Annotated in this window: 49 protein-coding genes, 1 tRNA gene and 3 pseudogenes (1 of these 53 running past the window's edge); 27 read left to right on the forward strand and 26 right to left on the reverse strand. The window is 62.1% G+C overall.

Annotation, left to right across the window (positions count from 1 at the left end):
* Window positions 1–271 precede the first annotated feature (271 nt).
* Window positions 272–1099, reverse strand: a complete 828-nt coding sequence (locus EOB36_RS07110; protein ID WP_127206657.1) for a MurR/RpiR family transcriptional regulator — start codon at window positions 1097–1099, stop codon at window positions 272–274.
* A 133-nt stretch (window positions 1100–1232) separates the two neighbouring features.
* Here EOB36_RS07110 and EOB36_RS07115 point away from each other — a divergent pair, with 133 nt between their 5' ends.
* The 9 genes from EOB36_RS07115 (at window position 1233) to EOB36_RS07155 (ending at window position 12152) form a co-directional block, all read left to right on the forward strand.
* Window positions 1233–2051 carry an N-formylglutamate amidohydrolase gene (locus EOB36_RS07115; RefSeq protein ID WP_095484033.1) on the forward strand — a complete coding sequence of 273 codons (819 nt, stop codon included), beginning with the start codon at window positions 1233–1235 and terminating at the stop codon, window positions 2049–2051.
* Window positions 2052–2070: 19 nt separating this feature from the next.
* Complete coding sequence (locus EOB36_RS07120) at window positions 2071–3633, forward strand: amino acid permease (protein ID WP_126105098.1); 1563 nt, start codon at window positions 2071–2073, stop codon at window positions 3631–3633.
* A 96-nt stretch (window positions 3634–3729) separates the two neighbouring features.
* Window positions 3730–5100, forward strand: coding sequence for a glutamine synthetase family protein (locus tag EOB36_RS07125; RefSeq protein WP_128284559.1), 1371 nt, complete (start codon window positions 3730–3732; stop codon window positions 5098–5100).
* A gap of 85 nt (window positions 5101–5185) precedes the next feature.
* Window positions 5186–6574 (forward strand): aldehyde dehydrogenase family protein, encoded by a 1389-nt coding sequence (locus EOB36_RS07130; protein ID WP_128284560.1) that lies wholly within the window; start codon window positions 5186–5188, stop codon window positions 6572–6574.
* Window positions 6575–6591: 17 nt separating this feature from the next.
* Window positions 6592–7764 (forward strand): iron-containing alcohol dehydrogenase, encoded by a 1173-nt coding sequence (locus EOB36_RS07135; RefSeq protein WP_128284561.1) that lies wholly within the window; start codon window positions 6592–6594, stop codon window positions 7762–7764.
* A gap of 244 nt (window positions 7765–8008) precedes the next feature.
* Window positions 8009–9115, forward strand: coding sequence for an ABC transporter substrate-binding protein (locus tag EOB36_RS07140; protein ID WP_095484038.1), 1107 nt, complete (start codon window positions 8009–8011; stop codon window positions 9113–9115).
* A gap of 164 nt (window positions 9116–9279) precedes the next feature.
* A complete protein-coding gene (locus EOB36_RS07145) occupies window positions 9280–10269 on the forward strand; it encodes an ABC transporter permease subunit (RefSeq protein WP_095484039.1) in 990 nt (329 codons plus the stop codon).
* A complete protein-coding gene (locus EOB36_RS07150) occupies window positions 10266–11057 on the forward strand; it encodes an ABC transporter permease (RefSeq protein WP_095484040.1) in 792 nt (263 codons plus the stop codon). Before EOB36_RS07145 ends, EOB36_RS07150 begins: the two co-directional genes overlap by 4 nt.
* Window positions 11058–11087: 30 nt before the next feature.
* Window positions 11088–12152 carry an ABC transporter ATP-binding protein gene (locus tag EOB36_RS07155; RefSeq protein WP_095484041.1) on the forward strand — a complete coding sequence of 355 codons (1065 nt, stop codon included), beginning with the start codon at window positions 11088–11090 and terminating at the stop codon, window positions 12150–12152.
* Between the two features lie 222 nt (window positions 12153–12374).
* On the opposite strand, the gene EOB36_RS07160 is transcribed toward EOB36_RS07155, so the two are convergent.
* Window positions 12375–13001, reverse strand: coding sequence for a glutathione S-transferase family protein (locus EOB36_RS07160; RefSeq protein ID WP_128284562.1), 627 nt, complete (start codon window positions 12999–13001; stop codon window positions 12375–12377).
* Window positions 13002–13125: 124 nt separating this feature from the next.
* Between EOB36_RS07160 and EOB36_RS07165 the strand changes: the two genes are divergently transcribed.
* The 3 genes from EOB36_RS07165 (at window position 13126) to EOB36_RS07175 (ending at window position 16541) form a co-directional block, all read left to right on the forward strand.
* Window positions 13126–14676, forward strand: coding sequence for a cation:proton antiporter (locus EOB36_RS07165; protein ID WP_128284563.1), 1551 nt, complete (start codon window positions 13126–13128; stop codon window positions 14674–14676).
* A gap of 97 nt (window positions 14677–14773) precedes the next feature.
* Window positions 14774–15688 (forward strand): endonuclease/exonuclease/phosphatase family protein, encoded by a 915-nt coding sequence (locus EOB36_RS07170; protein ID WP_128284564.1) that lies wholly within the window; start codon window positions 14774–14776, stop codon window positions 15686–15688.
* A gap of 7 nt (window positions 15689–15695) precedes the next feature.
* Window positions 15696–16541 (forward strand): EamA family transporter, encoded by an 846-nt coding sequence (locus tag EOB36_RS07175; protein ID WP_127294488.1) that lies wholly within the window; start codon window positions 15696–15698, stop codon window positions 16539–16541.
* A 1-nt stretch (window position 16542) separates the two neighbouring features.
* Here EOB36_RS07175 and EOB36_RS07180 read toward each other — a convergent pair whose 3' ends face one another.
* From EOB36_RS07180 to EOB36_RS07240, 13 genes are all read right to left on the reverse strand, one after another.
* The gene (locus EOB36_RS07180) at window positions 16543–16857 is read right to left on the reverse strand and encodes a Dabb family protein (protein ID WP_128284565.1); all 315 of its coding nucleotides are present in this window, start codon (window positions 16855–16857) and stop codon (window positions 16543–16545) included.
* 10 nt (window positions 16858–16867) lie between these two features.
* The gene (locus EOB36_RS07185; protein ID WP_128284566.1) at window positions 16868–18496 is read right to left on the reverse strand and encodes a GMC family oxidoreductase N-terminal domain-containing protein; all 1629 of its coding nucleotides are present in this window, start codon (window positions 18494–18496) and stop codon (window positions 16868–16870) included.
* 12 nt (window positions 18497–18508) lie between these two features.
* On the reverse strand, window positions 18509–19270 hold the full coding sequence (locus tag EOB36_RS07190) for a 3-ketoacyl-ACP reductase (protein WP_128284567.1): 762 nt from the start codon (window positions 19268–19270) through the stop codon (window positions 18509–18511).
* Window positions 19267–20784 carry a GMC family oxidoreductase gene (locus tag EOB36_RS07195; RefSeq protein WP_128284568.1) on the reverse strand — a complete coding sequence of 506 codons (1518 nt, stop codon included), beginning with the start codon at window positions 20782–20784 and terminating at the stop codon, window positions 19267–19269. The genes EOB36_RS07190 and EOB36_RS07195 overlap by 4 nt, the downstream gene beginning before the upstream one ends.
* A 5-nt stretch (window positions 20785–20789) precedes the next feature.
* Window positions 20790–21905, reverse strand: a complete 1116-nt coding sequence (locus EOB36_RS07200; RefSeq protein ID WP_128284569.1) for an ABC transporter ATP-binding protein — start codon at window positions 21903–21905, stop codon at window positions 20790–20792.
* Window positions 21906–21909: 4 nt separating this feature from the next.
* Window positions 21910–22854: a carbohydrate ABC transporter permease gene (locus EOB36_RS07205; RefSeq protein WP_095484050.1), complete on the reverse strand. Its 945-nt coding sequence runs from the start codon at window positions 22852–22854 to the stop codon at window positions 21910–21912.
* Window positions 22851–23807, reverse strand: coding sequence for a sugar ABC transporter permease (locus tag EOB36_RS07210; protein WP_128284570.1), 957 nt, complete (start codon window positions 23805–23807; stop codon window positions 22851–22853). Before EOB36_RS07210 ends, EOB36_RS07205 begins: the two co-directional genes overlap by 4 nt.
* Before the next feature lie 136 nt (window positions 23808–23943).
* Entirely contained in the window at window positions 23944–25197 is a 1254-nt protein-coding gene (locus tag EOB36_RS07215; protein WP_126105112.1) for an ABC transporter substrate-binding protein, read from the reverse strand.
* A gap of 59 nt (window positions 25198–25256) precedes the next feature.
* Window positions 25257–26768 (reverse strand): aldehyde dehydrogenase family protein, encoded by a 1512-nt coding sequence (locus EOB36_RS07220; protein WP_128284571.1) that lies wholly within the window; start codon window positions 26766–26768, stop codon window positions 25257–25259.
* Between the two features lie 19 nt (window positions 26769–26787).
* Window positions 26788–27564: an enoyl-CoA hydratase/isomerase family protein gene (locus EOB36_RS07225; RefSeq protein WP_128284572.1), complete on the reverse strand. Its 777-nt coding sequence runs from the start codon at window positions 27562–27564 to the stop codon at window positions 26788–26790.
* Window positions 27557–29158: an acyl CoA:acetate/3-ketoacid CoA transferase gene (locus EOB36_RS07230; RefSeq protein WP_128284573.1), complete on the reverse strand. Its 1602-nt coding sequence runs from the start codon at window positions 29156–29158 to the stop codon at window positions 27557–27559. Before EOB36_RS07230 ends, EOB36_RS07225 begins: the two co-directional genes overlap by 8 nt.
* Entirely contained in the window at window positions 29155–30168 is a 1014-nt protein-coding gene (locus EOB36_RS07235; protein WP_164897472.1) for a Gfo/Idh/MocA family oxidoreductase, read from the reverse strand. Before EOB36_RS07235 ends, EOB36_RS07230 begins: the two co-directional genes overlap by 4 nt.
* On the reverse strand, window positions 30168–31211 hold the full coding sequence (locus EOB36_RS07240) for a LacI family DNA-binding transcriptional regulator (protein ID WP_128284575.1): 1044 nt from the start codon (window positions 31209–31211) through the stop codon (window positions 30168–30170). The genes EOB36_RS07235 and EOB36_RS07240 overlap by 1 nt, the downstream gene beginning before the upstream one ends.
* Before the next feature lie 239 nt (window positions 31212–31450).
* Here EOB36_RS07240 and EOB36_RS07245 point away from each other — a divergent pair, with 239 nt between their 5' ends.
* Window positions 31451–32605: a dihydrodipicolinate synthase family protein gene (locus EOB36_RS07245; protein WP_128284576.1), complete on the forward strand. Its 1155-nt coding sequence runs from the start codon at window positions 31451–31453 to the stop codon at window positions 32603–32605.
* A 145-nt stretch (window positions 32606–32750) separates the two neighbouring features.
* Window positions 32751–33713 carry a GDP-L-fucose synthase gene (locus EOB36_RS07250; RefSeq protein WP_128284577.1) on the forward strand — a complete coding sequence of 321 codons (963 nt, stop codon included), beginning with the start codon at window positions 32751–32753 and terminating at the stop codon, window positions 33711–33713.
* A 669-nt stretch (window positions 33714–34382) separates the two neighbouring features.
* On the opposite strand, the gene EOB36_RS07260 is transcribed toward EOB36_RS07250, so the two are convergent.
* Together EOB36_RS07260 and EOB36_RS07265 are read right to left on the reverse strand one after the other, a co-directional pair.
* A tRNA-Val gene (locus tag EOB36_RS07260) sits at window positions 34383–34457 on the reverse strand.
* A 104-nt stretch (window positions 34458–34561) separates the two neighbouring features.
* Window positions 34562–34924, reverse strand: a complete 363-nt coding sequence (locus EOB36_RS07265; protein ID WP_006199474.1) for a response regulator — start codon at window positions 34922–34924, stop codon at window positions 34562–34564.
* Window positions 34925–35086: 162 nt separating this feature from the next.
* Between EOB36_RS07265 and EOB36_RS07270 the strand changes: the two genes are divergently transcribed.
* The 3 genes from EOB36_RS07270 (at window position 35087) to EOB36_RS07280 (ending at window position 37837) form a co-directional block, all read left to right on the forward strand.
* Window positions 35087–36028: an N-formylglutamate amidohydrolase gene (locus EOB36_RS07270; protein ID WP_095484227.1), complete on the forward strand. Its 942-nt coding sequence runs from the start codon at window positions 35087–35089 to the stop codon at window positions 36026–36028.
* Window positions 36029–36437: 409 nt separating this feature from the next.
* Window positions 36438–37211 carry a histidinol-phosphatase gene (gene hisN, locus EOB36_RS07275; protein ID WP_128284578.1) on the forward strand — a complete coding sequence of 258 codons (774 nt, stop codon included), beginning with the start codon at window positions 36438–36440 and terminating at the stop codon, window positions 37209–37211.
* Window positions 37212–37324: 113 nt separating this feature from the next.
* Window positions 37325–37837, forward strand: coding sequence for a DUF1579 domain-containing protein (locus tag EOB36_RS07280; RefSeq protein WP_126105119.1), 513 nt, complete (start codon window positions 37325–37327; stop codon window positions 37835–37837).
* Between the two features lie 23 nt (window positions 37838–37860).
* Here EOB36_RS07280 and EOB36_RS07285 read toward each other — a convergent pair whose 3' ends face one another.
* Complete coding sequence (locus tag EOB36_RS07285; protein ID WP_128284579.1) at window positions 37861–38832, reverse strand: alpha/beta hydrolase; 972 nt, start codon at window positions 38830–38832, stop codon at window positions 37861–37863.
* 541 nt (window positions 38833–39373) lie between these two features.
* Here EOB36_RS07285 and EOB36_RS07290 point away from each other — a divergent pair.
* Window positions 39374–39841 carry an Hsp20 family protein gene (locus EOB36_RS07290; protein WP_095484062.1) on the forward strand — a complete coding sequence of 156 codons (468 nt, stop codon included), beginning with the start codon at window positions 39374–39376 and terminating at the stop codon, window positions 39839–39841.
* A 77-nt stretch (window positions 39842–39918) separates the two neighbouring features.
* On the opposite strand, the gene EOB36_RS07295 is transcribed toward EOB36_RS07290, so the two are convergent.
* Window positions 39919–40971, reverse strand: coding sequence for a low specificity L-threonine aldolase (locus EOB36_RS07295; protein WP_128284580.1), 1053 nt, complete (start codon window positions 40969–40971; stop codon window positions 39919–39921).
* Between the two features lie 469 nt (window positions 40972–41440).
* Here EOB36_RS07295 and gltB point away from each other — a divergent pair, with 469 nt between their 5' ends.
* The gene (gene gltB / locus EOB36_RS07300) at window positions 41441–46177 is read left to right on the forward strand and encodes a glutamate synthase large subunit (protein ID WP_128284585.1); all 4737 of its coding nucleotides are present in this window, start codon (window positions 41441–41443) and stop codon (window positions 46175–46177) included.
* Between the two features lie 143 nt (window positions 46178–46320).
* Window positions 46321–47775 carry a glutamate synthase subunit beta gene (locus EOB36_RS07305; protein WP_095488102.1) on the forward strand — a complete coding sequence of 485 codons (1455 nt, stop codon included), beginning with the start codon at window positions 46321–46323 and terminating at the stop codon, window positions 47773–47775.
* A 69-nt stretch (window positions 47776–47844) separates the two neighbouring features.
* On the opposite strand, the pseudogene EOB36_RS34920 reads toward EOB36_RS07305, so the two are convergent.
* Window positions 47845–48039: pseudogene (locus tag EOB36_RS34920) on the reverse strand (DUF459 domain-containing protein); the annotation flags it as partial.
* 432 nt (window positions 48040–48471) lie between these two features.
* On the opposite strand from EOB36_RS34920, the gene EOB36_RS07315 reads away from it, so the two are divergent.
* Entirely contained in the window at window positions 48472–48750 is a 279-nt protein-coding gene (locus tag EOB36_RS07315) for a hypothetical protein (RefSeq protein ID WP_095488100.1), read from the forward strand.
* Window positions 48740–48862 (forward strand): hypothetical protein, encoded by a 123-nt coding sequence (locus EOB36_RS35705; protein WP_280953386.1) that lies wholly within the window; start codon window positions 48740–48742, stop codon window positions 48860–48862. The genes EOB36_RS07315 and EOB36_RS35705 overlap by 11 nt, the downstream gene beginning before the upstream one ends.
* A gap of 342 nt (window positions 48863–49204) precedes the next feature.
* Here EOB36_RS35705 and EOB36_RS07320 read toward each other — a convergent pair.
* Together EOB36_RS07320 and EOB36_RS07325 are read right to left on the reverse strand one after the other, a co-directional pair.
* Window positions 49205–49425, reverse strand: a pseudogene (locus EOB36_RS07320) (helix-turn-helix domain-containing protein); the annotation flags it as partial.
* Between the two features lie 188 nt (window positions 49426–49613).
* On the reverse strand, window positions 49614–50558 hold the full coding sequence (locus tag EOB36_RS07325) for an extracellular solute-binding protein (RefSeq protein ID WP_245329996.1): 945 nt from the start codon (window positions 50556–50558) through the stop codon (window positions 49614–49616).
* 351 nt (window positions 50559–50909) lie between these two features.
* Between EOB36_RS07325 and EOB36_RS07330 the strand changes: the two genes are divergently transcribed.
* Together EOB36_RS07330 and dcd are read left to right on the forward strand one after the other, a co-directional pair.
* Window positions 50910–51149, forward strand: coding sequence for a hypothetical protein (locus tag EOB36_RS07330; RefSeq protein ID WP_127294309.1), 240 nt, complete (start codon window positions 50910–50912; stop codon window positions 51147–51149).
* Between the two features lie 23 nt (window positions 51150–51172).
* Window positions 51173–51742 (forward strand): dCTP deaminase, encoded by a 570-nt coding sequence (dcd, locus tag EOB36_RS07335; RefSeq protein ID WP_095488098.1) that lies wholly within the window; start codon window positions 51173–51175, stop codon window positions 51740–51742.
* 29 nt (window positions 51743–51771) lie between these two features.
* Here dcd and EOB36_RS34305 read toward each other — a convergent pair whose 3' ends face one another.
* On the reverse strand, window positions 51772–51933 hold the full coding sequence (locus tag EOB36_RS34305) for a hypothetical protein (protein ID WP_164897471.1): 162 nt from the start codon (window positions 51931–51933) through the stop codon (window positions 51772–51774).
* Here EOB36_RS34305 and EOB36_RS07340 point away from each other — a divergent pair.
* Window positions 51932–52594 carry a DUF3800 domain-containing protein gene (locus tag EOB36_RS07340; protein WP_095488096.1) on the forward strand — a complete coding sequence of 221 codons (663 nt, stop codon included), beginning with the start codon at window positions 51932–51934 and terminating at the stop codon, window positions 52592–52594. The two genes, EOB36_RS34305 and EOB36_RS07340, sit on opposite strands and share 2 nt — an antisense overlap.
* Window positions 52595–52820: 226 nt before the next feature.
* Here the strand turns inward: EOB36_RS07340 and EOB36_RS07345 are convergent, their stop codons facing one another.
* On the reverse strand, window positions 52821–53774 hold the full coding sequence (locus EOB36_RS07345) for an IS1595 family transposase (RefSeq protein WP_127294307.1): 954 nt from the start codon (window positions 53772–53774) through the stop codon (window positions 52821–52823).
* 633 nt (window positions 53775–54407) lie between these two features.
* Here EOB36_RS07345 and EOB36_RS07350 point away from each other — a divergent pair.
* Window positions 54408–54646: pseudogene (locus EOB36_RS07350) on the forward strand (insulinase family protein); the annotation flags it as partial.
* A gap of 57 nt (window positions 54647–54703) precedes the next feature.
* Entirely contained in the window at window positions 54704–55762 is a 1059-nt protein-coding gene (locus EOB36_RS07355) for a class I SAM-dependent methyltransferase (protein ID WP_095487025.1), read from the forward strand.
* Window positions 55763–56203: 441 nt separating this feature from the next.
* Here EOB36_RS07355 and EOB36_RS07360 read toward each other — a convergent pair whose 3' ends face one another.
* Window positions 56204–57634, reverse strand: a complete 1431-nt coding sequence (locus tag EOB36_RS07360) for an FAD/NAD(P)-binding protein (protein ID WP_095487023.1) — start codon at window positions 57632–57634, stop codon at window positions 56204–56206.
* Window positions 57631–57671, reverse strand: partial view of an FMNH2-dependent alkanesulfonate monooxygenase gene (gene ssuD / locus EOB36_RS07365; RefSeq protein WP_095487021.1) — the final stretch only. The gene runs 1135 nt beyond the window's last position; the window shows 41 of its 1176 coding nt (coding positions 1136–1176); its start codon lies off the right edge, out of view; the stop codon is at window positions 57631–57633. The genes EOB36_RS07360 and ssuD overlap by 4 nt, the downstream gene beginning before the upstream one ends.

Raw genomic sequence — 57671 nt, forward strand, 5'->3', positions numbered from 1 at the left:
GGGTGGAGCAGCCCGGTAGCTCGTCAGGCTCATAACCTGAAGGTCACAGGTTCAAATCCTGTCCCCGCAACCAAATCAAAAACGGCCCGCTTCACGCGGGCCGTTTTGCGTTTGCGGCCCGGCACGGGGTCGCCTTGTAACCGCGGTTCTCAGCCCACGGCCTGCTTTCAGCCGATGGCGTAGGCTCACGGCAGGAGTTCGTCGATTAGGCCGTTGGCATGGCCGTGGACGATCCGGGTGAGAACGTCGGCGAGGTTCAGGCCGCGTCGCCCTACCGCAGGCTTTCCAACTCGCGTATGCGTTTGGCGCCGTCGGCCTCGAGCTGCCGGGTGACGGCGCCAATCAGGGTTTCGGCAACGACGAAAAGGGCCGCCGAGGAGTCCCAGGCCGAGGGCACGGCGGTGCGCCCGGCGATGACATGGCGGGCGAAGCGGGCGATCGGCGACAGCCACTGGTCGGTGAACAGCACGATCTGCACGCCGCGCTGATGCGCCGTCTCGGCAAAGCGGACCAGGCTGTCCTGGTAGCGCCTGATGTCGAAGATCACCAGCACGTCGCGCTTGCCCATGTCGATCAGCCGGTCGCGCCAGACGCTTTCCTGTCCGGCGAGGTGAAAGACGTTGGGCTGGACGATGGCGAGGTGGGCGGCCATGTAGCGCGCCAGCGGATCGGTGAAGCGGCCGCCGATCAGGAACGTCTTGCCGCGCCGGTCGGCAAGCTTTGCGACGATGTCGGCAAGCTGTTTGTCGGACAGATGCCGGAACGTCTCGCGCATGTTGTCGAGCGTTGCCTCCAGCATCGGCGATACCGCGCCGCCGCCCAGCGCCGACGGATTGAGCGTCCGCGATGCCGGCGATTGCAATTGCGCCGCCAGTTCGTCCTGCAGCGCCGACTGGAATTCCGGGTAGTTCTGGAAGCCGAGCCGGGCGACGAAACGCAGGATCGTCGGCGAGGAGACGCCGGCGACAGCTGAGAACTCGGCGACCGTCTTCAGGCCGATCAGCGGATAGTTGGCGATCAGCGTTTGCGCTGCGCGGCGCTCGCCCGCCGGCATCGTGCCGATGCGGTCCGAGATCAGTTCGGCGATGCTCGAAATCATCTTTTCCCCACCCTGGCCGCTTTGCCGAAATCGCGTTTGACAAAGCCCGACAAACTGTATGAAATCATCCGCAGGGACGCAATGAGGTAAAATACGTAACATACGATACAGCGCTCCCGGGGACGACAGGACAATGGAGACAGCACGGCCCGCCAGCCTTGCATTGCCTGAAACCGTGAGGGTGACAAACCCCGGCGGTTCGAGCCCATTCGTGCTGACCTGCGACCACGCCTCCAACTTCCTGCCGCCGGAATTCGGAACGCTCGGCCTTGCTGCCGAGCAGCTTTCCCGCCACATCGCCTGGGACCCCGGCGCGCTGCCAGTCGCCCACCGCATGGCCGAGGCGCTCGACGCGACGCTGGTCGAGACCCGCATTTCGCGCCTTGTCATCGACTGCAACCGGCCACTGGATGCGCCCGACCTGGTGCCGCCGGTCAGCGAGACCACCGCCATTCCGGGCAATGCTGGCCTGTCGGAAAAGCAGCGCGCCGCGCGCATCGCTCTGTCCTGGCAACCCTTCCATGACACGCTCGCGAGCATCATCGACAAAAGGCTGGCGCGCGGGCTCGAGACGCGGCTGGTTTCAATCCATTCCTTCACCCCGGTCTACAAGGGTATGAACCGGCCTTGGCATATCGGCATCATCCACGACGAGGACCGCCGGCTCGCGGCGCCGCTTATCGCCGCGCTGCGGCGGCTCGCCGGCGTCACAGTCGGCGTCAACGAACCCTATTCGCCGGCCGACCGCGTTTATTTCACGCTGGAACGCCACGCGCGCCCGCGGGGGCTACCCTGCGCGATGATCGAAATCCGCAACGACGAGATCTCCGGCGAGGCCGGGCAGCGAAAATGGGCGGACCTGCTCACAGGCATTTTTCTAGATCTGGAGCCCGAGGCGGCCAGGGGCTCCCGAGCAAGCGCAGTGGGAAAGTCAGCACAATCGGCCAACTAAGAACCAGAAGGGGACAAAAATGTCAGCGCAAGACTATTCGGACGTCGACAAGAAGGAGGATCTGAAGGTCCTTCACGGAATGGGCTATGCCCAGGAACTGTCGAGAAGCATGAGCCGCTTCTCGAATTTCGCCATCTCGTTTTCGATTATCTGCATCCTGTCGGGTGGCATCAACTCCTTCGCGCAAGCCACGTCGTCGATCGGCGGCGCAGGCGCCGGCATCGGCTGGATCGTCGGCTGCGCCGTTTCCGGATTTTTTGCGCTCGCCATGGCGCAGATCGCCTCGGCGTTTCCGACCGCCGGCGGCCTCTATCACTGGGCGTCGATCCTCGGCAACCGCTTCACCGGCTGGCTCACCGCCTGGCTCAACCTGCTTGGCCTGATTACGGTGCTCGGCGCGATCAACATCGGCACTGCTTTCTTCTTCGTCGGCACTTTCGGCGGAGCCTTCGGCATGACTGGCACGCCTGGCGAGATCGTCGGGTTTGTCGCCTTCATCACCGTGTTGCAGGCGCTGCTCAACCATTTCGGCATCAAGTTGACGGCTATGCTGACGGACGCCTCCGGCTTCCTGATCCTGGCAACGACAGCCGTGCTGATCGTCGCTTGCCTGATGTTTGCTCCTGCGATCGACATCACACGGTTGTGGACGTTCACGAACTATTCGGGTGATGCAGGCGGCGGCGTTTTCCCGCAGTCCGATTCCATGGGGTATCTCTTCCTGCTCTGCCTGCTACTGCCGGTTTACACCATCACTGGCTATGACGCGTCGGCGCATACTTCGGAAGAGACGTTGAAGGCAGCGCACTCGGTTCCGCGGGCGATCGTTTCGTCCGTGCTCTGGTCATCGCTGATCGGCTGGGTGATGCTATGCGCGATCGTATTGGCGATCCCCGATCTGGCGGCCGGCGCCAAGCAGGGCTGGGGCGTGTTCTTCGCGACGATGGACGCGATCTTGCCGTCGTGGCTTAAGACGCTGCTCTATCTGGCCATCCTGATCGCGCAGTTCCTCTGCGGTCTCGCAACGGTCACCTCTGCCTCGCGCATGCTTTTCGCCTTCTCGCGTGACGGTGGCATGCCGGTCGGCTCGGCCTCGCTAGCCAAGGTCAGCCCGGCCTGGCGCACGCCGGTCAATGCGATTTGGACGGCTGCGGTCCTCGAGATCATCTATGTCTTTCTTGCCCAGTTCATTTCGATCGGTGGCACGAACATCTATACCATCGTCGTCAATTCGACATTGGTGTTCCTGTTCCTGTCCTTCATCATTCCGATCGTGCTCGGCATGATGGCTTTCGGAACGGAGAAATGGCCGAATCCCGGCCCGTGGAATCTCGGCGCCGGCCTGTTCAAGTTGTTTTGCATCCTGTCGGTCATCGGCATGGTGATCATCTTCTACATCGCCATCCAGCCGCCAAACGACAAGGTGCTCTATATCACCCTGGGCTTCATCGTGCTGACCGCCGTGCTTTGGTTCGGCTTTGAGAACCGCCGCTTCAAGGGCCCGCCGATCGGCGACCAGATTGCCAAGCGTCAGGCAGCGATCAAGGCTGCCGAGGTAGCCATAGGCGAAGCCGGCGCCTGACACCTCTCCATCGCCATGGCCGGCGCCTGCCGGCCATGGCTTTCCACATATTCAAGGCGACAAGCCCTAAACGACAAGCACTGGAGTGCCAAAGGAATGGCCGGAAATTTCTCGTTCGATCAGTTGAAGAAGGCGGTCTCCAGCGGCGAGATCGACACGGTGCTGGCCTGCATTGTCGACATGCAGGGCCGGCTGGCGGGAAAGCGGTTCCTGGCACAGTATTTCGTCGAGTCCGCCCATGACGAGACGCATGGCTGCAACTATCTCTTGGCCGCCGACATCGATATGGAACCGGTGCCAGGCTACAAGGCGGCGAGCTGGTCGAAGGGTTACGGCGACTTCGTCATGAAGCCGGACCTGGCGACGCTGCGGCGCATTCCATGGCTGGAAAAGACGGCGCTGGTGATCTGCGACGTGCTCGACCACCACACCCATGACGACCTGCCGCATTCGCCGCGCGCCATCCTGAAGAAGCAGGTCAAGCGGCTGAGCGAGCGTGGCTATATCGGCTATTTCGCCTCCGAGCTCGAATTCTATCTGTTCAGCGAAACTTACGATTCCGCCCGCAAGAAGCACTGGCAGAGCCTCGACACCGCCTCCCCCTATATCGGCGACTACCAGATCGGCATCACCACCAAGGAAGAAGGCGTCATGCGCCGGCTGCGCAACGAGATGGAAGCAGCCGGCATTCCGATCGAGAACTCCAAGGGCGAGTGGGGTCCGGGCCAGGAAGAAATCAATGTGCGCTATGCCGAGGCGATCGACATGGCCGACCGCCACGTCATCCTGAAGAACGGCGCCAAGGAAATCGCAGAGTCCGAAGGCAAGGCGATTTCGTTCATGGCCAAGTATAATTATGGGCTTGCCGGCAATTCCAGCCACATCCACAATTCGCTGTGGAGCGCCGACGGCAAGACGCCGCTTTTCTACGACAGACAAGCCGAATGGACGCTGTCGACGCTCGGTCAGCAATGGGCGGCCGGCCAGCTCAAATACGCCAAGGAATTCACCTGGTTCCTGGCACCCTACATCAATTCCTACAAGCGTTTCCAGGCCGGCACCTTCGCGCCGACCAAGATCATGTGGAGCGAGGACAACCGCACCGCCGGTTTCCGCCTGTGCGGCGAGGGCACCAAGGGCATCCGCATGGAATGCCGTATCGGTGGCGCCGACCTCAACCCCTATCTCGCCTTCGCCGCGCTGATCGCGGCCGGCCTTGCCGGCATCGACGAAAAGCTCGAATTGCAAAAACCCTTCGTCGGCGATGCCTATCAGGCCTCGCAGCTGCCGGAAATTCCCAAAACCCTGCGCGATGCCACCGAGACGCTGGCGAATTCGGAGATGCTGAAGCAGGCGTTCGGTGACGGCGTGCTCGAACATTATGTCCATACGGCACGCTGGGAGCAGTTCGAATACGACCGCCGCATTACGGACTGGGAACTGCACAGGGGGTTTGAGCGGTACTAAACTACGCCAGCGCTGCCGTTCAGCCTTTGGTGCGGAGGCGGGTAGCTCAAAACCGAGATTGTCATAAGCTGCGAGGACTCAAGGAATGACCGAAACGGTCAAGATAAAATCCCCTGTCGATGGCTCGGTCTATGCCGAGCGACCGATCGCCACGGATCAGGCGATCAATGCCGCGGTCGAGCGTGCCAAGGCAGCGCAAGAGAAATGGGCTGAGACGCCGGTCGTCGAGCGCGGCAAATTTATGCTGGCCATGCTGGAAGCGCTGGTCGCCATGACTGACGAGATCGTGCCGGAAATCGCTTGGCAGATGGGCCGTCCGGTGCGCTATGGCGGCGAGTTCGGCGGGGTCAGGGAACGCACCAGCTACATGGTCGAGATCGCCGAAGCGGCACTGAAGCCGGTGATGGCCTCCAATCCCAAGGACGGGTTTCGCCGCTATGTGAAGAAGGTGCCGCTCGGCGTGGTCATGGTGATCGCGCCGTGGAATTATCCCTATCTCACCGCCGTCAACACCATCGTGCCGGCGCTGATGGCCGGCAGTGCCGTCATCCTCAAGCACGCGGCGCAGACGCTGCTGGTCGGCGAACGCTTTCAGCAGGCTTTCGACAAGGCCGGCCTGCCAAAAGGCCTGTTCCAGAACCTCGTCATGAACCACGCCCAGACCGAAAGACTGCTCGGTTCCGGCAAGATCGATCATGTCAACTTCACCGGCTCGGTTGCCGGTGGCCGCGCGATCGAAAAGGCTGCGGCGGGCACTTTCATGACGCTCGGCCTCGAGCTCGGCGGCAAGGACCCGGCCTATGTCCTGGCCGATGCCAAGATGGATCATGCCGTCGCCAACCTGGTGGATGGCGCCTTCTACAATTCCGGCCAGTGCTGCTGCGGCATCGAGCGCGTCTATGTCCACGAGAAGGTCTATGACGAGTTTGTCGAAGGTTTCATCGCCGAAACCAAGAACTATGTCGTCGGCAATCCGCTCGATCAGGCGACAACGATGGGGCCGATGGCACAGGCGCGCTTCGCCGACCTGATCCGCGAGCAGAAGGCCGAAGCGCTGCGCAAGGGTGCCAAGGCGCACATCAACATGAAGGTGGCCGACGACAAGGCTGGCTCGCCCTATCTGGCGCCGGAGGTGCTGACCGGGGTCGACCACCAGATGAGCGTCATGCGCGAGGAGAGTTTTGGGCCGATCGTCGGCATCATGAAGGTGCGCAACGATGAGGAGGCGATCGCGCTGATGAACGACAGCCCCTACGGGTTGACGGCCTCGATCTGGACGCGCGACACCGACCATGCGGCGGCCATCGGCGATCGGGTCGAGACCGGCACGGTGTTCATGAACCGCTGCGACTATCTCGATCCGGCGCTGGTCTGGACCGGCGTCAAGGACACCGGCAAGGGCGCGGCCCTGTCGGCCATCGGCTACGACAATCTGACCAGGCCGAAATCATATCACCTACGTGAAGCCATCTGATTTTCTGAAAGTCAAAAATGACAAAACTCATTTCCAAATGGAATTACCCGACAACCGTTCGGTTCGGTGCGGGGCGCATCAAGGAATTGCCTGATGTGCTTGATGCGACCGGCATCAAGCGGCCGCTTTTCGTCACCGATCCGGGGCTGGCCAAGCTTCCGGTCGTCGCTTCGACATTGAAGATCCTCGACGACGCCAAGGTTCCCTATGGCGTGTTTTCCGAGGTCAAGCCGAACCCGGTGGACTCCAACCTGACCGCCGGCATTGCCGTGTTCAAGAAAGGCAAGCATGACGGCGTCATCGCCTTCGGCGGCGGCTCGGCGCTCGATCTCGGCAAGCTGATCGCCTTTCAGGCCGGCCAGACGCGGCCGTTATGGGATTTCGAGGATATCGGCGACTGGTGGACGCGCGCTAATTCCGACGCGATCGCACCGATCATCGCCGTGCCAACGACGGCCGGCACCGGCTCGGAAGTCGGCCGCGCCGGCGTCATCACCAATGAGGCGACCCACACCAAGAAGGTCATCTTCCATCCGAAACTTTTGCCGGCGATCGTTATCGCCGATCCGGAACTGTCGGTCGGCATGCCGGGCTTCATCACCGCCGGCACCGGCATGGACGCGCTCGCCCACTGCCTCGAGGCCTATTGCGCGCCGGGCTATCATCCGATGGCCGACGGCATCGCTGTCGAAGGCGCGCGGCTGGTCTTCGAGAACCTGCCGAAGGCCTATGCCAACGGCAAGGATCTCGTCGCCCGCGCCCATATGATGAGCGCGGCCGCCATGGGTGCAGCCGCCTTCCAGAAGGGGCTGGGCGCCATACACTCGCTGTCGCATCCGATCGGCGCGCTCTACGACACCCATCACGGCATGACCAACGCCGTGTTCATGCCTTATGTGCTGGCCTTCAACCGCGACGCCATCGAGGTGCGCATCGCCCGGCTCGCCGCCTATTGCGGCATCAAGGGTGGCTTCGACGGTTTCGCCAAGGCGGTCATCAAGCTGCGCAAGGAGCTGAAGGTGCCGCACGCGCTGCCGGGCCTGATCAAGGGGCTCGACATGGACAAGAAGCGCAAGGGCCTGATCGCCGACATGGCAGTGGTCGATCCGACCGCCGGCGGCAACCCGGTCAAGCTGACCAGGAAGGCGGCGCTGACGCTGCTCGAAAACGCCATCGCCGGCACAGTGTGAGACGGCTTTCACGCCGAAAATTGATCTGGGAATTGAGGGCAAAGAAAAGGGGAGAAGGATGAAAGGAAAGACCAAAATTAATTAGCCGGAAAAATAATCGCGGGGCGATTGCTACAGCCGGTTAAAAAGAGTTTACTTTTTCGTACTGCGGGGCATCGCTTTCACAAAGCTTTCATCTGGCTGTCACACGAAAACGATACCGCATCGCAGGCGTCCAACGGCGTCAGTTCAACGGAGAGAACACATGTTCAAATTCACGGGAAAAGTGCTTTCCCTTACGGCCGTCGCCCTGATGGCGACCTCTGCCATTTCGTCGGCCCAGTCCATGGATGAACTGGTTGCCGCTGCCAAGGCGGAAGGCCAGCTCACCACAATCGCCCTGCCGCATGACTGGTGCGGCTATGGCGCCGTCATCGCCGGCTTCAAGGCGAAATATCCCGAAATCACCGTCAACGAGCTTAACCCCGATGCCGGCTCCGGCGACGAGATCGAGGCGATCAAGGCCAACAAGGACAATAAGGGCCCGCAGGCGCCCGACGTCATCGACGTCGGCCTGTCCTTCGGCCCCACCGCCAAAGCCGACGGCCTGCTGATGCCCTACAAGGTGTCGACCTGGGACTCGATCCCCGACAGCGCCAAGGATGCCGAAGGCTACTGGACCGGCGACTATTACGGCGTGCTGGCGATGATGGTGAACAAGGATCTGGTCAAGGAAGTGCCGGCCGATTGGGCCGATCTCCTGAAGCCGGAATATGCCAACGCCGTCGCGCTCGCCGGCGATCCACGCGCCTCGAACCAGGCCATCCAGGCGGTCTACGCCGCCGGCCTTTCGAGCGGCGCCGCGGCCGGTGAAGCCGCAGGTACTGCCGGCCTCGAGTTCTTCAAGAAGCTCAACGCCGCCGGCAATTTCGTGCCGGTCATCGGCAAGCCGGCGACGCTTGCACAGGGTCAGACACCGATCCTGATCAACTGGGACTACAATGCGCTTGCCGGCCGCGACACGCTGAAAGGCAATCCGCCGGTCGACGTCGTCGTGCCGAAGACCGGTGTCGTCGCCGGTGTCTACGTGCAGGCGATCAGCGCCTACGCGCCGCATCCGAACGCTGCCAAGCTCTGGCTGGAATATCTCTATTCCGACGAAGGCCAGATTGGCTGGCTGAAGGGCTACTGCCACCCGATCCGCTTCAACGATCTCGCCAAGAACGGCAAGATCCCGGAGGACGTGCTGGCCAAGCTGCCGCCGGCCGCATCTTATGAGGCCGCGGTGTTCCCGACGCTCGACGAGCAGGGCAAGGCCAAGGAAGCCATCACCAAGAACTGGGACGCCGTCGTCGGCGCCAACGTTCAGTAAGGTTGAAAACCGCCGGGCGGCTTCACTGCCGCCCGGCATTCCACTAGAGCGACGTGCGTCCACTTGGACGCACAAAGTACGCTCTAGAACTCAAATTTTCGCATCGTGCTTTCCGAAAATCGAGTTCGATTTTCGGGCCGATGCGATAAGACGGTAGCCGGCGCATGACCGATCTCTCGCTTTCCGATCACGCGATTGCCGGGAAGACGGCGCCGCCCAGCGAGGCGCGCGCGTTTCGGCTGCCGACGCAATGGCTGGGCGTGGCGCCGTTCTTCATCTTCGCCATCATGTTCCTGGTCCTGCCCACGCTCTATCTGGTGCTGGGCGCGTTCCAGAACGATGCCGGCGCATTCACCTTCGACAACATCGTCGGTATCTTCGACCCACCCAATTTGTCGAACTACATGCAGTGCCAATATGATTCCTGGATTTCCTGGGTCGACGGAAACTGCAAGCTGCCCAGCATCCTTGCCGCCTACTGGATCTCGATCAAGATCAGCCTTGCTTCGTCGCTCATCGGCGCATTTGCCGGTCTGGCCATTGCCATTGCCATCGTGCGCGGCGGCCTGCCGAACTGGATACGCTCGGCGACGCTGACCTTTTCCGGCGTGGCTTCGAATTTCGCCGGCGTGCCGCTGGCCTTTGCCTTCCTCGCCACGCTCGGCCGGCTCGGCCTCGCGACGGTGATCCTGAACACCGTGTTCGGCTTCAACATCTACGCCCACGGCTTCAACATCCTGTCGTTCTGGGGCCTGACGTTGACCTATGTCTATTTCCAGATCCCGCTGATGGTGGTCATCATCACACCGGCGATCGACGGACTGAAGAAGGAATGGGGCGAGGCGGCCGCGACGCTTGGCGCCACCACCGCGCAATACTGGCGCATGGTCGTCATCCCGGTGATCTGGCCGAGTTTTCTCGGCACCGTCATCCTGCTGTTTGCCAATGCCTTCGGCGCCATCGCCACCGCCTATGCGCTGACCGGCTCGTCGCTCAACATCATTCCCATCGTGCTCTACGCGCAGATCCGCGGCGACGTGCTGCACAACCCGCATCTCGGCTATGCCATTGCCTTTGGCATGATCGTCATCACCGGCCTCGCCAACGTCTTCTACATCTGGTTCCGGACGCGCAGCGAAAGGTGGCTCAAATGAAGAGCGGACGTTTCTGGGCCTGGGTCGTCTTCGCGCTGGGCGCGGCCTATTTCTTCATTCCGCTGATTGCAACCGTGGAATTCTCGATGCGCATGCGGCGCGGCGTCTATTCCTTCGATGCCTACGAGGTCGTGCTTGGCGACCCCCGCTTCCAGGCGACTTTCGGCTATTCGGTGCTTGCCGCCGTCTTCACCATCATCCTCGGCGTGCTGATCGTCGTGCCCACCGCCTACTGGATCCGGCTGCGGCTGCCGCAACTGAGGCCGGTCGTCGAGTTCATCACGCTGCTGCCGCTGGTCATCCCGGCGATCGTCATCGTCTTCGGCTACATCAGAATGTACGGATCGAACTCGCCGCTGCCGTTCCTGGCGAGCGATACGGGCACCAACGCCTTGCTGGTCATCGGCTATGCGACGCTGGCGCTGCCCTATATGTACCGCGCCGTCGACACCGGGCTTCGCACCATCGACGTGCGCACGCTGACGGAGGCGGCGCAGATCCTCGGCGCCGGCTGGGGCACGATCATCACCCGCGTCATTCTGCCCAATGTGCTGATCGCGGTATTGTCGGGCGCCTTCCTTACCTTCGCCATCGTCCTCGGCGAATTCACCATGGCCAGCCTGCTCAATCGGCCGGCCTTCGGTCCCTACCTGCAGAACATCGGCGCCAATCGCGCCTATGAGCCGGCGGCACTTGCCATCATTGCCTTCGCCATTACCTGGGCGTGCATGTCGCTGATCCAGATCCTGTCGCGTTTTGCGCCGCGATCGGCGAACCGGCCAAACTGATCGAAAAGTACTGACCGAAAGAAAAAAACCATGGCCGAGCCATTCCTCTCCATCCAGCATGTGCGAAAATCCTTCGGCCCCACCACCGTGGTCCAGGATTTTAACCTCGACGTCGAGCCGGGCGAATTCGTCTCCTTCCTCGGGCCATCGGGCTGCGGCAAGACGACGGTGCTGCGCATGGTCGCCGGCTTCGAGGAGCCGAGCGCCGGCAAGATCGTCGTGGCCGGCAAGGATATCACCCGGCTCAAGCCCAACCAGCGCAATGTCGGCATGGTGTTCCAGGCCTATGCGCTGTTTCCGAACCTGACGGTGGCGCAGAACATCGGCTTCGGACTGAAGGTCGCGGGCATGCCAAAGGCCGATGCTGACAGGCGCGTTGCCGAGATGCTCGACCTCATCAAGCTGCCGCAGATGGGCGATCGCTATCCCTATCAGCTCTCCGGTGGCCAGCAGCAGCGTATCGCGCTGGCGCGGGCGATCGCGCCGAAGCCGAAGCTCCTGCTGCTCGACGAGCCGTTGTCGGCGCTCGACGCCAAGGTGCGCGTGTCGCTGCGCGAGGAAATCCGCTCGATCCAGAAGAGGTTAGGCATCACCACGATCTTCGTCACGCACGACCAGGAAGAGGCGCTGTCGATCTCCGATCGCATCGCAGTCATGTATAGCGGCAAGGCCGAGCAGGTCGGCACGCCGTTCGAGATCTACAACCGGCCGGCGACCAAGTTCGTCGCCAATTTCGTCGGCACGCTGAACGTGCTCGAAGGCACCGTCACCGATGCCGCTTCGGGCAAGGTGCGCGTCAACACGCAGGAGGTCGCGCTCAAGGGCAAGCTCAACGGTTCGAAGACCGGCGACAAGCTATCCCTGGCGCTGAGGCCCGAGGCAATTTCGCTCGGCCGCCATCCCGGCCGCGATTCCAGCCTTTCGGGCGAGATCGCCGAAGTCCATTTCCTCGGCTCGGTCATCCGGGTTCGCGTCGGCATCGGCGGCAGCACGGTGTCGCTCGACACGTTCAACAGCCCGGCCGCCCCGCCGCCCGCCGTCGGTGAGAAGGCCGAGATTTCCTTCTCGTCGGGCGACATGCTGGTGCTGCACTAGAGCGCTTTGGTGGAACCAAAACCGCGCTCCAGGTCTTGTTTGACGCATTTTGTCGGACGCCAAACGAAGACGTTTGGCTGCAAATGCTCTAAAGCGCGTCGCGTTGAAACGGATTCAATCGACGCGCTTTAAGCCTTTGTTTTTATGCATGTCGTTATCCCAAAACCGCTGCGCACTTTTGGGCGACATGCACTAACAGCGGCAGTATCCCGGAAGTCGAAGTCAGGCCGGCGGGATGAACGGCTGGCTCACCGTCCTGAAGACCGGCAGCGCTTCCAGCCGCGCGGCATGGGCGGCGAGCGCCGGAAACGCGGTGAGCGAAGCCAGGCCGGGATGTGCCTCGCCAAGGAAGCGGAGCGCGGCGGCAACCGCGATGTCGGCATGGCCGATCCGATCGCCGAACCAGTAGGTTTCAGGCCTTGTGCTGCGATCGGCTTCCAGTACAGCCATCACGCCTTCTATCTGCTTGCGGCAGCGCTCAACCCAGAGGTCGGAGATCGGCTCGTGCAGCAGCCTCTCGTAGAACAGGCTAACCGCCTTGTCGCCCAGCCCGGTTGCCAAAGCGGCTATCTTCAGCGCTTGGCGGCGCGCCGGCTCGTCGGTCGGAAACATCCTGTGCTCGGCCGCTACGAGACCATCCAGATGGTCCAGCATGGCGTGGCTCTCGATCAGCACCTCGCCATTGTCCAGCACCAGGGTTGGCACGCGCGTCAGCGGATTGTAGGGCCTGATCTTGTCCGCATCGCCGAAGGTCGACCAGGGACGATGTTCAAACGGCAGGTTGTACAGGGTCAGCGCAATGCCAACGCGACGGACGAAGGGCGAGTCATATTGGCCGATGAGGATCATGACCCAAGCTTATACGCAGACAACCGCCTCAACGCATACTGCCATGTCAGAGCACAACGGCCAATCACAGCAGCTCATGGTTTTTACCGCTGCCAATAATCGCGCTTCGCCGCTACGATGAGGCATGGCGCTTTTCGAGCTGACCCTTGTTCTCCTGCTGATCGCCGTCGCGCTGACAGCGTTGTCGCGGCGTCTCCAGGTCCCCTATCCCTCTTTGTTGGCGTTGGCAGGCGTAGGCATCGCCTTCCTGCCGTTTGCGCCGACCATCGAGATCGATCCCGAACTGGCGCTCGCCTTGTTCATCGCGCCGGTGCTTCTCGATGCTGCCTACGACACGTCGCTGCGCGATCTCAATCGCTACAGACTGCCGCTTGTCTTGCTGGCGCTTGGCGCCGTTGTTTTCACGACTGCTGCCGTGGCGCTCGCCGGATGGGCAATGGCAGGCCTGCCGATCGCTGCGGCCATTGCCCTCGGCGCGATCGTGGCGCCGCCCGATGCCGTCGCGGCGTCGGCCGTGCTTGGACAGTTCAAGGTGCCGCACCGCGTCACCGCGATCCTGCAAGGCGAAAGCCTGCTCAACGACGCCACGGCACTCCTGATCTACCGCATGGCGGTTTCCGCAGCTGCCGGCTCTATCCTGCTGAGCAGTGCGGTTCCGATGATCTTGCTGTCGACGGTCGGCAGCCTAGCCGCTGGTTATGTGCTCGGCCGATTGTTTCTCGGCACCCTCAGTCGCATCAGCGATCCGGCAAGTGGCACGGTGGTGCAATTTGCCGGAACATTCGGCGTCTGGATCCTGGCCGATAGGGTCGGGCTCTCCGCTATCATTACGATCGTCGTCTATGCCATGACCATCGCGCGCACCGCGCCGCGCCGCATGCCGGCCAGGAATCGCGTCAGCTCCTACTCGGTCTGGGAGACGGCGGTCTTCGTGCTCAACGTGCTGGCCTTCGTCCTGATGGGACTTCAGGCGCGATCGATCGTCGGCCGGCTTGCCGAGCAGGGGCAGGTCGAAGCGTTCGTCTTCGCCGCAGCCGTGCTGGCAGTCGTCATCGTCTCGCGTCTCGTCTGGGTGCTGGGATGCGGCGCGATCATGAGGTGGCTTGCCAGCTTCGGTGACGCGGATCGGCAGGCCGAAGCCCCGTCGTTTCGCGGCGGCGTGCTGATCGGCTGGTGCGGCATGCGTGGTCTGGTCACCCTTGCGGCAGCGTTTGCCTTGCCGGCCGACTTTCCCGGCCGCGACCCGATCGTGCTCGCCGCCTTCTCGGTCGTCCTCGGCACATTGGTGCTGCAAGGCATGAGCCTGAAGCCGCTGCTGCGCTTGCTTCGTCTCGATCCGGACGAAACTGTCGACCGCGAGGTCGCGCAGGCACGCGTCGCCATCATGCAGGCCGCACTGGACGCGTTGAGCGGCAAGACATCGAATGCGGCGGCCGCGGTCCGCGAGCAATTTACCGCGCAGCGCGTGATCGCCGAAAATCCTGACGATGCCCAGGCTGCAACCGAGTACGACAGGTTGCGCCTCTATGCCATCAAGAGCCAGCGTGACGCGTTGGAACAGCTGCGTATCGATGGGACGATCGGCGACGAAGCCTATCATCGCCTGGAGGAGGAAATCGACTGGTCGGAACTGGCCGCTTCTCCGCCAGGACGTTTCCAGCCGCTGACGACTTAGCCGCGCGCTATCTGGCCCAAGCTCTCTCCATCCGGCTGCACATTGCAACCAATCCGCCAAACCGCTACTGCCATCACGAAATTGAGCCGGTTAAGCAATGAAGCTGGTCAGCTACAACATCCAATACGGTTTCGGCAGCGACGGCCGCTACGATCTCGCGCGCTGCGCCAAGGTTGTCGCTGGCGCCGACATCATCGCCTTGCAGGAAGTGGAACGGCACTGGCTGCGCAGCAACGAGGACGACCAGCCGGAAATCCTTTCTCGGCTGCTGCCCGAATACCATTGGGTCTATGGCCCGGCCTTCGACATGGACGCCAGCGAGCGGCGTGAAGGCCGGATCGTCAACCGGCGGCGGCAATTCGGCACCATGGTGCTGTCGAGGCTGCCGATCGTCTGGTCGCGCCTGCACACGTTGCCGCTGCGCCGCACCGTGCGTCCGCTCAACACCCGCAACGCGGCGCTCGAATGCATGATTCGCATCCCTGCCGGACCGGTGCGGGTGCTGTCGCTGCATCTCGCGCATATCGCGGCCGAGGAGCGGCTGGAGCAGATCGACTATCTGCTCGCCGAGCATCGCCGGGCGCCGTCCGACGGCGGCCCGTGGAGTGGCGCCGACGACGAACCCGTGCGCAACTGGAGCAATGGCGAGCCGCAGCCGGAAAACCCGCTGGCAGCGATCTGGATGGGCGATTTCAACATGGAGCCGGGCAGCGCCGAGTACCGGCGCATCGTCGGCAGCACGCCGTACCATCGCGGTGCCGCCTATCTCGACGGTTTTGTCGATGCCGCCGCCGTCGCCAGCGAACCTGCGGGGGACTTCCACACCCATGTTAAGACCATCGATGGCGGGCTGACAAAGCGACGGCTCGACCATTGTTTCGTCGGCGGCATGTTTGCGGGACGCGTGCGCTCGGTCAGCGCCGATATCGGCGAAATCGCCTCCGACCACTTTCCGCTGCGGGTCGACATCGACCTGGAAACGCCGTTCGCGACAGGGACCGGAGGGGCATGAGCCACCGATGACCTTGTTCGTCTTCTTCGCGGTGCTTGCCGCCGCCGCCATGCACGCGATATGGAACGCGCTGGTCAAGGTCCATCTCGACCGCTTTCTGTCGATCACGCTGATGACGCTCGGCATGGGCGCCGTGGCGCTTCTGGCGCTGCCTTTCGTCGAGGTGCCGAAATCGGAAGTGTGGCCGTACATCATCGCCTCGGTGATCTTCCACATGGGCTACAGAACGTTCCTGATTGGCGCCTACAAGGCCGGCGATTTCGCCCAGACCTATCCGCTGGCGCGTGGCACGGCGCCGCTGCTGGCCGCACTTGGCGGCATAGTGGTCGTCGCCGAGGTGCCGGCGCCGCTCGCCATTCTCGGGATCCTTCTTTTGTCGGCGGGCACGCTGGTGCTGTCGTTTCGCGGTGGCGCGCATCTAGAGAGATTGAACCTGCGCGCGGTCGGCTTTGCGCTGGGCACCTCGATCTTCATCGCCAGCTATACGCTGTCCGACGGCAGCGGCGCGCGGCTCGCCGCCACCGCCTCGAGCTATGCGGCATGGCTGTTCGTCTGCGATGCGCTCTGGGCGCTGGTGCTGTGCCTGATCTTTCGCGGGCCAAAGGCGCTGCCGGTGCTGGCGCGCGACTGGAAGGCGGGCGTGTACACCGGTGTGCTCAGCGGCGCCGCCTACTGGATCGTGATGTGGGCGATGACCAAGGCGCCGATCGCCTCGGTCGCGGCGCTGCGCGAAACGTCCATCCTGTTCGCCATGATGATTTCGGTGTTTGCGCTCGGCGAGAAGATGACGGGATGGCGGGGTGCCGCCGTGCTCAGCATTGTTGCCGGTGTCGTCGCGCTGAGGCTTGGGTAAGCTAAGCGCCTATCTCCAGATCGAACACCATCAGCCCGTCGGTGCCGCCTTCGAGTGCAGCGACCAGCCGGGCGCCGGCTCGGCTGTGATCGTCATGCACAAGATAAGCATCGCGTGCGGCGGCGTCGCGGAAGTCGACGGTGAAGCCGTGCGTGAAGCCGCGTGCGAAGGGTTCTGGGCTGACGTTGGCGCTGAATTCGACCTTGCCCATACCGTCGATCACCCGCCGCAGCGCCTCGAGATCGGTATGGATTGCCGCGCGCTCGTCGTTGGTGACGTCATTGTGGAATCGAGCGAAAACACAGTGCCTGATCATTCCTGGGATCTCATGCCGCTTGGTTGGTCGAAAACACGGCCGGCGGCAGCGGCTCGCGGCCAAGGATCAGATCGGCGCCTTTTTCGCCGACCATGATGGTCGGGGCATTGGTGTTGGAGGAGGGGATGCGCGGCATCACCGAGGCATCGCAGACGCGCAAGCCCTCAATGCCGCGCAGCTTGAGATCGGGCGTCACCACGCTCATCGCGTCGTGGCCCATGCGGCAGGTCCCCACGGGGTGGTGGTCGGTCTTGGAACTGCGGCAGGCATAGTCGAACAGCTCGTCGTCGCTGGTGAGCGTCGGTCCCGGCAGCACCTCGCGCAGCACGTAGGAAGCAAGCGCCTTCTGCCGCACGATCTCGCGCGCCAGCCTGAGTCCCTTGATCGACATGTCGCGGTCGTAAGGGTCGGACCAGTAATTCGGATCGATCAGCGGGTGGTCAGCCGGGTCGGCGCTGTTCAGCCGCACCGTGCCGCGCGAGCGCGGGCGCAGGAAAGCCGAATTCAGCGTCACGCCCGGATTTTTCAGCTTCTCGACACCGGCCTCGATACCGGAGCCGAGGCCGAGATGCAGCTGAATATCGGGCGAGGCGGCGGTCGGGTCGGCGTACCAGAAGCCGCCGGTCTCGAACAGACTAGATGCCACCGGCCCCTTCTTCAGCAGCAGGTACTGCAGGCCGGCCCACACCGTCCGGTGCAGCTTGGCGTAGTTGTCGTAAGTGTGGTCGCCGGTGCATTCGGCAATGACGAACAGGTCGAGATGGTCCTGCAGGTTGGAGCCGACGCCGGGCAGATCGTGCACCGGCGTCACGCCGACCGACTTCAAATGGTCGGCCGGGCCGATGCCCGACTGCATCAGAAGCTTCGGCGAGCCGATGGCGCCGGACGAGACGATCACTTCGCGCTCGGCGCGCAGGATTTTCTTCTCGCCGCCCGGCCTGTCGACGGTCTCGACGCCGATGGCGCGGCCCTTGTCGACGACGATGCGCGTCACCAGCACATCTGTCCTGACGGTCAGGTTCTTGCGTTCCCGGATCGGCCGGAGATAGGCGACCGAGGCAGAGGAGCGTCTCGCGTTTCTCTGCGTCAATTGGTAATAGCCGACGCCCTCCTGGGTTACCCCGTTGAAGTCCGGATTGAAGGGAATGCCCATCTCCTGTCCGGCGCGGAAATAAGCCTCGCAGATCGGCAGCGGCGCAATCGGGTTCGAGACGCCGAGCGGGCCTTGGTCGCCGTGAAAATCGTTGGCGTAGCGCTGGTTGTTCTCGGCCCGCTTGAAATAGGGCAGCACGTCGCGATAGCCCCAACCGGCAAGGCCCTCTTCCTTCTCCCAGGCGTCGTAATCGCGGGCATTGCCGCGCGTGTAGATCTGGGCGTTGATGGAGGAGCCGCCGCCGATCACCTTGGCCTGCGTGTATCGGAAGACGCGGTCCTTCATGTGCTTCTGCGGCACGGTCGACCAGCCCCAGGCGGCGATGCCCTTGGTCATCTTGGCGAAACCCGCCGGCATATGGATCAGCGGATGCCAGTCCTTGCCGCCGGCCTCGAGCAGCAGCACTGAATTCGATGGCTCTTCGCTCAGCCGGTTGGCGAGGACGCAGCCGGCCGGGCCGGCGCCGACGATGATATAGTCGGTCATGACGTCACCTGCTCACAGCCTCGGCACCGACAGCGCGCCGTCGACATTGACGATCGAGCCGGTCGAAAAGCCAAGCTTGCCGCCGGCGAGTGCCGCCACAATGGCGCCGACATCGGCGGCTTCGCCCCAGCGCTTCGCCGGCACCAACCCGCTGTCGATCAGCGCGTCGTATTTGGCGGTTACCCCGGCGGTCATGTCGGTGCGGATGATGCCCGGCCGCACCTCGAAGACGCCGACATTTTCGGCGGCGAGCCGCAGTGCCAGGGTCTTCACCCACATCGAAAGCCCAGCTTTGGAGATGCAGTAGTCGCCGCGCTCGGGCGAGGCCATTTCGGCGCTGACCGAGGTGATGGTGATGATCGATTTTGGGTGATCACCCGGCGCCGCAAGCATCGCCTTGGCAACGGCTTGGCTGAGGAAGACGGTGCCGCGCAGATTAATGCTGAGGATCCGGTCGAAATTCTCCGGTTTCAATTCCAGCAGGTCGCCGCGTTCGACCGCGCCGATGCCGGCATTGTTGACCAGGCAGTCGATGCGGCCGAAGGCGCTTATCGCGGCATCGACCAGCGCCGCATGGTTTTCGAGATCGGCGATGTCGCCACAATGGTAGGCGAATTTCGCACCGCGGGCAGCGATGTTGGCGGCAAGTCCGTCAGCGGCATTGTCGGCAAGGTCCACGACAAGGATGTCGAAGCCGGCATCGGCCAGCGCCTCGGCGCAGGCCAGCCCAATGCCGCGCGCGCCGCCGGTGACGATGGCCGCCGGGCGGGTCATGCGACAAGCTCCGTCTTGCGGATATGGTCGGCGACACGCAGCGCTTGTGCTGCGATCGACAGCGCCGGATTGACTGCGGCCGAGTTGGGCAGGAAGCTAGCGTCGACGACAAACAGGTTCCGGTGATCGAACGAGCGGCAGAACGGGTCGAGCGGCGAGGTCGCCGGATCGTCGCCCATCTTAACCGTGCCGCACTGGTGCGACGGCGTTCGCTTGTCGAAAGGCCGCGACAGGACGATCGGATAGCCGCAGGCGCGGAAGTTTTCACGCATCACCTTGGTCAGCCCGTCGAGCGACTGCATGTTGGAGCGCCGCCACTGCATGACGATGTCCTTGCCATCGACCATGATGCGACTTTCGGGATCGGGCAGGTCCTCGCACATCAGATACCAGTCGACGGCGTGGCCGGCCATGAAGTCCAGCGCGAATTTGGGTGCAAGCTTGACGTTGGCCCTCAAGATATTGCCGTCGATCTTGCCGAGAAGCTGGACGTTGCCGAGCGGCTTGCCGCCCTTGCCGTCGGACAGATAGTAGTCGTTGAGCATCAGCGTCTTCTGGTAGACGGATGTGTTCCTGCGGCGCGGATCGATCGCCAGCATGGCGCTCGAATTGTGGTTCATGAAATTGCGGCCGACCTGGTCGGAACGGTTGGCGAGGCCCTTGCCGCCTCCCTTGCCATTGTTGGGAGAGGGCGAGCGCAGCAGGATGACCGCTGAATTGACCGCGCCGGCCGAGAGGATGACCAGTTTCGGCGTCACTTTCTTCAGCATGCCATTCTGGCGATAGTGAACGGCGGCGATCGTCCTGGCATCCGATGACGCTTCGAGATATTCGACATGGGCACTGGTCTCTAGCCGGATGTTCCGGTCGGCCAGTGCTGCCGCCAGCGGCCCTGTTTGGGCGTCGACCTTGCCGGTCCCGGCGTTGGGAAAGGCATCCCAGCCTGTCTTGCCGTCCTTCAGCCAGGCATCGATGTCGACGCCGAGCGGCAGCGATGCCGGGTGCAGGCCGAGCCCCTTGAGTTCGGCGCGGGCGCGGGCGATCGGCGCCTCGTCCGGCACCGGCCCGAAGGCATAGGGGATCGAGTGGAACGGTTCGGTCGGGTCTTCGCCGAGTGCGCCGCGCACGCGAAAAAGCTGCTCGGCCCTGGAGTACCATGGCTCGAACTCCTCATAGGAGAACGGCCAGGCCGGCGAGATGCCGCCATAGTGCTCCATCGCGGAAAAGTCTTGCTTGCGGTAGCGGATCAGCACCGCGCCATAGAATTTCGAATTGCCGCCGACGTAGTAGTAGTTGCCGGGGTTGAACGCAGCACCCCCGGCCTCGCGCCACATCTCCTTTGGACGGTAGTGACCGTCGACGAAGATGGCGCGTGTGTCGCGCGTGTGCGTCGTCGTTGGCAACGTCTCGCCGCGCTCCAGCATCAGGATCGAGGCGCCACTGCCGGCAAGGCCGGAGGCGATCGTGGCGCCGCCGATGCCGGAGCCGATGATGACGATGTCCGGGTTTGTCATGGCTGTCAGAGGATACGGTTCTCGGTCGCCGGATCGAAGAACACTGCCTTGGTCAGGTTGAAGGCGAGCGGCGTGCTGGTACCCGGCTGGATGTTGGCGTCGGCGCGCAGACGCGCCACCACCGCCTTGCCGCCCAGATTGGTGACCGCGAAAGTGTCGGAGCCAGCCGGTTCCACGACTTCGATATGGCAGTCGGCGGTGGCGATGTTCGATGCGTTGCGTTCGGCCCCTTCCGGATCGGTCAGGGCTTCGGGGCGGACGCCGAAGATGATCGGCTTGTCGTGGAATGCCGACAGGCCCGACGGCGCATCGGCCAGCGGCAGCGAGATCGGCTCGCGCGCCTCTCGCTGCAGCACCACGGAAAGTGCATTGCCATTGCCGCCGATCGTCGCCGGGATCAGGTTCATGGCCGGTGAACCCATGAAGTCGGCAACGAACAAATTGGTCGGATTGTTATAGATTTCGGCCGGCGTGCCGAACTGCTGCACCTCGCCGTCGCGCATCACCGCGATCTTGGTGGCCAGCGTCATCGCCTCGATCTGGTCGTGGGTGACATAGACTATTGTTGTGCCGGTAGTCGCGTGCAGGCGCTTGATCTCGATGCGCATGTCGACACGCAGCTTGGCGTCGAGATTGGAGAGCGGCTCGTCGAAGAGAAAGAGCTTGGGGTCGCGCACCAGCGCCCGGCCCATCGCGACGCGTTGGCGCTGGCCGCCGGAGAGCTGGCTCGGCTTGCGCTGCAGGAGGTGGCCGATCTGCAGCACTTTCGCCACCTTGTCGATCGCCTTCTGGCGCTCCTGAGCCGGCACGCCGCGCATCTCCATGCCGAAGGCAATGTTTCCGGCGACAGTCATGTTCGGATAGAGCGCATAGCTCTGGAACACCATGGCGATGTCGCGCTTCGAGGGATGGAGATCGTTGATCATCCGGCCGTCGACGCGGATTTCGCCTTCGGTGATGGTTTCCAGGCCGGCGATGGTGTTGAGCAATGTCGACTTGCCGCAGCCGGACGGGCCGACCAGCACAAGGAAGCCGCCCTTTTCGAGATCGACGTCGATGCCCTTCAGGATCTCGACCGATCCGAACCGCTTCCTCAGCCCATTGATTTCGAGAAAAGCCATTCGATTATCCTTTGACGGCGCCGGCCATCAGGCCGCGCACAAAATAGCGGCCAGCGACCACGTAGACGAGAAGTGTCGGCAATGCGGCGATCATCGCCGCCGCCATGTTGACGTTGTATTCGACGACGCCGGTCGAGGTGTTGACGACGTTGTTCAGCGCCACGGTCATCGGCATCGCGTCACCGGTGCCGGCATAGGCGGAGGCGAATAGGAAGTCGTTCCAGATGTTGGTGAACTGGTAGATGACGGTGACGACGAAGATCGGCATCGAATTCGGCAGCATGATGCGCCGGAAAATCTGGAAGAAGCTGGCCCCGTCGACCTGCGCCGCCTTGACCAGTTCGGTCGGGAACGCCTCGTAATAATTGCGGAAGAACAAAGTGGTGAAGCCAAGCCCGTAGACGACGTGGACAAAGACCAGGTTGACCGTCGGGTTGCCCAAGCCGAATGACAGCCCCGTTGCGTTCCGCAACGTCACGCCGAAACGGCCGAGGCTGCCGAGGATCGTCGCCATCGGCAACAGCACCGACTGGAACGGAATGAAGCAGGCAAACAGCATCAGCCCGAACACCAGCGTGTGGCCGCGGAAGCGCCATTTGGTCAGGACATAGCCGTTGAGCGCGCCGAGCAGCGTCGAGATCAGCACCGCCGGAACCACCATCTTGATGGAATTCCAGAAATAGCCCTTGATGCCGGCGCAGGTGAGGCCGACGCAGGTCTCGCCCCAGGCCTTCAGCCATGGCTCGAAGGTCGGCGCCTGCGGCAGCGCCAGCATGTTGCCGTTCTGGATCTCGTCCATGGTCTTGAACGAGGTCACCAGCATGACGAATAGCGGCATCAGGTAGAACAGCGCGAACAGCGCCAGCAGGCCGTAGATGACAACGCGGTTGACGGTCCTGGCGCTGATGCCGCCAGTGCTCTGGCGAGCGGGAGTGGCAATGACGCTCATCGCGGCTTCTCCCTGAGCTCGGAGTAGAGATAGGGCACGATGATCGCGGTGATGGTCATCAGCATGATCACAGCACTGGCTGAGCCGACAGCCATTTCGTTGCGCTTGAAGGTGTACTCATACATGAAGTTCGACGGCAGCCAGGCCGAGCCGCCCGGTCCGCCACTGGTCAGCGCGACGACCAAATCGTAGGACTTGATGGCGAGGTGGGCGAGCACGATGAAGGCCGACAGGAACACCGGCCGCAGCAGCGGGATGACGATCCGGCGATAGAGCTGGAACGTGGTGGCGCCGTCGATCTGCGCCGCCTTCATGATCTCGCCGTCGATGCCACGCAGGCCGGCGAGGAACATCGCCATGATGAACCCCGAGGCCTGCCAGACGCCGGCGATCACCACGGTGTAGATGACGAAATCCTTGTTCTTGATCCAGTCGAAATGGAAGCTCGTCCAGCCCCATTGGTGCAGCGTCTGCTCGAGGCCGAGGCCGGGATCGAGGAACCATTTCCAGGCGACGCCGGTGACGATGAAGGATAGCGCCATCGGGTAGAGATAGATCGGCCGCAACACGCCTTCGCCGCGGATCTTCTGGTCGAGCAGGATGGCCAGGAAAAGGCCGAGCGCCAGGCAGATGAAGATGTAGAGAAAACCGAAAATGCCCATGTTGGTGATCGACGTGTACCAGCTCGAAGGCGGGTCGCTCTCGAAGGTCCAGCGCCACAGCCGCTGATAGGCGCGTGACCCAGTAATGGCATAGGACGGGAACGTCTTGGAGTTGGTGAAAGACAGATAGACCGTCCACAGGATGAAGCCGTAGACGAAGACGATGGTGATCGCAAAGCTTGGCGCCAGCACGATCTTCGGCAAGGCGTCCTGCAGGCGCGAGCGCACCGAGGCGCCCGGGCGCGCGTTATGCTCCGGCGTCAGCTTGATCTGGGTCGCGACCGTAGTCATGGGCTCCTCCCTTTCGGGTCGGGCGTGTTGGTTGATCGCCGGCGCCAGGTGATAGGCATTTCCGACGCGAGGCCGACCATCCTGCCTTGGTGGAACCTTCCCCACCGGAGCAGGGAAGGTCTCTCCATGCCTGGTTTTACTTGGCGTCTTCGATCGCGTTGACCAGCTGGGTCACGGCCTCGTCCGAGGTCTTGATCTGGCCGTGGACGAATTTCGAGACGACGTCCTTATAGGCATTGGCGACCGCCGGAGGCGCGCCATAGCCTTGCGCGAGCGAACCAAACAGCGTGCCGCCCTCATTGGCGGCCTTCAGGTCGGCCATGCCCTTCTTGCCGCAAGCGTCGAAGTCGGTGTCAGGCACGTCGGTGCGCGCTGGGACCGAGCCCTTGACGACGTTGAAGGCCGACTGGAAGCTCTTCGACAAAGTGGCGGTGGCCAAGGCGGCCTGGGCGGCCTTGCGGTCGTCCGGAACGTCGAACATGCCGAACATGTCGGAGTTGTAGACCACGCTGCCGTCGGTGCCCGGGAAGCGATAGCACAGGAAGTCGGTGCCAGGGACCTTCTTGGCGGCGTTAAATTCGCCCTTGGCCCAGTCGCCCATGACCTGCACCAGCGCATCTCCCTTGATGACCATGGCGGTAGCGAGGTTCCAGTCGCGGCCCGAGAAGTTCGGGTCGACATAGGTGACGAGCTTGGCGAGGTTGTCGAACGACTTCTTCATCGTGTCGGACTTCAGCTGCTCCTCGTCGAGGTCGTTGAAGGCTTTCTTGTAGAATTCAGGTCCGCCGGTCGACAGCACGACCGAATCGAACATGGTGGCTTCCTGCCAGTTCTGGCCGCCGAGCGCGAGCGGGATGACGCCCGCCGCCTTGGCCTTGTCGAGCAGCGCGATGAAGTCGTCGAAGGTCTTGGGCTCGGTGCCGCCGATCTTGTCCATTACGGCCTTGTTGATCCACAGCCAGTTGACCGAGTGGACGTTGACCGGAGCCGCGACCCACTTGCCGTCATAGACCGAGAATTTCTGCAGGGCGGCCGGAACGGACTTGTCCCAGCCTTCCTTTACCGCCGTCTCGGTCAGGTCGCCCATCACGCCGGCCGCGGCATAATCGAGCACGGTATAGCCGAGCATCTGCGAGGCGGTCGGGTAATTGCCGGCCGCGACCATCGCCTTCAGCGCGGTCATGGCGGCGTCGCCGCCGCCGCCAGCCACGGGCACGTCCTTCCAGGCAAAGCCTTGCTTGGACAGATCTTCCTTGAGCACGTTCAAAGCAGCCGCTTCGCCGCCCGACGTCCACCAATGCAGCATCTCAACTTCCTTGACGTCCTGGGCGTGGGCCGCGAACGCAAGGCCCGACCCGAGAGCCGTTCCGATAAGCAGTTTGCGCAACATGTACTTCCTCCCTTGTTACATCTACACGACCGGCGGTTGTCCGCCGGGTTCTTCCCAACTCAGCCGACCCACCATCCGGTGCGCTGGCCGCGATGAAACTGGATTGTCTTTTCCTCGGTATAATCCTCGACGGCGCGCTTGCCGAGTTCGCGTCCGAGACCGGACTGCTTGTAGCCTCCGAAAGGCAGCTCGGGATAACCTTCCATGAACGTGTTCACCCAAACGGTTCCCGAACGCACATTCCGCGCCACCGACATGCAGGTGTCGATGCTGGCGCTCCACACGCCCGCCGATAAACCATAGGGCGTGTTGTTGGCGATGCGCAACGCCTTTTCAATCGATTCAAAAGTCAGCACCGAGAGCACCGGGCCGAACACTTCCTCGCGTGCAATGGCCATGTCTTCGGTCACGCCGCGAAGAATGGTCGGGTCGAGATATTGACCGGCACTGGAGGCGATCTGCTTGCCGCCGCTATAGACGCTGCTGCCGTCGTTTGCCGCCGCCGTCACGTATCCGGTGACCTTGGCCAGGTGCTCGGAAGAGATCATCGCGCCGACCTTGGTGCCGTCATCGAGTGGATCGCCGACGGTGACCCGGGCGGTGAGCGCCTTCACTGCGCCAAGGAAGTCGTCGGCGATCGCCTCGTGGACGATCAGCCGGCTGCCGGCGTTGCAGCATTCGCCGGCGTTGAAAAAGCCGCCGAACACCGCTGCGTCGGCGGCGGCTTCGAGGTCGGCATCTGGAAAGACGATCTGGCCGTTCTTGCCGCCGAGCTCCATCGAGACTTTCTTCAGCGAACTCGCAGCCGATGCCATGGTCACCTTGCCGACCCGGGTGGAGCCGGTGAACGACACCATCTCGACCAGCGGATGGCTGACCATCGCCGCGCCGACATCGGCGCCCAGGCCAGCGAGGATGTTGACGACGCCATCCGGCAAGCCGGCCTGCATCAGGATGTCGCCGAGCACGAAGGTCGAGGCCGAGGTCATCTCGCTCGGCTTGACCACCGCCGTGCAGCCGGCGGCGAGCGCGAAGGGCAGTTTCTGGCTGACGATGAGGAACGGAAAATTCCATGGCGTGATGATAGAGACGACGCCGATCGGTTCGCGCAGCACGACGCCCAGCATGGCGTCGCCGAGATTGGCGTAGGTTTCGCCATGGAGCGTGCGGGCAAGCGCCGCGGCATAGCGCCAGATGTCGACGGCGCCGCCGATCTCGCCGCGCGCCTGGGCGATCGGCTTGCCGGATTCCAGCGCGTCGAGCCGGGCGATCTCCTCAAGCCGCGCCTCGATCAGGTCCGCCGCCTTGAGCAGGATCGCGGCGCGCTCGCTGGCCTTCATGCGCGGCCAAGGGCCGGTCTCGAAAGCCTTGTGCGCGGCCTGTACCGCTGCCTCGACTTCCGCTTCGCCGGCTTGCGCATAGCGCGAAACGGTAAAGCCGTGGCCGGGGCTCTTGCGCTCAAGGGTGCGGCCGTCGCGGGCATCGACAAACTTGCCGTCGATCAGCAGCCGGTAGGTCTTCGGTGCTGCGGAGGCCTCGGCGGGCATGGCGATGTCGAGAGGCAAGTTCATGTGAGGTTCCGCTTGCATTCTAGGATCTTGAAAACGCTGGTTTCTGCTTGGCCTTGAAAGCGTCGACCCCGGCCTTGAGATCACCGGTCAGCGCGATGAAGCCGCTGGCCAGCGCCTCTGTAGCGGCGGCACTTTCCTCGCCCTCGGCGACCGCGATCATCAGCTTGGCGGCCTCGGTTGCCAGCGGGCCGCGCTCGGCGATCTTGCCGGCCCAGGCCTTCGCCTCGGTGAATGCCTTGCCTGTGTCGACCAGCCGATCGACGATGCCCAGAGCAAGTGCCTCGGAGGCGAGAAAAATCTCGCCGCCGATTGCCATGCGCCGCACCGTCTGCGCGCCGAAACGGCGCACGGCGCGCTGCGTGCCGGACCAGCCGGGCACCACGCCGATCGAGGTTTCCGGGAAGCCTAATTTCACCTGCGCCTCGGCGACGCGGAAGTCACAGGCGACCGCCAGTTCCAGCCCGCCGCCCAGCGCATGGCCTGACAGCACGGTGATGGTCGGTTGCCGCAACCGCGCCAGCCGGTCGAAGACGCGATGGCCGTAGCGCACCCATTGCACCTGGAAATCGGTGGCACTCATTTGTGACCAGGCTTCGACGTCTCCACCCGAGCAAAAACCCTTGCCTTCGCCACACAGCAGCACGACGCGGACGCTGTCCGCAGCTTCCGCTGTGTCGAGCGCGGCTTCCAGCGCGCGCAGCATCGGTATATCGAGCGCGTTGAATTTCTCCGGCCGGCGCAACGTGACGATGCCGATGGCACCATCGGTGTCAAAGGTGACGAGACGTTCAGCCATGCGCGCCTCCAAGCGAGGCACCGCCATTGAGCGACAGCCCGATCGGCCGATCCCGGTAGAGTGCGTCCGGTGTCACTTTCAGATCGTTGGCGATACCGAGCGGAATCTCTGCCTGCGCCAGTATATCGCGCTGAAGGTCGATGCCGGGTGCCAGCTCCGTCACCATCAGCCCATCCGGCGTCAGCTTCATCACGCAGCGCTCGGTGACATAGGTGATGTCCTGTCCTTGCGCGACCGCGCGCTTGCCCGAAAACGAGATGTGCTCGACCTCGCCGACCACTTTCTTGACCTTGCCTTCGTGATCGATGCGGATGCCGCCATCGGCCAGCGACAGCTTGGCGCCGGCATTGAAGAAGCCGGAAAAGACGATCTTCTTCGCCCGCGCGGTGATGTCGACAAAGCCGCCAGCGCCGGCGGTGACATGCGGCCGCGCCGAAAGCTTCGACACGTTGACCGAGCCGTGCCGGTCGATCTGCAGGAAGGACAGCAGCGAGGCATCAAAGCCACCGCCCTGGAAGTAGATGAACTGGTGTGGCGAAGGCATGAATGCGTCGGCGTTCGACGAGCAGCCGAACTTGAAATCGAGCAGCGGCACGCCGCCGACCGCGCCCTGTTCGATCACCCAGGTGACCTTGCCGTGCTGGCCTTCCTCGATAAGGATGCGCGGCACGTTGGCCGAGATGCCGAAGCCGATGTTGACGGCCATGCCGTCGGCAAGCTCCATGGCGACGCGTCGCGCGATGACCTTCTGGACACTCATCTCGGCGTTGCGGAAAGTCGACAGCGGCCGGAAGATCTCGCCCGAGATCGCCGGGTCGTAAGGCGTCAGCGTCGTCTGCAACTGGTCGGGCGCCACCACGATGTGGTCGATCAGCACACCGGGCACGCGCACGTCATGCGGCTTCAGGGTGCCGTTCTCGACCACGCGCTTGACCTGCGCGATGACGATGCCGCCATTGTTGCGGGCGGCGAGCGCCTGTTCCAGCCCACCGAGATAGGCGCCCTCGTGCTCATAAGTGAGGTTGCCGCGCTCGTCGGCGGTCGTGGCGCGGATGATCGACACATTGGGCACGATCGAGCGGAAATAGAGCCATTCATCACCGTCGAACTGCTGCACAGAAACGATCGGCTCACTGGCCGCCGCATTCATGGCGCAGCCCTGATGGCGCGGGTCGGCGAACGTATCGAGGCCGACCTTGGTCAACACGCCGGGGCGCTTGGCAGCGGCTTCGCGATGCATGTCGAACAATATGCCAGAGGGCACATTGTAGGCGGCGACGGAATTGTCGCCGATCATCTTCCAGATCTGCGGCGGCTCCGAGGATGACGGGCCCGAGGGATAGGAGCCGCACAGCGTGCGCTTCAACAGGCCGGGCTTTGCCAGATGATCGATGCCCTTGATGCCGTACATGTCGCCGGCGGCAATCGGGTGCAGCGTCGTGATGTTCTTCGGATGGCCTTCCGCCTCGAAGCGCTCGCCGATGGCGGCGAGCACCGCATCCGGGCAGCCGAGACCGCTCGACGACGACACGGAAACGACCATGCCGTCCCTGATCAGGCTGGCCGCCTGCGCTGCGGAGACGAGCTTGCTCATCCCGCGCCCCCGAGTTTCGGGTCGATCGCGACTGATTTGCCGGACTTGGCAGATTGCAACGCCGCTTCGGCTGATGTCAGCGACCAGACGCCGTCCTCGCCGGTGGCCGACGGCTGGCCTTCGCCACGGATCGCCGCATGGAACTGGCGCAGGGAACGGACATAGAGATCCTCGCGGTCGAAGCTCAATTCCTCCTCGCCCCTTGCCGTGCGCAGCAGCACAGAGCCGATCGGCTTCTGCGTCATCACATCTTTCGCGATCAGGGAGCCTTCGCTGCCATGCACCTCGAAACCGGTGCCGGCGAACTTGGTGGTGAAGCCCTCATGCGACTGGGCGATGACGCCCGATCTGAGGCGCCAGATGCACATGGCGCCATCTTCCAGGCCGCCGCTGGCCATGCCAGCGGCCTGTGTGAACGCCGAAACCTCGAGCAGATCATCGCCGAGCACGAAGCGCAGCGTGTCGGCATCGTGCACCGTAATGTCGAGCACTGCGCCGCCACCGGCTTCCGGCCTGGTGATGCGCCAGCCCTGCAGGTTTTCCGGCAGATAGACGGAGTGGAAGACGCGCGCGGCAATCGGCTTGCCGATACGGCCGGCGGCAATGGCTTCGCGCATCGCCCGGTGCGAGCCGGCATTGCGCAGATGATGGTTGGTGCCGAGCACGATGCCGGCCGCCTTGGCGGCGGCGACCATTGTGCGCGCATCGGCGCTGGTCAGCGCGAGCGGCTTTTCACACAGCACATGTTTCCCCGCCCTGATCGCGGCCAATGCCTGTTCGAGATGCAAATCGTTGGTGGTCGAGATGTAGACGGCGTCGATGTCGGCGCCGAGCAATTCATCGAGCGTCGAGACGGCAAGCGGAATGCCGTTCTCCTTGGCATAGGAAGCGGCGCGCTCCGGGCTGGAACTCATCGCCGCCGCGATCTCGCTGTTCGGTTGCGCGCGAATGGCGCTGATCATGAATTGCCTGGCGATCGTGCTCGCGCCGATCAGGCCCCATTTCACGATCATGCCGCGTCTCCCATTCCCGCACGGCGATCAGGCCCGCAACTGTCCCTGACGACGAGGTTGACGGCGCCGATATGATCCTCGGCGCGCGTGGTGCGCGATTGGATCATCTTCAGCATGACGTGGGCGGCGCGCTCGCCTAGGCCCGCCGAATCCACCGCGACGCTGGTCAGCGCCGGCATGTAATGCTGGGCTTCGATCACGTCGTCGAAGCCGACGACGGCGAAATCCGCACCGGGCTCGAGCCCGCGCTTGCGCAGCGCCAGCATCACGCCGAAGGCGACCGCATCGTTGAAGCACAGTGCCGCGGTCGGCGGCTCGGCCATCGCGAGGGCCGTCTCCAGACAGGCAATGCCGCCCTTGCGGCTGGTTTCGCCTTCGACGACCAGTGTATCGCGTTTGGCGATGCCGAGCGCCTCGCAGGCCTCGCGAAAACCGCCCAGCCGCTCGTGATAGACCACCAGGTCCGATGAGCCGCCGAAGAAGACCAGCCGGCGATGCCCTTTGCCAATCAGATGGGCGGTGGCGAGCCAGGCGCCGCGATGATTGTCGGGCGCGATCACCGGGATGCGGCTTTCGGGAAGGCGGCGCATGGTGAAGACGATCGGAAGGCCCGCCGTTTCGATGCGGCGGAAAGCACCTGAGGTCGTGCCGCGCGCCGGCGACACGATCAGCCCGGCTACACCCTGTTCCATCAGCGATTTCAGCACTTCTTCCTGGCGCACCGGGTTCTCCGCCGTGTTGGCGATGAACGGCACGATGCCCGCCGACTGGAATACGCGCTCCATGCCGACCGCCATTTCGGCGAAAAAGGGGTTGGTGAGATCGTTGATGACCATACCGATGACGTTGGAATGAGACTTGCGCAGATTGGCGGCGCCGCGGTTGTAGACATAGCCGACATCCTCGATCGCCTTGCGAACCTTCAGCGCGGTCTCAGGCCGGATCAGTCCGCTGCCCTGCAGCACGAGCGACACCGTCGACTTGGACACGCCCGCCTCGCGGGCAATGTCGAGTATCGTCGCCTTGGGCCTGCTGGCCATCCAGATCCGTCCTCCCGGTATTTTCTGGTCGAATTATTGGAACGTTCTAATCCCTGTGTTGGATTTGAGTCAATCGGGATTTTTTCCGAGCTAGAAAAACGGGAGCTTAGCGGGTGCAGCCGGTGCTCTTCAAGGGTTTGTCGCTGCGATGCAGCATTCGGCGAGACCGAGATCGGGGACATAAAGGTTCTTGATTTATTGGAACGTTCCATTTATAGGCGCGACCAAGGGAGAGATCTATGGACATTGCCTTGCCCGAAGAGGGCGGTCGCAGCACTCGCTACCGCCTTGTCGGCCAGCCGGCACAGCCGGTGATCGGCGCACGGTTTTCGCGCATCGCCTATGCCGCCGCCCATGTCGTTGCCGATCCCCTCGCGATGACCGATCCGTGGTCCCATCCCGCGGTCGACTGGGAGTGCACGATGGCATTCCGCCATCATCTGTGGCGTCTAGGCTTCCGTATCGCCGAGGCGATGGACACCTCGCAGCGCGGCATGGGTTTCGACTGGGCAAACGCTAGGGAATTGATCCGCCGCTCGATCGCCGAGGCGCGAACCGTCGAGGGCGCCGATTTCGCCTCAGGTGCCGGAACAGACCATCTGGCGCCAGGCGCCGCCAGGACGCTCGACGATGTCATCGCGGCCTATGAGGAGCAGTTCGGTTTCATCGAAGGCCTGGGCGGCAAGGCGATCATGATGGCCAGCCGCGCGCTGGCGACTGTCGCCAAGGGTCCCGACGATTATATCAGCATCTATGACCGCATTCTGTCTCAGGCATCCGGCAAGGTCATCCTGCACTGGCTGGGCGACATGTTCGATCCGGCTCTGAAGGGTTATTGGGGCAGCCATGATTTCGAGACCGCGCTCGACACGGTGGTCGCCATCATCGAACGCCACGCCGGCAAGGTCGAGGGGATCAAGATATCACTGCTCGATGCCGACAAGGAAATCGCGCTCAGGAACCGGCTGCCGGAAGGGGTGATCATGTTCACCGGCGACGATTTCAATTATCCCGAATTGATCGCGGGCGATGGCGAAAGGCACTCGCACGCGCTGCTCGGCATTTTCGACGCCATCGCGCCGGTCGCCAATGCCGCGCTGGCGAAACTGGCCGACGGCGACCGCGCCGGCTATGACGCGATGATGGCGCCGACGGTACCTCTGTCGCGGAAAATCTTCGAGGCGCCGACCGAGTATTACAAGGCCGGTATCGTCCTCATGGCATGGCTGAACGGCCACCAGGAGCATTTTTCGATGGTCGGCGGCATGCAATCGGCGCGCGGCATTTGCCACTATGCCGATGTGTTCCGTCTTGCCGACCAGGCCGGATTGCTGGCCGACCCGGAGCTTGCCATCGCAAGAATGAAGAGCCTGTGTGCCGTGGCGGGCGTCTGATCGCCATCCCACTAGAAGAGTTCGCCCAAATCTCCGATTTGCCTTGTCTGGGCAAATCTGTATGCGGTATGCGTCCGACGCAGGCCCATCCGGCGCGCCGCCGCCAAATGGTCATAGCGGCCGTTTTCTGCATAGGGATACGCCAATGAGTTTCGACCTTCAGGGCAAGCGCGTTTTCGTGGCCGGGCATCGCGGCATGGTCGGCTCCGCCATATTGCGCAGGCTGGCGGGCGAGGACTGCGAGGTCCTGACCGCATCCCGCGATGAACTCGATCTTATGGACCAGGCCGGCGTGCGACGCTGGATGGCTGACCACAGGCCGGATGCGGTGGTGATGGCGGCGGCCAAGGTCGGCGGTATCCTGGCAAACGACAGGTTGCCGGTCGATTTTCTGCAGGACAATCTCATCATGCAGACCAATGTCATCGAGAGCGCCTTTCGCAACGAGGTGCAGAAACTGCTATTTCTCGGTTCGTCCTGCATCTACCCGAAGTTTGCGGCACAGCCGATCTCCGAGGATGCTTTGCTCACCGGTCCGCTCGAGCCCACCAACGAATGGTATGCGATCGCCAAGATCGCTGGACTGAAACTTTGCCAAGCCTATCGGCGCCAATATGGTGTCGAGTACATCTCGGCGATGCCGACCAACCTCTATGGCCCCGGCGACAATTTCGACCTCTCCACCAGCCATGTCGTGCCGGCACTTATGCGCAAGGCGCACCAGGCCAAGCGCGCCGGCGACAAAACCCTCGAGGTCTGGGGATCGGGCACGCCGATGCGCGAATTCCTGCATGTCGACGACGCCGCCGACGCTCTGGTCTGGCTGCTGACAAACTATTCCGGCGACAGCCATGTCAATGTTGGCTCGGGCGAAGACATCACCATTGCCGAGCTGGCCCGCACCATGCTCTCCGTTGTCGGCGCCGATGCCGTGCTCACATTCGATGCGACCAAGCCGGACGGCACGCCGCGCAAGCTGATGGACGTGTCGCGTCTGTTTGCGACGGGCTGGCGCCCACGGTACTCGCTTCAGAGTGGATTGGAGCAGACCTATGCTTGGTTTCTCCGGCATATCGAGAAGGGCGATCTCCGCCTCGGCGCGGCCTGATCTCAATCGACGCTGATTGCCGCCGGAGATAACCGCCTAGGCGGCCCTGAAGCGCGTCGCAAGGCGCCCGGAAGCGAACGACCGTCGCGGACGTTCCAACTGTCCTTCAATTTTTCTTGTGACCAATACGGGCCGAGAAGCGACCAAGCACTGCGTTTGCAAAGCGCGGACAATCTTGGAGAGCTTCTCATGTCTATTGCGATACGAAACATCTTTCTTGCTGTCGTTTCAGCTTCGGTGCTGGCGGGTTGTCAAACAACGGTGACGAGAGAGTGCGACAAGTTAAATTCGAAAACGGTCTACAGCGGCAAATGCTGCGGTGCAGGCGACGTGCCGTGCCGGGAAGGCAAGGGGGGAGGCAGGCCGGGAAATACGCCAGACCCAACACCACAATGATCCGATCCGATATCGCCCGTCCTGGTTCGAGCCGGGACGGCTTCCCAAGCTTCGGGCGCGCGCTCTCCGACCCGTTCATGGCTTCTCGCCGGCACTAAAGCGCGTCGCGTTTGAACGGATTCATGCGACGCGCTTTAAGTTCTTGTTTTTATGCATGTCGTTATCGCAAAACCGCTGCGCACTTTTGCGCGACATGCATTAGCCGGACGCGACGATCGGATTTGAACCCGAGGCGAAAGCGAAGCAGTTATGAGAGATGGACTGTAGTTCGGATGGTGGGCGTGACAGGGATTGAACCTGTGACCCCTGCAATGTCAATGCAGTGCTCTCCCGCTGAGCTACACGCCCATCCGAAGCCGCGCATACACCACTTTTGGTCCATCGCGTCAATAGTGGGAAAAGGGAAAGAATGCCCGGTCTGTCTCGTCGATCAAGATGCGCCTAAAAGCGTGTCAGGCTGCCTGCAGCATCTTCTCGACCTCGTTGACGAGGTCGCGCAGGTGGAACGGCTTGGACAGCACCTTGGCGTCTTTCGGCGCCTTGGAATCGGGATTGAGCGCAACGGCGGCGAAGCCGGTGATGAACATGACCTTGAGGTCGGGATCGATCTCGGTGGCGCGGCGGGCGAGTTCTATGCCGTCCATCTCCGGCATGACGATATCGGTCAGGAGCAGTGAGAAGGGCTCTTCGCGCAGCCGCTCATAGGCGCTGGCGCCATTGTCGAAATCGCTGACCTGGTAGCCGGCACGCTCCAGCGCCTTGACGAGGAACCGGCGCATGTCGTCGTCGTCTTCCGCCAGTAGAATGCGTGCCATCTTATCCCGTCCGAATCACCCACCCGAGACTGCCGTGGGGCAGCCCGTTAACCATCCTGTATATGAGGAGGTGACGGTAAACATCAAGTGAACGATGAAGAGCCCAATCCGCATTTAACAAAGCGGTTCAGCCGCCGAAATGCTGGACATGCGGCCGGCGAGGTGGCACTTTCCAATCATGATGCATTGGTTTTTTTGGGTTCGTTCAAATTGAAAACGGCAGCCGAAGATTTTTCGGTCGTTCCAGCCTTCGAAATCCGGTCGGGCGCCGAACAGCGCGTTCCCTTCCTCTTCAACTCGCCGCATAGCGGCCGCCACTATCCGGACCGGTTCCTGGCCATGGCAAGGCTGGACCGAAACGCCATCCGCCGGTCCGAGGATTGCTACGTCGACGAATTGTTCGGTGGCGCCGTTGCGCTCGGCGCGCCGATGCTGGCGGCAAACTTCCCGCGCGCCTATCTCGACGTCAACCGGGAGCCTTGGGAACTCGACCCGCGCATGTTCGCCGAGCCCGTGCCGTCCTTCTGCAACATCCGCTCGGCGCGCGTGGCCGGCGGGCTTGGCACCGTGCCCAAGTTGGTGGGAGAGGGGCTCGACATCTATGCCGGCCGCTTGCCGCTGGCGGAAGCCGTCGCGCGTATCGAGGCTGTCTACAAGCCTTATCACGAGACGCTGAAACGGCTTCTGACCAGGACCCATGCACGGTTCGGCTTTGCCGTGCTGATCGATTGCCACTCGATGCCGGCGAGCATCAGGGTCGGTGACAGCGGTCTCAGGCCGGATTTTATCGTTGGCGATCGTTTCGGCATGTCCGCCTCGGCAGCGTTGACCGAGACGGCGATCGGCCTGCTCATCGGCATGGGCTATACCGTGGCCCATAACAAGCCTTACGCCGGAGGCTTCATCACCGAGCATTACGGCCGCCCCGTGCGCCATCTCCATGCACTGCAAATCGAGGTCAATCGCGGACTCTACATGAACGAGCGGACGTTCCAGAAATCCGCCGGCTTCGATGCGCTCGCCGACGATCTGGCGCAATTCTCGGCCGACCTGATGGCGATGCCCGATCACGATTTTATCGATCTGCCGCTTGCCGCCGAATGATGCCAAAAATCGGAATCGATTTTTGCAAAGGATTCTGCGCCAAATAAAGAGATCTTGTGCCAGATAAAGGCGTCAGCGTGCGGGTCGGGAAAGGCGCGTGTGCGCTGGATGCCGCGCTGAAAAAAAGACCGCATCGTTTGCACGACACGGTCGAAGTCTAGGGAGGAAACGCCCAAGGAGGGCATGGACAGGAAAACCTGTCCGAGAACAAATCTATTGTGCGCTGCACAAATGTCAAGCCGCCGAAAGGCGTTTTTAATTCACTGTGATGTGGAAATCGTATTTCGAGGGCGCCAGCGTTGCATTCGAGCAACAGTCGTCGATGCGCAAAAATCTTCGCACGCCCTTGTTTTGGCGGAAAACCACAGGCAAACGACGGTTCCAGCACGCTGCAACGCGGGAGAATCAGTTGGACATCAGCATCGATTTCATGCGGCGCATTGCGCTTGCCGCCGCAGCCGAAACCTTGCCGCGCTTCCGCAGCCAGGGCGCGGTCGCCAACAAGGAGCAAGGCAGCTTCGACCCGGTCACCGAGGCCGACCGCGAGGCTGAGCGAGTCATCCGGGCGCTGATATCAGCGGAATATCCCGATCATGGCATCCTCGGCGAGGAGCATGGCAGCGAGAACATTTCCAGCAGGCATATCTGGGTGATCGATCCGATCGACGGGACGCGCGCCTTCATTTCCGGCCTGCCGGTGTGGGGAACGCTGGTCGGGCTGACGGTCGATGGCGATGCCGTCGCCGGCATGATGTCGCAACCATTCACCGGCGAGCTTTTCTACGCCAACGCTTCCGGTGCTCATTATGAAGGTCCGGGCGGGCCGCGGAGGCTGACGACACGCAAGACGACAAGCCTTGCCGAGGCGACGCTGTTCACCACCACGCCGGCACTATTCAAGGGAGACGCGCGCCTGCGCTACGACCTGTTCGAAAAACGGGTCCAACTCGCCCGCTACGGCACCGACTGCTATGCTTTCGCCATGGTCGCGGCGGGAAGCGTCGACATCGTCGCCGACCCCGAATTGAAACCCTACGATATCGTCGCGCTGATCCCGATCATCGAGAAGGCTGGTGGCGTCGTCACCACCTTCGAAGGCGGACCGGCGGAAGGTGGCGGCGACATCCTGGCTGCGGCAACGCCGGAGCTTCACGCCGCCGCGATGGCCGCGCTGCGTGGCTGAGCCAGCTGGGCAGTTGGCCATTGCGGCCCAAGGCGCCAAGGCTAGTCCAAGCTCCTGACAGGAGGATGTCAGGAACTCTCTGCTATGGAGATACTGTCACGGGAGGGGTTCACATGCCGACGCAATCAACAACCAGCCGTTCCGAAGATGCTCCGGCAGACGGCCGGGCCGACTTCGATTTCTTCTTCGGACGCTGGAACGTCAGCCATCGAAGGTTGCAGAAGCGCCTGCAAAGTGACACGAACTGGGACGTGTTTGGCGGGACATGCGAAGTGCACTCGATCCTTGGCGGCCTCGGCAATTTCGACGACAATGTCATTGAATTGCCCGGCGGCGCCTATCGCGCCGCCACGCTGCGGACGTTCGATCCTGCGGCGAGACAATGGTCGATCTGGTGGATCGACGGCCGCAATCCGGCGACCATCGATATCCCGATGCGCGGCACCTTCGATGCAGGCGTCGGCACATTCCTGTGCGAAGACGTATTCGACGGCCGCCCGATCCAGGTTCGCTTCCTCTGGTCGCGGATCACTGAAAACTCGGCGCGCTGGGAGCAGGCTTTTTCACCGGATGGTGGTAAGAACTGGGAGACCAACTGGATCATGGATTTCGCTCGCCAGGCGTAAAGCCAAGAGACGCGGCGTTCCAATCAGGCCGCGTCGTCGCTTCCCGGGATGAAGGCATCGAAGGCGGCAAGGAACTGCTCGCGATAGAAGTCGGCTTCCTGCAATATTTCATGGCGCGCGCCATCGATCACCAGCAGCGAACCGAGGCGCAGACGTCGGGTGTAGGTTTCCACCGCCTTGGTCGAGACGACTTGGTCGGCGCCAGCGGCGATCACCAGCAAGGGAACCTGGATCCTGGCGATGAAGTCGGGATCGCTGATGGCCTCGGACGCCTCCGCCGCCGCTTTCAGCCAGCGGATCGTCGGGCCGCCGAGCGCCAGTTGCGGGTAGGTCTCGTAGATAAGCGTGTTGCGCCGATACCGCTCCGGATCTGATGTCACCATGTTGGCGGCAAAGGGTATGGTTTTCCTGGGCCGCGGACCCCAGGCGGCATAAAGCTTGCCAAGGCCCAGCAGACAGAACAGCGAGCAGACGCGGCGAACGGTGGTTATCGAAACCGGCAGGTCGGGCACGGTTAGGAATGGGGCGATCAGCACCATGCGCCGTACGCGATTCACCATTGACGGCGCAGCAAGCAGCGTGATCACCGCCCCAGCCGAATGGGCCAATATGTAGTACGGCCCCCGGCAGTCGGGCAGCACGATCTCCTCGAAGAACTGTTCCAGGTCGCTGGTATAGTCGAAGAAGCTGCGGACATAGCCGCGCTCGCGGTCGCCGATCAGCCGGTCGGACCCGCCCTGGCCGCGCCAGTCAAGGGTGGCAACGCCGAAGCCGCGGTCGGCAAGATTGCGGATGGTCTCGAAATATTTTTCGATGCACTCGTTGCGGCCGGTCAGAACGACCACGGTGCCCTTCATCGGGCGCGCAACGGCGGGAAAGAGGCCGTAGCGGATATTCTTGCCGTCGCGCGTTGTGAAGAAACCACCTACCGCATTTTCCGGCAGCGGATTGCCCGGAATTTCGCAGAAAAGGGGAATTTCGTTGAAGAGGTCCATTCGGCGCTGCGTTTGTGTGTCGCTGCCTGCATGGCGCAAGCTTTGGTAGGCATAGACGCCCATGCACCAAAAGCAAAGGAATTCTGGACGCGTTGGAAGGGCTGAACGGGGCAGCCAGCGAGTGAGGCCGGAAGCAGCTTGCGGCGTGCTTCCGGCCTCTGTCGATCCGGGAGGAAGGGACGTTACACCCGGTCGGCCTCGTTGCGGCACCTCGCGCACAACCCCGAAAATCGGACCCGATTTTCGCTGGGGATCATGCGCAATCAAAGTGTTACAGCGTGCTTTGCGTGTCCGAGAGGACGCGCGGCGCCGTAACCGCCGCCTGTTCCTTGATCCTAGAAGCAGTCTAGCGCCGCCTAGCTGAACGTCCGCCGAAGCCCCGGTTCATCTGCCGTTCATCGAGAAATCTTGAAATGCTTTCACGTGTTCCCCAAATGTCTGTTGCGGCCGCCAATGTCGGGGCCGCTGGCCTATCCGGAACGCCGATACGGGTTTCGCACCGGCCATACGCAAACCTTGTTGCTCAACAGGAGAACACACTATGCGTCACGTTGATTTTTCCCCGCTCTATCGTTCGACCGTCGGTTTCGACCGGCTGTTCACGATGCTCGATTCGCTTGCGCAGCCTGAAAGCGCGCAGACCTACCCGCCCTACAATATCGAGCGCACGGCTGAGGATTCCTACCGCATCTCGATGGCCGTCGCCGGGTTCTCGGACGACGAGCTCTCGATCGAAGCTCACCGCAATGTGCTGACCGTCAAGGGTGAGCGCAAGGAAGAGGGCAATGGCGAAGGCTCCGAACTGCTCTATCGCGGTATCGCCAGCCGGGCCTTTGAGCGCCGCTTCCAGCTTGCCGACCATGTTGAAGTCGTCGGCGCCTCGCTGAAGAACGGCCTGCTCTTCGTCGACCTCAAGCGAAACATTCCCGAGGAGCTGAAGCCCCGCAAGATCGCGATCACCGCGTCTTCGGCCAAGGCCAAGCAGATCGAAGCCAAGACCGCCGCGTAGCTGCGTCACACATACGATCTCAGGGACGGAGGGCGGCGCTTGGCGCCGCCCTTTTTCGTTGGTGAATGAGGTCCCCGTTATCCAGCAATTAGCCGGCCAAAGCGGTCGACCTCTTCGGCCGTGGTCGCAAAGCTGGTGACGAAACGGTAGAGCGCCTCGTCCTCGCCGATATGACCGTCGAAGTCATGCGGCTTGTGCCAATCGTAGAAAGCGGCGCCGGCCATTTGCACCCTTTCAGCCTCGGCCTTTTTCATCACCGCGAAGACCTCGTTCGCTTGCGGCAGCCAGGCCAGACGCGCCGACCGGGAATCCTCGATCATTGCCGCAAGGTGAGCTGCCTTGGCGTTGGCATGCCGGGCCGTGTCGAGCCACAGGCCGTCCTTGAAATAGGTTTCGAACTGCGCAGCGACGAAGCGCGATTTCGAGAACAATTGCGCCGCGCGCTTGCGCAGGAAGGCCAGTTCCCTGGCGCGGTCCAGATCGAACAGCACGACAGCCTCGGCGCACCAGCAGCCGTTCTTGGTGCCGCCGAAGGAGAGGATGTCGACGCCGCGCTTCCAGGTCATTTCCGCAGGCGTCGTCTCGAGTGCGACCAGCGCATTGGCGAAGCGGGCGCCATCCATGTGCAGCGGCAATTTGTGATGCTTGGCGATCGCTGAAATCCTGGCGATCTCGTTCAGCGAATAGATGGTGCCGACCTCGGTCGACTGGGTGATCGACACCGCCATCGGACGCCCGGAATGGACGATTTCAGGCGCGAACCGGCCCACCGCCGCTTCCAGCTTGTTCGGATCGATCTTGCCCAGCGCGCCGTCGACGGCATAGAGCCGCGAGCCGCCGGTAAAGTATTCCGGTGCGCCGCATTCATCCTCGATGACATGCGATTCGCGATGGCAGAAGGAAATGCCGCCTGATTTGTTGTAGGTGGTCAGCGACAGCGAATTGGCGGCGGTGCCGGTCGCCACGAAAAACACCGCGATCTCGCGCTCGAAAATTTCGTTGAAGCGCTGGTAGACGGCCTGGTCGAGGGCGCCGTCGCCATAGGCGGTGGAAAAGCCGCCGGCATGGGCCGATAGCCCCGCAGCGATGCTGGGATGGGCGCCTGCCCAATTGTCGGAAGCGAAATTCATGCGTTTGCCTGTGCTGGGAAAATCCATGCAACCTTGGCCGCTTTCGCATCCTGCTCGCAAGTGCCAAGTGCCGGAAAACCGGTAAAGCCAGGGAGAGACGACGATGGAGATAAACGACCGAACGTTACGTGCTGATGTGGCTATGCGTAATTTTCTGTCGCGGAATGTCCAAGATTTTCATGAATCGGTCTTGTGCGCGTCCGGGATTTCTGTCATAAAAAATTTAGGACAGTAGTGCTGTCTTATTTTGTCGCACACATCTGGCTGGATTGGCGTATCATTGGGCCTCTCCGGCCGTTGCCGTGAGCGACAGGTAGACAGCCTGGCTCTGGCCTGTACGATTACCGGATGCGAACCAGGTCGCCTGGTTCGCAAGGATTTCGCAAGACGTGCCGCAAGGATGAAGGGGGAGCCAAGCGCTTCCCGACGCAAACCAGCGCCCTAAGGGCTGGGAATGGAGGACAGGATGATGACGGAAATGACGCCATCTGCGACGAACGGCCCGGCCGCGCAGACGAATGCGCCAGCCGTCAAAAATCCGTCTCTGACCAATATCGGGCGAACCCATACCGGCTTTGCCGCGCAAGGCCTCTACGATCCGCGCAACGAGCACGATGCTTGCGGCGTCGGCTTCATCGTCAACATGAAGGGCGTGAAGTCGCATCAGATCGTCAAGGACGGGCTCGCCGTGCTCGAGAACCTGACGCATCGCGGCGCCGTCGGCGCCGATCCGCTGATGGGCGACGGCGCCGGCGTGCTGGTGCAGCTTCCCGACCGCTTCTTCCGCGAGGAAATGGCCAACCAAGGCGTCGAATTGCCCAAGCCCGGCCATTACGCCGTCGGCCATGTGTTCATGCCGCGCGATCCTGAGCTTCAGGCGCATATCGAAGGCATCATCGCCGAGGTGGCGCAGCTCGAAGGCCAGCCGCTGCTCGGCTTTCGCGATGTGCCGGTCGACAATTCATCGCTGTCCAAGGCGCCGGATATCGCTGCTTCCGAACCGGTCCAGCGGCAGGTGTTCCTGGGTCGCGGCGCCGAGATCGAGAGCGACGACGATTACGAGCGGCGGCTCTACATCCTGCGCAAGGTCATTTCCGGTCGCATCCATGAGGAGACCAAGGGCGTCGACAATGGCTTCTACGTCGTGTCGATGTCGTCACGGACCATTGTCTACAAGGGCATGTTCCTGGCCTATCAGGTGGGCGCCTATTACAAGGACCTGACCGATCCGCGCTTCGAGACGGCGCTGATCCTGGTCCACCAGCGTTTCTCGACCAACACCTTCCCGTCGTGGAAGCTGGCGCATCCTTATCGCATGGTCGCCCACAATGGCGAGATCAACACGCTGCGCGGCAACGTCAACTGGATGGCGGCGCGGCAGGCCTCGGTCGATTCCGAACTGTTCGGCAACGACATCTCCAAGCTGTGGCCGATCTCTTATGAGGGGCAGTCTGACACCGCCTGTTTCGATAATGCGCTCGAATTCCTGACGCAGGGCGGCTACTCGCTCGCCCATGCGATGATGATGCTGATCCCGGAAGCCTGGGCCGGCAACAAGTTGATGGATCAAGACCGCAAGGCTTTTTACGAATACCACGCGGCCCTGATGGAGCCGTGGGACGGGCCGGCGGCGGTGGCCTTCACCGACGGACGCCAGATCGGCGCCACACTCGACCGCAACGGGCTGCGCCCGGCGCGCTACATCGTCACCGACGACGATCGCGTCATCATGGCCTCGGAAGCCGGCGTCCTGCCGGTGCCGGAGGAAAGGATCGTCAAGAAGTGGCGGCTGCAGCCAGGCCGCATGCTTTTGATCGACCTGGAGAAGGGCCGCATCGTTTCCGACGAGGAGATCAAGTCGGAGATCGCAACCAGGCATCCCTACAAAAGCTGGCTCGCCAACACCCAGCTCATCCTCGAAGACCTGAAGCCGGTCGAGCCGCGCGCGCTGCGCAGGGACGTTTCGCTGCTCGACCGCCAGCAGGCGTTCGGCTACAGCCAGGAAGACACCAAGCTGTTGATGTCGCCGATGGCGACGACGGGCCAGGAAGCGGTCGGCTCGATGGGCACCGACACGCCGATCTCGGCGATGTCGGACAGATCGAAGCTGCTCTACACTTATTTCAAGCAGAACTTCGCCCAGGTCACCAATCCGCCGATCGACCCGATCCGCGAGGAGCTGGTGATGAGCCTGGTGTCCTTCATCGGGCCGAGGCCGAACATCTTCGACCTCGTCGGCAATTCGCGCCGCAAGCGGCTCGAAGTGCGCCAGCCGATTCTGACCAATGGCGATCTCGAGAAGATCCGCTCCATCGGCCACACCGAGGATCGCTTCGACACCAAGACGATCGACATCACCTATGCTTCGAGCGAAGGCGCGGCCGGCATGCAGGGCGCCATCGACCGGCTGTGCGAGCGCGCCGAGGCGGCGGTCGCCGGCGGCTATAACATCATCATCCTGTCCGACCGTCAGCTCGGGCCGGACCGTATCGCCATTCCAGCCCTGCTGGCGACGGCGGCCGTTCACCATCATCTGATCCGCAAGGGGTTGCGCACTTCGGTGGGGCTCGTGGTCGAGTCCGGCGAGCCGCGCGAGGTGCATCATTTTTGCTGTCTTGCCGGCTATGGCGCCGAGGCGATCAATCCTTACCTGGCTTTCGACACACTGCTCGACATGCACAAGCGCGGCGAGCTGCCGGCGGAGGTCGACGCCTACGAAGTCGTCACCCGCTACATCAAGTCGATCGGCAAGGGCATCCTCAAGGTGATGTCCAAGATGGGCATTTCGACCTATCAGTCCTATTGCGGCGCACAGATCTTCGACGCGATCGGACTGAAGTCGGATTTCGTGCAGAAGTATTTCACCGGCACCGCGACGCTGATCGAAGGCGTCGGGCTGGACGAGATCGCGGCCGAGACGGTCAGCCGCCATACCGATGGCTTCGGCAACGACCCGGTGCTGCGCAATAGCCTCGAAGTCGGCGGCGAATACATGTTCCGCATGCGCGGCGAAGCTCATATCTGGTCGCCCGATGCGGTCGCCACCTTGCAGCACGCCGTGCGCCAGGGCTCATGGGAGACGTTCAAGGACTATTCCGCTCAGATCGACAGCGAGACGGCGCGGGCGCAGAGCATTCGCGGCCTGTTCAAGATCAGGCTCGCCGAAGAAAGCGGGCGTAAGAAGGTCGCGCTCGACGAAGTCATGCCGGCGGCAGATATCGTCAAGCGGTTCTCGACCGGAGCGATGTCCTTCGGCTCGATCTCCAGGGAAGCGCACACGACGCTGGCGCGCGCCATGAACACGATCGGCGGCAAGTCGAACACCGGCGAGGGCGGCGAAGAAGCCGACCGCTACCTGCCGCTGCCGGGCGGTGGCAAGAACCCGGAACGTTCGGCGATCAAGCAGGTCGCTTCCGGGCGGTTCGGCGTGACGGCGGAATATCTGGTCAACTCCGACATGATGCAGATCAAGGTCGCGCAAGGCGCAAAGCCGGGCGAGGGCGGTCAGCTGCCCGGCCACAAGGTCGACGCCACCATCGCCAAGGTCAGGCATTCGACGCCGGGCGTCGGCCTGATCTCGCCGCCGCCGCATCACGACATCTACTCGATCGAGGATCTGGCGCAGCTCATCTACGACCTGAAGAACGTCAATCCGGCGGCGGATGTGTCGGTCAAGCTGGTGTCCGAAGTCGGCGTCGGCACGGTTGCGGCCGGCGTCGCCAAGGCGCGTGCCGATCATATCACCATATCGGGCTATGACGGCGGCACGGGTGCATCGCCGCTGACCTCGCTCAAGCATGCCGGCAGTCCGTGGGAAATGGGCCTTGCCGAGACGCACCAGACGCTGGTGCTCAACGGCCTCAGGTCGCGCGTCGCGCTGCAGGTCGATGGCGGCCTGCGCACCGGCCGCGACGTCGTCATCGGCGCGTTGCTCGGCGCCGACGAATTCGGCTTCTCGACCGCGCCGCTGATCGCGGCCGGCTGCATCATGATGCGCAAGTGCCATCTCAACACCTGCCCGGTCGGCGTCGCGACGCAGGACCCGGTGTTGCGCAAGCGCTTCAAGGGCACGCCGGAACATGTGATCAACTTCTTCTTCTATGTGGCGGAAGAGGTGCGGGCGCTGCTCGCCGAGATGGGCCACACCCATCTCGACCAGATCATCGGCGACACCGACCTTCTGGAAAAGCGCGCGCTGATCCAGCACTGGAAGGCGCGCGGACTCGATTTCAGCAAGATGTTCTTCAAGCCGGATGCCCCGCACGAGGCGGTGCATTGGACCGAGCGGCAGAAGCACCCAATCGACGATGTGCTCGACCGTAAGCTGATCGAACTCGCCAAGCCGGCGCTGGACGCCAGGCAGCCGGTCAGCATCGAGCTGCCGATCCGCAATGTCGACCGTTCGACGGGTGCCATGCTGTCGGGCGAGGTGGCAAAGCGCTTCAAGCACAAGGGCCTGCGCGAGGACACGATCTCGGTGAAGCTCACTGGCACGGCCGGTCAGTCCTTCGGCGCCTTCCTGGCGCGCGGCGTCTCGTTCGAGCTAGTCGGTGCCGCCAACGACTATGTCGGCAAGGGTCTGTCGGGTGGACGCATCGTCATCCGCCCGCCGGAGAACACGAAGATCGTTGCCGCCGAGTCCATCATCGTCGGCAACACGGTGCTCTACGGCGCGACCGAGGGTGAGGCCTATTTCAGCGGCGTCGCCGGCGAGCGTTTTGCCGTGCGCAACTCGGGCGTCGCCGCCGTCGTCGAAGGCGTCGGCGATCATGGCTGCGAGTACATGACCGGCGGCATCGTCGTCGTCATCGGCCAGACCGGCCGCAACTTCGCAGCTGGCATGTCGGGCGGCGTCGCCTATGTGCTCGACGAGGCAGGCGACTTCGCCGCGCGCTGCAACATGGCGATGGTCGAACTGGAGCCGGTTCCGGAGGAAGACGATCTGATGGAGAAACTGCTCCATCATGGCGGTGACCTCGACCACAAAGGTCGTGTCGACGTGTCGGGCGATATGACCAGCCATGACGAGGAGCGGCTCTATCAGTTGATCTCGAACCACGTCCATTACACGGGTTCGGCGCGAGGCCGCGAGATCCTCGACAATTGGGCGACTTTCCGGCCGAAGTTCCGGAAGATCATGCCGGTCGAATATCGCCGCGCGCTGATCGAGATGGAACGCATGCGCATGGGCGTAGCGGCGGAATAGGCTTTGGGAGTTGCCGGGAAGCCTGGCTTCCCGGCACGGGTCTCATCAACAATCCTGACCTCGTGCTGAAGGTTGCCATGGCTGCCTCAAGAGGTTAACGGGTGCGGCGAAAACCGCACCATCTGGACAGCAGGAACTGGACTATGGGCAAGGTAACAGGGTTTCTCGAGATCGACCGGCAGGTGCACAAGTACCAGCCGGCTTCCGACCGCATCCGGCATTTTCGCGAGTTCACGCTGCCGATGTCGGACAAGGAGGTCGAGAAACAGGCCGCGCGCTGCATGGATTGCGGCATTCCGTACTGCCATGGGCCAACCGGCTGCCCGATCCACAATCAGATCCCGGACTGGAACGACCTCGTCTACAATGGCGACTGGGACAATGCGATCCGCAACTTGCATTCGACCAACAATTTCCCGGAGTTCACCGGCCGCATCTGTCCGGCACCTTGCGAGGAAGCCTGCACGCTGAACCTCGAGGACATTCCGGTCGCCATCAAGACGATCGAACAGGCGATCGCCGATAAGGCCTATGAAACCGGCCATATCCGGCCCTATCCGCCGGAACGGAAGACCGGCAAGCGCGTCGCCGTCATCGGCTCGGGGCCGGCCGGCATGGCCGCTGCCCAGCAACTCGGTCGCGCCGGCCATGACGTTCACGTCTATGAGCGAGAGAGCCGGCCGGGCGGGCTGATGCGCTACGGCATCCCCGATTTCAAGATCGAGAAGCATTATATCGACCGGCGCATCGAGCAGATGCAGGGCGAAGGTGTCAGCTTCCATTGTGGCGTCAATGTCGGCGTCGACAAGCCGGTCGCCGAACTGCTCGCCGAATATGACGCGGTCCTCTATTGCGGCGGTTCCGAAACACCGCGTCCGGCCAACATCCCAGGCGATGATCTCGACGGCGTGCACGACGCGATGCCGTATCTGGTTCAGCAGAACAAGCGTATCGGCGGCGAGCCGATCCAGTCGGTGGCATGGCCATCGCGCCCGATCGTTGCCGGCGGCCAGCATGTCGTCGTCGTCGGCGGCGGCGACACTGCCTCCGACTGCGTCGGCACCGCCTTCCGCCAGGGCGCGGTGCGCGTCACCCAGCTCGACATCCGGCCGCAGCCGCCGGAAAAGGAAGACAAGCTGTCGGTCTGGCCCTACTGGGCGACCAAGATGCGCACGTCATCCTCGCAGGCCGAAGGCGCCGAGCGCGAATTCCAGGTGGCGACGCTTGAATTCATCGGCGAAGACGGCCAGCTGACCGGGGTCAAATGCTGCGAAGTCGACGAAAAGCGCAAGCCGATCGCCGGCACCGAATTCGTCATCCGCGCCGATCTCGCGTTCATCGCCATCGGCTTTGCCGGGCCAGCCGCTCGCGGGCCGGTGTCGGAACTGGCCGGCCAGATGAAGATCGCCATTGACAGCCGCCGCTCGAAGAATGTCGAGGCCAATGACCGGGACTACAGGACCAGCGTCGAAAAGCTCTATGCCGCGGGCGACGTGCGGCGCGGCCAGTCGCTGGTCGTCTGGGCGATCCGCGAGGGCCGCCAGGCGGCGCGCGCCATCGATGAGGCGCTGATGGGATCGAGCGTGCTGCCGCGCTGAGTCCGTCTCGAGACCCTACTTGTGCGGCCACCTGAAGGCGCTTTCCGCCCTTCCGCTGCCCCGGGCAGCTTACGGACTGATCGCCGTGGTCGTTTCGGTTGTGGCCCCGGCCGCAGGCTGCCGCCTTGGCGGCCAAGAAAAATCGTCGGCGCGGCCGGGCGAAGCAGCGGGCGCCTTGCCCTCGACGACGAATTTTTCACCGGGCCCGTCCGGCTTGGCCGGCGCTGCGGCACCGAGAAGTTCCGAACCGCCGTCGAGTGCCGGTGATTGCGAGTCGGCGTCGGTAGCCGGGTCGGCGGCCTCAGTCTTTTCGTTCGAGGGTGGACTACGCTACTGGCCCAGTACCGGCAAAGCATCGAAGGAACTTTACAATCATAAAGGTACGTCACTGGTCTCGCGGCTCACCTATGACGATCTAGACGCGAGTTCGAGTGAAGTCTTCTTCAACGCGATCCACAATCCGACTGGCATTTTCGTAAAGGCCTCCTCGGTGCGGGCGGCATCAGGGAGGGTTTTCTCATGACGAGGACTTCTTACGGAAATGGGGGGCTACTCAAACACATTCAGTGATCAGCGCGGGGGCGGCGTCAGCTATTTCACCGCCGATCTTGGATATAATTTCTTGAACTCGCCGCGCTACCGCATCGGTGCTTTTGTTGGCAACAATTTCTGGCACGAGAGCTACGACGCTTTCGGTTGCACGCAGCAGGCGACCAACTGGGGAACCTGTGTGCCAACCGTCCCACCTACGTCAACCTCATCAGCCAGGACAACGATTGGCATTCGCTGCGACTCGGCTTGGCCGGGCAGACGCAACTCACCGAGCGACTCAGCCTTTCTGGTGACGTGGCGTTCCTCTTCACGCGGCTCGACGGCAAAGATCAGCACCACATGCGCCCCAAGATCAAGCTAATTCCCGAAGACGGCGATGGGCATGGCGTCCAGCTCGAGGCGGTGTTGGGCCGTGGCGAATAACGGCACCGCTCATTTCGAAGAGGCAATGGGCGGTCGTGGTTCCCCGCAGGCCGACGATTGGAAGGCAAAGCGCTACGGCGTGTTCGTGCAGGCTAGCATCAAGTTCAACTGAGAGAGCAAGAACCGAGGAGAGCGGCGATGCCACTCCAGCTCATTACGATCATTGGATCAACAGAAGGAAGTTTTCCGAAGAGTTCTGCAGGCGTGCGCAAAGTCGCCAGACAAAGTTCTCTCGGTCCATAGTGTACGTGCCGTCACGCCCGTTCTCGACATGGTTGAATGATACGTTCCGCGCGATCGATCAAAGTCGTTTTTCATTGGTTTTCCGGAAATCGCGGGGAGCACAGCGTGCTGTGACCCTCGGCTGCTGGTTTTCTGTCAACGCGCAGATGAGGGAGAATGAGCGTACAGCAAAAATCATCAGTGCTGTCGCTTTCGCCAAAGCCCGCCGCAGCTAAACGGGGCCCCACGCCCGGTAGCGCCCCCTGCCGGTCACCTCACGGATGCCGAGTTCGGCACCAGCCCGAGCGCAGCGCGCTGGCTAATTTTCAGCTCGGCCGCGACCAGACCTGCCGACACCAGCGGCCGCGCCAGCACCAGCTCGATCAGCGCCGGCAGGCTCGAGTTTTTGCGCCGGTTCCTGAGCCGGCGCTCCATCTGGCTTTTGGCCAGCGCCTGGATGATTGCAAGGCTGAAACAGTCGATGGAACGCCCCTCCAGCGAAGCCGAACCGGACGAGGCGCGCGCGCCAGGTCCTTCGGCTGCCATCGGCACGCTGGGTTTAAGTGCTTGGGGTGACACGGCGTGATCTCCGCCGTTGGCGGGAACAGGGCAGTGCAATAGTACTGCCCTGTTCCTTTTGATCAGAGGCCAGTGCGGATTTCTTCGGCAAGCGCCCTCAACGTCGTCTCGACGTCATCGCCGTTTACCATCTTCTGCATCGCCACGGCCCATGCGTTCATGGCGTCGCCGAAGCCGACACGCGGTGTGAAAGCCAGCGCGGCGTGGTCCTGTATCTTTTTGAAGCTGTCAACGAAGTTGTTGAACTCGGGCTGCGAAGCGTACTTAGTCCAGGTGTCGTCCTGCCAGGTCGACGTGCGCGGCGGATTGACGAGCTGGCCGGCAAGGGCACCCTTGAGCGCCACCTGCTTGGAGGTGGCCCACGGGATGAACAGCCAGGCCGTGCCCTTCTTTTCGGAAGCCGCGTTCATGGCGAGAGCCCAGATCCAGATGTCAGAATCCAAGCTCGTGGCGCTCGGTGCGTGCAGCGGCGGAGCGAAGGCGATCTTGCCGGATGCCGGCTTCCCCGCAACATCGTTCCAGAAGCCGAACATATTTGAGTCGATCGTCATCGCGGTGCGGCCGGACGAGATGCCGTCCACGACCTGGTACCAGTTATCATTGGCGAAGGAAGGAGCCGCGCACTTCTTGATCATGTCCACGTAATGTAGTCGTATCCAGCATCGGTAAGCTTCGGATCGCTCAGGTATTTGTCCAGCGGCTCCAGGGCGCCACTCGGAGCGAGGTCCTACGCGGGCTGAATGCCAGTGCCGAACACATCCCATGCTGGCGACTTCGTCGTCAGTTGGATCGTCATCTTGTTCCAGTAAGAATCGTCTGGGTAGAGTTCCGGCGTGACCTTGATGCCGGGTCAGCTTCTCGAACTCCGGAAGTTGCGCAGCGAGAGCATCCGCATAGGGGTGGATGTCGTAGGCCCAAGTTATGCTGGTCCCTTCGAATTGACGCCAGTTCACGGTGTCGGCAGCGGCCGAATTAGTGAGCGATGCCGAGACGGCAAAAAACGCCAAGTCAAAAGCAAGCTGTTTGCGTAGCGACGCGCACCTGTAACGAGTACGGGGAATGAGCGACCCATGTAATCCTCCCTGGGGCATTTTGCCAATTTTTGGGTCCACTCCTCGGCGATTATATATTTGACAAACCCGGCGAACGGTTCATTAACCCAGCGCCGGCGACACTTGAAACACGTTGTGATTCGCTTAGTTGTCAAATCTGGGCCACACTGTTCATGTTATGTTCCCTGTGACTCAGAAAGCACTCCCACGGAGAATGTGACGAAACCGTGTCGAGACCATATGCGAATCAACGTCGATTCGATCTTGTGAAAAAAAGAACTAAAAGAGCAGCATGGAGGGTTATTGATGAAACTAAAGGTCAAACAGATCGGCGAAGGAAACCATCCTGGCGAGGTGGTTGTATCGCTTGACACAGTAGCGGGAACAGAACGTCTGGTGGTTCACCATCGCTCGCTGAGTGGCGATAGTTTGGATATTGGTTGGCCAGTTGATCGTGAGGACTCAAATCTCTTAGTTGAGTTGCCCCGCGAGACAATCAATGGTTCATGGCGGGTGTGGGTTCCGCAAGGGTTAGTCGTAGACTAAAAAACTAAACGGGGGGACGGGCTATGATACTTACCGACAGAGAAATCCAAATCGCAATCAGTACAGAAGCGATAAGAATAGAGCCCGTCCCTGACCTATCATATTACAGTTCCACCAGCCTCGATCTAACTCTCGGTGATTTGCTCACCGTTTTTAAAGACCCAAAGATTGGCTTGGGTATTTGCATCGATCCTTCGGAGAAGGGATACAATCACGAAGAGGTGATGGTTGAGACAACCAGTCCCATCAAGATTGATCCCGATGCCGGTTACGAATTTAAGCCCGGCCAGATGGTCCTAGCTTGGACTCGTGAAGTGGTTGAGCTGAAAATTCATTCTCGGATTGCCGCGAGAGTGGAAGGAAAGAGTTCGCTGGCCAGATTGGGCATTGGCATCCACCTGACGGCCCCTACCATTCATGCTGGTTTTACCGGTCAGATCAGACTTGAGATGGTAAACCACAACAAGCTGCCGGTGCGGTTACGGATAGGGATGAAGATCTGCCAATTGATTTTTGAGCAGACGCTTGGCACTCCCACAAAGGGATATGAAGGACGGTTTGCTGGCCAAAAGGCGGACGCGAAAAAAGGCTAAGCTAACCGGTCAACACCCAGCCCGTATGACTAGGCCTTCTTAGGCTGCGGCGGTGCCTTGTCGTCCTTAGGGTGCGCGGCCTTCACCACCTTCTTCAACACGCGGTCAAAGGCTTCCTCTGACTGGTCGGTTTCCAGTTCACGCGCTGCTTGCTTGAACTTTTCGATCTGTGCTGCTTCTTTGTCTGGCATGAGTCGAATCTTTCTGTTCGCCGATGAAGCTGGCTGTTTCAATTTCTCCAAGGCGCAAAATGTCAGCCGCTATTACATCGTCTGCACGGCCATTCTACCCGATTGCAGCATAGGCATCAAACTTCAGGAGTTGAGACGTGACCTAGCTTGGCAAGGTGCGCCGCTAGGCGACTACTTCCACGCCACGACCGATCGGCAAGAGGTGCGCAACGCTGTCTTCGATGTCCTGGCGAATGAGAAGTTCACCATCCAAGCGACCATGATGGAAAAGTCCAAAGCCATTCCAAAGGTGCGAGTCACAGAGGATCGATTTTACAAGATCGGTTGGCATTTCCATTTTCAGAATTCGTCCGATGCTTATCTTAAGGCGGCCAACGAAATCATGATCACCGTCGCGTCTATCGGAACCAAGAAAAAGCGGATCGCATTCGAGGACTCTGTAAGGGACGTAGTGAAGCAGAAGATTCGCAGTGATAGCTGGCGGGTTGCGTTCTGGCCTGCCAACACAGATCCATGTTTGCAGATAGCCGACTATTGCACTTGGGCCATCCAACGAAAATGGGAATCGGGCGGCAAGGATACCCGCTCCTATGAACTCATCCGTGACAAAATCACGTACGAATTCGACCTGTGGAAGCACGGCGACAAGCACTACTACTGACAAGAAAAAAGCGGCCGCACTCCCAACTACCTTTTTTAGAGGAGCGCCCCGGGGCGCTTATCATTGGGTGCCAACCGCATTAGCAATATGATTTAGTTCGTCAACCAAATCAAGCGGGTGTCACTTGATTGTTCATTCCGGTTCCGAAATGAGCCTTTAGCAGCGCCGTTTCCGCTTTTCGTACTTCCATAGCGGCAGCTTCAACTGGACCGGCTTGCGGTAGTGCTCATGCCTCGCTTTGACGAGGCCCCCCATAAGTCAGGCGCTTGCCCTTGGTGCCCTTCAAGACGATGAGCGAGCGAACGTTGTCCTCGATGCCCATGGCCGAACGGTTCGAGTAGCGGAAATCAAACTCAGCCAAATAGCGGTGCAGATGGTGTTCGGCGCAATGCTGGTAAACGCCCTTCATGCCGCGCTTGAAAATCGAATAATAGCCTTCCACGGTGTTGGTGTGGACGATGCCGCGAACGTATTCCTCGCGGCCATGATTGATTTTGCCATGGGCTGCGAACTCGGGACCAATGTTGTCGTACACGCGCGCATCGTCCGACATGAAGACGCTTTCCTTGTGGATGTTGGCGTTGACGATCGGCAGGACGCGGGCAACCGAAGCGCTGTCGATATGGAATGAGCGGGCAATGCCGCCACGCTCCACAAGGGTAAGCACGGTGTTCTTGTGAGCCGCGCCGGTCCTCTGCTTCGGAACGCCAGCAAGGCGGCCGATGTAGGTTTCGTCAACCTCAACGAATTTGCCGTTGCCGCCCATAGGCGTGAAGTCATCCGAGCGCATGGCCTCGCGAATGCGGTGCGACAGGAACCAAGCCGTCTTGTAGGTGCATTCCAGAACGCGGTGGAGCTGGTGCGAGGAAATGCCCTTCTTTGACGAGCACATAAGGTGGATGGCCTGCAACCACTTGTGCAGGGGCAAATGGCTTTCCTCGAAGATCGTGCCCATGCGAACCGTGAACTGGGCACGGCAGGCCGAGCACTTGTAGAGGCCATGGCGCTCGACGCCGTGCGGGTTCTTCTTCGAAGGCTTGGAGCGAACGCCAGCCAGCTTATAGTGCTTATCCATTGATCCACAGTGATGGCAGACCGGACCCTGCGGCCAAAGCATCGCCTCTACATGCTCGAATGCGGCGGCTTCGTCGTGGAAGTAGGGGCGGGACAAAACGGACATGGCTTTAACTCCTTGGAATCGTTATCGCTCATCCCGTTGGGTTTGTCAAATATATAATCGCCCACTCCTCCATCCCGAGTTCGCCCATAGCCACAATAAGCGGTTTCCAACGACCTCGCTCTGAATGCACCAGGCCAACTGGGTAAAAACGGGTAACCGGCACTTAAAGGCGTTGTAGTATCGCCACCAGAAATACTGCTCCGTGGTGCTGGCCTTTGCCTGGGGGCGCAACACGGCAACTACCTGCTCAAAACGGTTGGTCCTCTACCTCTTATTCACCGTCGCTTTCCTCGCGGCCTAACCCGGCCGGAATATCCGTTGCCAGAAAAAGGCCTCGCGGCCGGTTCGAGGCGCATCCCTCCTCCGAAGCAGCACGCTCAAGTATCGTCACAAGCCCCGAGCGCTTCGCGTTCGGCGATGTCCAAATTCCGACAATGTCGGATACAGTCAGATCTACTGGATTGCGTTTGAATGGTTTTCTCATTTGGCACAGTACATGCGGGTCATCCGCAAAACACGTGACCGACCAACAAGAATTCGCATGATCACCTTACCACAACATACAGCCGCCGCGGAACAATCACTTGGCCCCTGATCGCCCGCCCCGGCACCACAACCGGAGTCATCGATGTTATGACAGGCTGCCCAAGGATACCTGCTGCAACAGGGCTTGCCCTGGTGACGACCACTCCGGCTCCGCCGGTTACCGACGAGGGCAAAGTGACGGATTTCCTGCTTTTCAACGGCATGGAGGTGGCTGTCATTCCCGACCACCGCGCCGGTCGTCACCCATATGGTCTGGTGCAGGATCGGCAGCGCGGATGAGCCGCCGGGGATATCTGCATGTCTTCGAGCATCTGATGCTCAAGGCGCCTCATGACGAGCACGGCTCCGTCGCCTGGAGAGATTGAACCCAAAGGGAGATTCAGATGTCTGAAGCGAATCAGGAAAAGTTGGACGCATTCTTGGGGAAAATGGTCGGCGATCTCGGTGCGATCGCAACGGGCGCGGGAGTCCTGCTGGGGGACAGACTCGGCCTGTTCAAGGCATTGCGCGAAGGCGGCAAGATGACGGCCGCCGAACTTTCGACACGCACCGGCACCCAGGAACGCCTCGTAAGGGAATGGCTTTCCGGGCAGGCGGCGGCGGGCTACGTCGACTACGACGAAGCGAGCGACAAATTCTATCTCAACGCCGAGCAAGAGCTGGTGTTCGCCGATGAAGACAGCCCGGCCTTCATGGCAGGCGCATTCGAGTTCCTGTCCGCGCTGTGGCTCGATGAAGAAAAGGTGAGGCAGGCATTCCAGTCCGGCAATGGCGTCGGGTGGCACGATCATAGCGCGTGTCTGTTTCGCGGTACGGAGCGGTTCTTCCGTCCAGGCTACAATGCCAATCTGATCGACTCCTGGCTGCCGGCCTTGGAGGGCGTCGTCGAGAAGCTCGAACGCGGCGTGGACGTCGCGGATGTTGGATGCGGTCATGGTGCCTCGACCGTGCTCATGGCACAGGCCTTCCCCAATTCGCGCTTCGTCGGCTTCGACTATCATGCCCCTTCGATTGAGCGCGCCCGCAAGGCGGCCGAGGTAGCCGGCGTCGGCGTCAACACGCGGTTCGACGTCGCGGCCGCCAAGAGCTATCCCGGAACCTACGACCTCGTCACATTCTTCGATTGCCTTCACGACATGGGCGACCCGACGGGCGCCGCCACCCATGTCCACGGATCGCTCAAGCCGGATGGCACGTGGATGATCGTCGAGCCGTTCGCGCATGATCATCTGGCGGCGAACCTCAATCCCGTCGGACGCGTTTACTATGCCGCTTCCACGTTCGTGTGCACGCCCGCGTCCGTGTCGCAGGAAGTCGGGCTCGCGCTTGGAGCCCAGGCCGGTGAGGCGAGGCTGCGCAAGGTGGTGACCGGCGGCGGCTTCAAGCGATTGCGTCGCGCCGCGGAGACACCGTTCAACATGGTGCTGGAGGCCCGCCCTTAGCGTGGCCGTCGCCAGAAATTGCAGCTCATCGCATTTGATGAAGATCACCGCCAAAAATCCGGACGCATCGGGCTTTTCAAGGCGTCTGGGTTCACGCAGAGGTCGCTGCCGAGCCGCCTTCTCTAAACCACTGAAGTCGATGTCCGGCGGCAGATTCTTTCCCTCTCTGCGGCCACAAGGCGAGCAGCCTCGCTGTAGGCGTCTTCCCGCCCAGTGCTTTCTCGACCCGCCGCGGTGGGCTGATCGTCTCGGATCGTCATCAAAGCGGTGGACGCCGGTGCGAAGTCTGGGCATGGAGATCGGCACCTCCGAGGTCGAGCGGATCTGCTAAAAGCGCCAGGAGCGGCACGCGACCAGTGGCCTATTTACGACACGATGGGCTTCCACCTTCGCAATACGCTCGGTGAGTGTCATCTGGATAGCCTCATCGTGTTTGCAGCTTCACGACGCCTTACGACGCAACGCCGTTTGGTATCCAAGCCATTGGTGGATTTCAGCGGCTATACGCTCGGCATGCGCGGTGACTTCGGGAATTCCCATCAATTCGCCAACGCTGCCGCGCGCCAGCGGCCCGCTGACGAAAATGCTGTCGGTCGGTCGGCCGGAAGTGCTGAGCGCACGGCCTTGGCTGTCGGTCGCCAGGCCAAGGCCAATCGGGTCTAGCCGGACCAGTCCCATTCGCCCGAGATCGGCAATTGCTGTGTTGGTCCGGAAAATCTCGGCATGCGCCGGCCCGGTCGTGACGACCACCCTGTCGAACGTCTCGGTTGTCTGAGTGGGTTGGCGCCTTGGCCGCATCGCGACGCGAATGCGCCCGTCGACCTGCTCGGCGCCGACGATCGATGCGGCGCGATAGGCGAGCATGCCTTCGGCAACGCGGCGATCGAGCACGTCCGCGACCTGTGGCGCGATGCGGAAGCGATGCACATCCCACAGCGTGCGCAAATGGCGCACGAGGCGGCGTTGCTCGTCGAGCGGCAGGGCCTGCCAGATGATTTGTCCCTGACGTCGGACGGCATCGAGCACCGGGTGCCAGTCTTCGCCCCGACGCTTGGCATCTAGGATCGTGGCCCGGATGCGTCTGAGCATCACTGTTGCGCTGCGTGAAGGCAGACTGATGAAATCACCAATCGGGTCGACCGGGAGCACCGCGTGGCTGCGCGAACGATAACCATGACGTGACAGCGCGACGATGCGGCTACGATGCCCATTGCGGTCCAGCGTGGCAATGATGTCCGCCGACGTCAGTCCAGTGCCGACTACGAGCACATGGTCGTCGCGGCCGATCGCTTGCAGTCCTCCGAGATCATAGGGATTGGCCAACAGCCGGGCTGCAGCAGCCACGGACCGCAGGGCCGATGGCAAGGCGGGTGGCGGATGCGTCGCCGCAATCACTAGGGCGTCGGCTGCGAGCGTCCTTCCATCAGCGAGAATCAGGATGTAGCCCTGGCCACTGAGCTCGACTGACGCGACGGCGGACCTGACATGACGGATCACTTTGCCGAAGAGAAAGGGTTGGAGATAAGATTCCACGTAGCGCCCGAAAACGCGTCGCTGTGGGTAGAGTGCTCCATTTGCGGCAATAGCCTCGGCATCGTCGAGAATCGCGCCGGTCTGCTCCAGCCAATCGGCAAAGTGGCTGTCCTGGCCGGAGATCAGCGTCATTCTCGACGCCGGCACGTTGATGCGGTGTGAAGGATCGGCCGTCGAGTAGGCCAGACCATAGCCGAGCCCGTCTCTGGGCTCGACGACCACGATATCGGCAGCACCGGCGGGCAGCAGCCGCGCAAGATGAAACGCGGTCGCCGCACCGGAAAAGCCGCCACCGATGATGGCTACGACCGGTCCCCTGCCCAAGTCTCTGGCGCTCAAGACTGACTCGCGCGCGGTGCCGAAGGCCGATGGTCGC

Source organism: Mesorhizobium sp. M6A.T.Cr.TU.017.01.1.1 (assembly GCF_004023115.1).
Lineage (GTDB): Bacteria > Pseudomonadota > Alphaproteobacteria > Rhizobiales > Rhizobiaceae > Mesorhizobium > Mesorhizobium mediterraneum.

Bases quoted from the DNA above. Each gene is read 5' to 3' on its own strand.
- EOB36_RS07110 (WP_127206657.1), bottom strand. From the start codon at position 1,099: ATGATTTCGAGCATCGCCGAACTGATCTCGGACCGCATCGGCACGATG.
- EOB36_RS07115 (WP_095484033.1), top strand. From the start codon at position 1,233: ATGGAGACAGCACGGCCCGCCAGCCTTGCATTGCCTGAAACCGTGAGG.
- EOB36_RS07120 (WP_126105098.1), top strand. From the start codon at position 2,071: ATGTCAGCGCAAGACTATTCGGACGTCGACAAGAAGGAGGATCTGAAG.
- EOB36_RS07125 (WP_128284559.1), top strand. From the start codon at position 3,730: ATGGCCGGAAATTTCTCGTTCGATCAGTTGAAGAAGGCGGTCTCCAGC.
- EOB36_RS07130 (WP_128284560.1), top strand. From the start codon at position 5,186: ATGACCGAAACGGTCAAGATAAAATCCCCTGTCGATGGCTCGGTCTAT.
- EOB36_RS07135 (WP_128284561.1), top strand. From the start codon at position 6,592: ATGACAAAACTCATTTCCAAATGGAATTACCCGACAACCGTTCGGTTC.
- EOB36_RS07140 (WP_095484038.1), top strand. From the start codon at position 8,009: ATGTTCAAATTCACGGGAAAAGTGCTTTCCCTTACGGCCGTCGCCCTG.
- EOB36_RS07145 (WP_095484039.1), top strand. From the start codon at position 9,280: ATGACCGATCTCTCGCTTTCCGATCACGCGATTGCCGGGAAGACGGCG.
- EOB36_RS07150 (WP_095484040.1), top strand. From the start codon at position 10,266: ATGAAGAGCGGACGTTTCTGGGCCTGGGTCGTCTTCGCGCTGGGCGCG.
- EOB36_RS07155 (WP_095484041.1), top strand. From the start codon at position 11,088: ATGGCCGAGCCATTCCTCTCCATCCAGCATGTGCGAAAATCCTTCGGC.
- EOB36_RS07160 (WP_128284562.1), bottom strand. From the start codon at position 13,001: ATGATCCTCATCGGCCAATATGACTCGCCCTTCGTCCGTCGCGTTGGC.
- EOB36_RS07165 (WP_128284563.1), top strand. From the start codon at position 13,126: ATGGCGCTTTTCGAGCTGACCCTTGTTCTCCTGCTGATCGCCGTCGCG.
- EOB36_RS07170 (WP_128284564.1), top strand. From the start codon at position 14,774: ATGAAGCTGGTCAGCTACAACATCCAATACGGTTTCGGCAGCGACGGC.
- EOB36_RS07175 (WP_127294488.1), top strand. From the start codon at position 15,696: ATGACCTTGTTCGTCTTCTTCGCGGTGCTTGCCGCCGCCGCCATGCAC.
- EOB36_RS07180 (WP_128284565.1), bottom strand. From the start codon at position 16,857: ATGATCAGGCACTGTGTTTTCGCTCGATTCCACAATGACGTCACCAAC.
- EOB36_RS07185 (WP_128284566.1), bottom strand. From the start codon at position 18,496: ATGACCGACTATATCATCGTCGGCGCCGGCCCGGCCGGCTGCGTCCTC.
- EOB36_RS07190 (WP_128284567.1), bottom strand. From the start codon at position 19,270: ATGACCCGCCCGGCGGCCATCGTCACCGGCGGCGCGCGCGGCATTGGG.
- EOB36_RS07195 (WP_128284568.1), bottom strand. From the start codon at position 20,784: ATGACAAACCCGGACATCGTCATCATCGGCTCCGGCATCGGCGGCGCC.
- EOB36_RS07200 (WP_128284569.1), bottom strand. From the start codon at position 21,905: ATGGCTTTTCTCGAAATCAATGGGCTGAGGAAGCGGTTCGGATCGGTC.
- EOB36_RS07205 (WP_095484050.1), bottom strand. From the start codon at position 22,854: ATGAGCGTCATTGCCACTCCCGCTCGCCAGAGCACTGGCGGCATCAGC.
- EOB36_RS07210 (WP_128284570.1), bottom strand. From the start codon at position 23,807: ATGACTACGGTCGCGACCCAGATCAAGCTGACGCCGGAGCATAACGCG.
- EOB36_RS07215 (WP_126105112.1), bottom strand. From the start codon at position 25,197: ATGTTGCGCAAACTGCTTATCGGAACGGCTCTCGGGTCGGGCCTTGCG.
- EOB36_RS07220 (WP_128284571.1), bottom strand. From the start codon at position 26,768: ATGAACTTGCCTCTCGACATCGCCATGCCCGCCGAGGCCTCCGCAGCA.
- EOB36_RS07225 (WP_128284572.1), bottom strand. From the start codon at position 27,564: ATGGCTGAACGTCTCGTCACCTTTGACACCGATGGTGCCATCGGCATC.
- EOB36_RS07230 (WP_128284573.1), bottom strand. From the start codon at position 29,158: ATGAGCAAGCTCGTCTCCGCAGCGCAGGCGGCCAGCCTGATCAGGGAC.
- EOB36_RS07240 (WP_128284575.1), bottom strand. From the start codon at position 31,211: ATGGCCAGCAGGCCCAAGGCGACGATACTCGACATTGCCCGCGAGGCG.
- EOB36_RS07245 (WP_128284576.1), top strand. From the start codon at position 31,451: ATGGACATTGCCTTGCCCGAAGAGGGCGGTCGCAGCACTCGCTACCGC.
- EOB36_RS07250 (WP_128284577.1), top strand. From the start codon at position 32,751: ATGAGTTTCGACCTTCAGGGCAAGCGCGTTTTCGTGGCCGGGCATCGC.
- EOB36_RS07265 (WP_006199474.1), bottom strand. From the start codon at position 34,924: ATGGCACGCATTCTACTGGCGGAAGACGACGACGACATGCGCCGGTTC.
- EOB36_RS07280 (WP_126105119.1), top strand. From the start codon at position 37,325: ATGCCGACGCAATCAACAACCAGCCGTTCCGAAGATGCTCCGGCAGAC.
- EOB36_RS07285 (WP_128284579.1), bottom strand. From the start codon at position 38,832: ATGGACCTCTTCAACGAAATTCCCCTTTTCTGCGAAATTCCGGGCAAT.
- EOB36_RS07290 (WP_095484062.1), top strand. From the start codon at position 39,374: ATGCGTCACGTTGATTTTTCCCCGCTCTATCGTTCGACCGTCGGTTTC.
- EOB36_RS07295 (WP_128284580.1), bottom strand. From the start codon at position 40,971: ATGAATTTCGCTTCCGACAATTGGGCAGGCGCCCATCCCAGCATCGCT.
- gltB (WP_128284585.1), top strand. From the start codon at position 41,441: ATGACGGAAATGACGCCATCTGCGACGAACGGCCCGGCCGCGCAGACG.
- EOB36_RS07305 (WP_095488102.1), top strand. From the start codon at position 46,321: ATGGGCAAGGTAACAGGGTTTCTCGAGATCGACCGGCAGGTGCACAAG.
- EOB36_RS07330 (WP_127294309.1), top strand. From the start codon at position 50,910: ATGAAACTAAAGGTCAAACAGATCGGCGAAGGAAACCATCCTGGCGAG.
- dcd (WP_095488098.1), top strand. From the start codon at position 51,173: ATGATACTTACCGACAGAGAAATCCAAATCGCAATCAGTACAGAAGCG.
- EOB36_RS07340 (WP_095488096.1), top strand. From the start codon at position 51,932: ATGAGTCGAATCTTTCTGTTCGCCGATGAAGCTGGCTGTTTCAATTTC.
- EOB36_RS34305 (WP_164897471.1), bottom strand. From the start codon at position 51,933: ATGCCAGACAAAGAAGCAGCACAGATCGAAAAGTTCAAGCAAGCAGCG.
- EOB36_RS07345 (WP_127294307.1), bottom strand. From the start codon at position 53,774: ATGTCCGTTTTGTCCCGCCCCTACTTCCACGACGAAGCCGCCGCATTC.
- EOB36_RS07355 (WP_095487025.1), top strand. From the start codon at position 54,704: ATGTCTGAAGCGAATCAGGAAAAGTTGGACGCATTCTTGGGGAAAATG.